This window comes from Synechococcus sp. HJ21-Hayes, from assembly GCF_024345835.1.
In the GTDB taxonomy this organism is placed as follows: Bacteria; Cyanobacteriota; Cyanobacteriia; order PCC-6307; family Cyanobiaceae; genus Vulcanococcus.
This window is the reverse complement of sequence record NZ_JAGQBW010000004.1, coordinates 113,065-169,423: the sequence shown is the minus strand read 5'-3', so window position 1 is coordinate 169,423 and position 56,359 is coordinate 113,065. Positions and strand designations below refer to the sequence as shown.

The following is a 56,359-nucleotide window of genomic DNA, read 5'->3' as shown; positions in this document are numbered from 1 at the left end:
TTCCCGTCACCACGATCTCGCCACCCTTATCACCTCCATCAGGACCGAGATCCACGATCCAATCGGCACAACGGATCACATCGAGGTTGTGCTCGATCACCAAGATTGAATTGCCCTTGTCCACCAGCCGCTGCATCACATCCATCAGCTTGTGCACGTCGTAGAAGCTGAGGCCCGTGGTGGGCTCATCGATCAGATAGAGGGTTTTGCCGGTGGCGCGCTTGGAGAGCTCGGTGGCCAACTTCACGCGCTGGGCCTCACCGCCGGAGAGGGTGGGCGCCGGCTGGCCCAGCTTCACGTAGCCGAGACCCACATCCACCAGAGTGCGCAGGCGATCGGCCGCCTGGGGAATGGCGGAGAACACATCGGCGGCCTGCTCCACCGTCATCTCCAGCACATCGGCGATGGTGTGGCCCTTGTAGGTCACCTGCAACGTCTCACGGTTGTAGCGGGCGCCCTTGCACACATCGCACTGCACATACACATCGGGCAGGAAGTTCATCTCAATCACGTTCACACCCTGGCCGCTGCAGGCCTCGCAGCGCCCACCCTTCACGTTGAAGCTGAACTGGCCCACCTGGTAGCCGCGGGCCTTGGCCTCCACCGTGGCAGCGAACACCTGGCGGATGGGATCAAAGGCCCCCGTATACGTGGCGGGGTTGGAGCGGGGCGTACGGCCAATCGGTGATTGGTCGATCACGATCACCTTGTCGATCGCCTTGATGCCCTTGAGATCCCCCAGCCCCGTGGGGAAAGGCACCTTCATGCCGAGCTTGTGCTCCAGGGCCGGGTGGAGCAGCTCATTCACCATGGTGCTCTTGCCGCTGCCGCTCACCCCGGTCACGCACACCAGCCGCCCCAGGGGGATCTCCACGTTGAAGCCGGAGAGGTTGTTGCGCTCGCAACCCACCAGCGCGATCTTGCGGCTGCCGCTGATGCGGCGCTCGGCGGGGGTGGGGATGGCACGGCGCCCACTCAGATAGGCGCCGGTGAGCGACTCTTCAGCCTCCAGCAGGGTCTGCAGATTGCCCTCAGCCACAATGTGGCCGCCATGCACGCCGGCACCCGGGCCGATATCCACGATGTAATCGGCGGCGCGGATCGTGTCCTCGTCGTGCTCCACCACGATCAAGGTGTTGCCCAGATCCCGCAGCTTCACCAGGGTGCTGAGCAAGCGATCGTTGTCGCGCTGGTGCAGGCCGATGCTCGGTTCATCCAGCACGTAGAGCACACCGGTGAGGCCGGCTCCGATCTGGGTGGCCAGGCGGATGCGCTGGGCCTCGCCACCGGAGAGGGTCATGGCGGGGCGATCGAGGCTGAGGTAATCGAGCCCCACATCCAGCAGGAATTTCAGGCGCATGCGGATTTCCCGCAACACCAGATCACCGATCTGGATCTGGCGTGAGTTGAGCAGCGGTTCGGCACCCTCGCTGGCCCCCACCCCCATCAACGACTCAATCCGCCGCAGGCTCTCACCCACGCTGGTGCTGGTGAGCTCATGGATGGCATAGGGGCCCACCCGCACAGCCAGGGCCTCCGGCTTGAGCCGCAACCCGGCGCAGGTGCCACAGGGCACCAGCTCCAGAAATTTCTCCAGCTTCTGGCGCACCGATTCACCGCTGGCATCCCGCAGCTGGCGCTCCAGGATCGGCAGGATCCCCTCAAACGGCCGCTCGTAACTCTGCGATTTGCGGTAACGGCTATCAGCCTGGATCGCAATCGGCTCCTTGGAGCCATGCAGCAGCACCTGCTGCTGCTCGCTGGTGAGCTGATTCCAGGGGGTCTTGATCTCGAAGCCGAAGGCCTCGCCCACCGAATAGAGCAGCGAGAAGTAATAGGAGTTGTCCTTCTCGGCCCAGGGGGCCACGGCGGCATACACCGGCAGCGCAGGATCGGGGATCACCCGCTCCTCGGTGAACTTGCGCAGGTGGCCGATGCCGTGGCAATCGGCGCAGGCGCCATAGGGGCTGTTGAAGGAGAACAACCGCGGTGAGAGCTCCTCCATCACGGCGCCATGCACCGGGCAGGCGAAGTTCTCGGAGTAGAGGCGCTCCTTCTCCACCCCTTCGGGGAGCTCCTCATCGGCCTTGGGCACCACCTCCACCAGGGCCAGGCCATCGCCGCGCTTGAGGGCCGTGCGCAGGGAATCGGTGAGCCGCTCCTGGATGCCCTCCCGGGCCACCAGGCGATCCACCACCACCTCGATGTTGTGGGCGTGGTTCTTGTCGAGCTCGATGTTGTCGGCCAGCTCGCGCACCTCGCCGTTGATGCGCACCCGCGCAAAGCCCTCGGCCACCAGGCCCCCCAACAGCTTCACGTGGGTGCCCTTCTTGCCCCGCACCACCGGCGCCAGCAGCTGGTAGCGGGTGTTCTCCGGTAGGGCCAGGATTTGATCCACCATCTCATCGATGGTCTGGGGCCGGATCGAGCGGTCGCACTGGGGGCAATGGGGCTCCCCGGCGCGGCCATAGAGCAGGCGCAGGTAGTCCTGAATTTCCGTCACCGTGCCCACGGTGGAGCGCGGGTTGTGGCTGGTGGACTTCTGATCGATCGAGATCGCCGGCGACAGCCCCTCAATCGCATCCACATCGGGCTTGTCCACCTGCCCCAGGAACTGGCGGGCATAGGCCGACAGGCTCTCCACGTAGCGGCGCTGGCCCTCGGCGAAGATCGTGTCGAAGGCCAGGGAGCTCTTGCCGCTGCCGCTCACCCCGGTGAACACCACCAGCCGGTTGCGGGGGATGGTGAGGTCAACGTTCTTGAGGTTGTGCTGCCGGGCCCCGCGCACCCGGATCACATCCTCCAGGGAGCCGCCACTGAGCAGCCGGCTGCCCTGCTGCTGGGCGGCTTTTTCGTTCACGGTCTGGGGGAGATCCCTGGCTGCAGCGGTGCTCTTGGCGCGGGGCATGCAGCCGGATCGTGAACCGCCGAGTCTACGGGCGCCGCGATGGCAGGAGGATTAACCCAGGGTGTTGATGGCCCTGGCCAGGATCAGGATGAACACGCTGATCATCGCCAAGCTGTGCAGCATCTGAATGGCCTTGAGCGAGGGGCCCACCACGGCATGGCCATCGGGGGGGCCCAGCGAATTGCTGGCGATCACGGTGAAGAACAGATAGTCGAACCAGCCCGGTAACCAGCGCCGCTGGCCCAACAAGCGCTCCTCCAGATCCTCTTCAGGAAACAGCACCCCGATGGGAATGCCGCCATCGCTGCGGTCCCGCAGGGGCGCATCAAAAAACCAATACCAGAACAGAAAGAGCCCGTTCACGGCCAGATAGAGCTCCAGGGATTCAGCCAAGAGCAGGCGGGCACTCAGCTGCAGGCGCACCATCGCCAGGTTCACCGCCAGCAGATGCAGCAGCAGCTGGGCACTAGCGAGCAGCCCCAGGGCCAACAGCCAGGGCCGGCTCAAACTCCGCCGCTGCCAGCGGCACCAGAGCCCGCCACAGCCCAGCAGCAACAGCCACAGAGGTGCCAGGCCAAAGCCCAGCTGCCCACCCAGCAGGGTGGTGCACAACACCGAGAGGGCCAGGCAGGCCAGGTAGGGCCAGGTGCTGCTCAGGGGACCCATCAGGCCACCCGTTTGCCCAGCAGGCTGGCGGCGTAGCTACGGGTTTCACCGGAATCCCCGCCGGCCAGTTCGGCCAGTTCGGCCTCGCGGGCCTGAGTGTCCCGCAGTTGGGACACCTGGGTGTGGGTGATGCCCTCCAGCACCTGCTTGGACACCCGAAAGTGATGGTCAGCCGCTGCAGCCACCAGGGGCTGGTGGGTCACGCAGAACACCTGGCGCTGCTGGGCCAGCCGCTGCAGCAAGGCGGCCATGGCACCGCTCACCCGGCCGCTCACGCCCGTATCAATCTCATCGAACAGCAGGGTCACGTGGGGATCCGCCGCGGCCAGGCAGGTTTTCAGCGCCAGCAGGAAACGGCTCATCTCGCCGCCGGAGGCCACCTCGGCCAGGGGGGCCAGGGGCTGGCCGGGGTTGGCGGAGAACAGGAACTGCACCGCATCGGCCCCCTCGGCGCCGGGAGGTGCGGGCTCGATGGCCACGGCAAAACGCACATTGGCCAGGCCCATGGGCCGCAAGGCCTCCATCAACTGCTGCTCCAGCGCCGTTGCGGCCTGCTGGCGGGCGCTGCTGAGGGCGCCATTGGCGCGGTCGCGGCACTGGCGGGCGGCAGCCTCACCGGTCTGCAGGGCCTCAAGGCTGGCCTCGGCCCCACCGGGGGCCAACTGCAGCCGCAGCTGGTCCCGCAGCTCGATCAACGCGGCGAGGTCGCGGCCATGGCGGCGTTCGAGGGCCTTGAGCTGGGCGATGCGCTCCTGCAGGGCCCCCAGGCTCTCGGGATCACTCTCGAGGCCGGCGCCATAGCGCTCGAGATCACGGACCAGATCCTGCAGACCTGCCAGGCCATCACTGCAGCGGCTGCGCAAGGCCGCAACGCCAGCGTCAAGGACCTCCATCTGGCTCAGTTCCTGCTCGCAAGCCGCCAGGTGATCCAGGGCGGAAGGGGCCTGTTCCGCCCCCTCCACCAGCCGGCCGAGCAGGGTCATCACGCCCTCCTGCAGCCGCACCCCATGGGCGAGGCGGTTCTCCTCCTGCTCGAGCCGCTGGCGCTCGGCAGGGTCGTCAAGGCGGGCAGCCTCCAAATCCTCCAGCAACTGCTCCTGGCGCTGGCGCTCCTGCTGCAGCTGCAGCCAGGAGCTGCGGGCCAGCTCTAGGGCCGCCGCCGCCCGCTTCCAGGCCCGGTAGGCCTCAGCCACGGGCTCCAGCGCCGGCTGGAGGGCGGCACCACCAAAGCGATCCAGCCAGTGGCGCTGCTGGCCGGGCCGGGCCAGCTGTTGGGTTTGTCCCTGCACGGTGAGATCCAGCAGCAGGGGCCGCAGCTCCTGAATCTGGCCGCGGTTCACCGCCACCCCATTGAGCCGATGGCGACTGTTGAGCCGGCCGTCACCGAGGCGCCATTCTCGGCTGAGCAGGATCTCCGCCTCATCGGCCTCGAGCCGCTGCTGCTCCAGCCAAGCCTGCAGCGGCGGGGTGAGCGAAAAACTGGCTTCGATCAGGCCGCGATCCTGGCCCTGGCGCAGCAAGCGGCTGGCAGAGCCCCCGGCCGTGCCGCCCAGCAGGGCATCTAGGGCATCCAGCAGGATCGACTTACCGGCGCCGGTTTCCCCGGTGAGCACCGTGAAGCCACCGCTGAAATCGAGCTGCAGCTGCTCGATCAGGGCAATGTTGTGAAGGCGCAGACCGGTGAGCACAGGCGCATCCGGTTACCGGATGGGTGACCGGGCCGACCGTAGCGGCAGTCTCTTTCGTTTAGAAGGGGACCAATCCGTGAATGGGCTGCGGCCCCGGCGCCATGGCCAGCGCGCATCCTGAATCAGCAACCGTGGTGGCCGAGCTGGAGGGCCCGGCAGAGATCTGTACAGGCCGTACAGATCTCCCGGACACTGGCGAGACAGCCACCGCTCCCCCCGCGTCCAGCGCCGACCTGAGCGACTTCATCGAGGCCTCCGGCCTGCTCAGCTACGACCCGGCCGCCATCACCCGCATCTACGCGGGCCATCCCCAACGGCTGATCCGGCGCCTCTGGCAAACCCTGGTGCCCATCGGCCTCTATCTCCTAGGGGTGGGGTTCGACTGGCTCACCGGCGAACTCAAGAACGGCGACCACGCCAAGGCCCGGGCCAAGGAAGCCGCGGATCTGGTGGCCTCCCTGGGCCCCGCCTTCATCAAGGCCGGCCAGGCCCTCTCGACTCGGCCGGACATCGTGCCGCCACTGCTGCTGGATGAACTGGCGGGCCTGCAGGATCAACTGCCCGGCTTCGATTCCACCCTGGCCATGGCCTGCATCGAGGAGGACCTCGGCGCCCCGATCCACACCATCTATGCCGAGCTGGAACGGGAGCCCATCTCCGCCGCCTCCCTCGGCCAGGTGCACAGGGGTGTGCTGCTCAACGGCGAGAAGGTGGCCGTGAAGGTGCAGCGCCCCGGCCTACGGGAGCAGATCACGCTCGATCTCTACATCGTGCGCAACATCGCCGCCTGGCTCAACCAGAACGTGGGGTTGATCCGCTCCGACCTCGTGGCCCTGATCGATGAGCTGGGCAAGCGGGTGTTCGAGGAGATGGACTACTGCAACGAGGCCTCCAATGCCGAGGCCTTTGCAGCCCTGCACGCCCACAACCCCCGCATCGCCGTTCCCCGCATCTACCGCCATGCCACGGCCCGGCGGGTGCTCACCATGGAATGGATCGATGGGGTGAAGCTCACCAACCTCGAGGCGGTGCGCCAGCTGGGCATCGACCCCGACGACATGGTGACGGTGGGGGTGAACTGCTCATTGCAACAGCTGCTGGAGCACGGCTTCTTTCACGCCGATCCCCACCCCGGCAACCTGCTGGCCCTGCCCGATGGCCGCCTGGCCTACCTGGATTTCGGGATGATGAGCGAGGTGAGCCGCGAGAGCCGCACCGGCCTGATCCAGGCAGTGGTGCACCTGGTGAACCGCAATTTCGGCAAGCTCAGCAAAGACTTTGTGAGCCTCGGCTTCCTGGCGGAAGACGTGAACCTTGAGCCAATCGTGCCGGCCTTCGAAGGCGTGTTCGGCCAGGCCATGGAGATGGGCGTCAGCCGCATGGACTTCAAGGCTGTCACCGACGACCTCTCGGGGGTGATGTATCGCTTCCCGTTCCGGGTGCCGCCCTACTACGCCCTGATCATTCGCTCCCTGGTCACACTGGAAGGGATCGCCCTGAGCGTGGATCCGGACTTCAAGATCCTCGGCGCCGCCTACCCCTACTTCGCCCGCCGGCTGATGGAAGACCCCGATCCCCAGTTGCGCAACAGCCTCAAGGAAATGCTGTTCGATGGCGAGATCTTCCGCTGGCAGCGACTCGACAACCTGATCAGCAGCGCCGCCAGCGGCGCCCAGCTGGATCTCGATGGCTTACTGGATCAGGTGCTGGATTTCCTGTTCTCGCCCAAGGCCGGCCTGCTGCGCAACCAGCTGGTGGAGGCTGCGGTGAACCAGATGGATGCCCTGGGTTGGCAAACGGCCCTGCGCCTCAGCCAGCGGCTACCCCGGCCCCTCCAGCCCCCCGGCCTGCGGGACCGCGGCCCCATCAGCAGCAGCGATCTGGAACTGCTCTCCCTGGAGCCGATCCAACGGCTGGTGGGGATCCTGCAGCAACTGCCGGGCTTCGAACCGCAGCTGCTGCTCAAGCGGCTGCCGCGGCTGCTGCAGGAAAGCGAGCTGCGCCAGATGGGCCTGGCCCTGGCCCGTGGCCTGGCCGAGCGGAGCATGGTGCGGCTGGTGCGCGATGTGCTGGTGAGTCCGGCCGTTCGTTGAATCGGCCTACTGTTCAGAGCATGCAACGCAGCCGATCAGCCATGGCCATGCCCAAACGCCAGCGTCTGGCTGCAGCCCTGCTGGGCCTCAGCCTGGCGGTTGGCGGTGGAAGCCCGGCAGCCATGGCCGCCGAGAACCTGGTGTTCGTGAGCGGCGCCTTCCGGCGCTCCATCTCCGTGGCCGACATGGAGTATCTAGCTCAAACCGGCCAGGCCCGCGGCCTGCTGTCCGATGTCCTGGCCATCGCCAAGCAGCAGCCCCAGGAGATGGCGAAGCTGCTGAAGATGGAGCTGAGCCTGCCAATCGTGCTCACCAGCCGCCTGCTGAGCACCCGCATCGGTGAGGCAATCCTGGCGCGGGTGGGCCGGATCGTGTACCCCCTCAAAGCCAGTTCTGTGGGGGTTCCGGCCCTCCGAGCCGCCGTGATCAACGGCCTGGCCCAGGGCGATGGCCGCCTCTCCGCCATCGGCTTCCTCAAGGCCTACCCCACCGACGAGATGGAAGTGAGCATTCCGGCGTTGCTGGCTGTCCTGAAGAAGGCCAGCTCGGTGAGCGAGTTGGTGAAATTCTTCTCCGAATCCCCCCTCGACGGCCTGCGGGGTTCCCAGGGCCAGGCCGGTGACACCCCAGCGCAGAAACAGGGCTCCTGATTCCGGATTGAAACCTGCGCCTTAGATTCAGTTTCAGCCTTCCCCTGCGCCCGTGCCCCTGCTGCCCTTCAGACGCCGCCCGGCCATGCAGGACTGGCCGGGCCTGATTGAGGGCTACCGCCGCTGGCTGCCGGTGTCGAACAAGACACCCGTGATCACCCTGCGCGAGGGGGCTACACCGCTGATCCCGGCACCGGTGATCGCCGAGCGCATCGGCAAGGGCGTGAAGGTGTTCCTCAAATACGACGGCCTCAACCCCACGGGCTCCTTCAAGGACCGGGGCATGACCATGGCCATCAGCAAGGCCAAGGAAGCAGGCTCGGAGGCGGTGATCTGCGCCAGCACGGGCAACACCTCGGCGGCCGCGGCCGCCTATGCCCGCCGCGGCGGCATGCGGGCCTTCGTGCTGATCCCCGATGGCTACGTTGCCCAGGGCAAGCTGGCCCAGGCCCTGCTCTATGGCGCCGAAGTTCTGGCCGTAAAGGGCAACTTCGACCGAGCCCTAGCGATCGTGCGCGAGGTGGCTGAGCAGTATCCAGTGACCCTGGTGAACTCGCTCAACCCCTACCGGCTGCAGGGGCAGAAAACAGCCGCCTTCGAGGTGGTGGATGCCCTGGGCGAGGCCCCGGACTGGCTCTGCATCCCTGTAGGTAACGCCGGCAACATCAGCGCCTACTGGATGGGCTTCAACGAATACAAGGCGGCCGGCCACAGCCGGCGGCTGCCGCGAATGATGGGCTTCCAGGCCGCTGGATCCGCACCCCTGGTACTGGGCCACACGGTGGAGCATCCCGACACCATTGCCACCGCGATCCGGATTGGCAACCCAGTGAACCGGGAAAAGGCCCTGGTGGCCCGCAGCGAGAGCAACGGCGATTTCATGGCCGTGACAGACGCGGAGATCATCGACGCCTACAAGCTTCTGGGCAGTGGCGAGGGAGTGTTCTGCGAACCCGCCAGCGCCGCCTCCGTGGCCGGCTTGATCAAGCGGCGCGATGAAGTGCCCGCCGGCGCCACGGTGGTGTGCGTGCTCACGGGCAATGGCCTCAAGGATCCCACCACCGCCATTGAGCACAACGATTCCAAGTTCCACACGGGGCTCGACCCCGATACAGCCACCGTGGCCCAGGTGATGGGCTTCTAAGGCCCCAGCCGCCACCGCATCCGAACCCGAATCAGCCCCGCAGTGCAAAGCACTGCGGGGCTTTTTGCTGGCCGCCATCACTGGCCTGGCGCCACGAAAACAGCACAACCACCTCACAAACCGTCTGTCCACAACCTGGGGAAACAGGGGCCGGCGAACCGGGAAAACCACAGGTCAAAAACAGCCGTCGATCAAGGCCCGTTTTCCCCAGGGTCGGGAAACCGTGGAAAAGCGGGAGCAGGCCGAAAGTCCGCCAACGTTTTCCGCAGCCTGAGGAAACAAAAACCCTTTGCCTGCAATGGGTTTAACAGCTTTTGCCTGTTTTCCGCAGGGCCTACGACTACGGATTTAGGTTTTGATTAAAAAGAATCCAAATCCGTTTAACCGCAGGTTGGGGAAACGCGGGGAATCCGTTCGTTCAGCCCCGTTGCGCTTCGGGGCGGCTTGTGGAAGCGTGGGGGGCCGTTCCGGTACGCCATGAAGCTGGTCTGCTCCCAGGCCGAACTCAATGCCAGCCTTCAGCTGGTGAGCCGGGCTGTGGCAGGTCGTCCCACCCATCCGGTGCTGGCCAACGTGCTGCTCACGGCCGATGCCGGCACAGGCCGCCTCAGCCTCACCGGGTTTGATCTCAGCCTCGGGATCCAAACCAGCCTGTCCGCCTCGGTGCAGAGCAGCGGTGCCATCACCCTGCCGGCTCGTCTCTTTGGCGAAATCGTGTCGCGGATGCCTGGCGACAGCCCCATCACCCTCAGTTGGGAAGACGGCAGCCAGCAGGTGGAGCTCACCAGCCAGTCGGGCAGTTACCAGATGCGTGGCATGCCTGCCGACGACTTCCCCGAGCTGCCCCTCGCGCAGAGCAGCACGCCGATCAAGCTGGATCCCGAGGTGCTCGTGAAGGGCCTGCGGGCCACCCTGTTCGCCAGCAGCGGCGATGAGGCCAAGCAACTGCTCACCGGTGTGCACCTGGGTTTGGACGATCAGGGCCTGGAGTGCGCTGCCACCGATGGTCACCGCCTGGCAGTTCTACGGTTGCAAAACACGGGAGCCGGTCAAGGCAGCGTGGACGTCACCGTGCCGGCCCGCTCCCTACGGGAACTGGAGCGCCTGCTCTCGGCCCGCTCCGGCAGTGATCCGGTGAGCCTGTTCTGCGACCGCGGTCAGGTGGTGTTCCACTGGGCCGATCAGGTGCTCACCAGCCGCAGCCTCGATGGCGCTTACCCCAACTATCGCCAGCTCATTCCCGAGAGTTTTGCCCGTAGCTTGAAGCTGGATCGCAGGGCCTTCATCAATGCCCTCGAGCGGGTGGCGGTGCTGGCCGATCAGCACAACAACGTGGTGAAGATCACCAGTGATCCCAGCGCCGGCCAGCTGGCCATCAGCGCCGACGCCCAGGATGTAGGGAGTGGTTCGGAAGCCCTGGCCGCCGAGGTGAGCGGTGACGCGATCCAGATTGCCTTCAACGTGCGCTACGTGCTGGAGGGCCTCAAGGCCATGGCCACCGAGCGGGTGGAGCTGCGCTGCAACGCCCCCACCACACCGGTGGTGCTGGGCCCCATCGACGAGGCGGACTTCACGTATCTGGTGATGCCCGTGCAGATTCGTAGCTGAGGCGCACGGGATCCTTGGCTTTGCCAGAGCAGTTGCTGCTGAGTGATCTCCTGCGCCGCCGGGTGCGCTGCGAGCAGGGCCTCGAGCATGGCGCGGGTGCTGTGGCCTGGATGCACCCCCCGGTGCATCGGTTGTTGGGCTGGATCAGCAAGCCCTCGGCCTTTGGCGATCGTCGCGAAGCCTGGCGGCTCAACCAGCTGCGCGGCCTGGCGGAATTGGAGCTGTATGTGCAGGGGGAGGGAGCAGCCACGGATCTCGCCACCGTGGAGCGTCTGCCCACCTTGATCGATGCGGCCCTGGTGGCGCGTCATGGTGAGGTGATCGGCAGCGTGGCCGATGCCGCCGTGGAGCTCAGCAGTGGCCGGATCCTGCACTACCTGGTGTCCCGCAGTGATCCCCGCCTGCCCGGCAGCAGCCGCTGGCGCCTGAGCCCGGACAGGATCCTCGATCAACAACCCGGCCAGGTGTTCACTGGCCTCAACGCTCTCGACGACCTGCCCCTGGCCAAGGCCAGTGTGCGCCAGGAGTTCCTGCGTCGTTCCCGCCGCTGGCGCGACCAGATGCAGGAGGAAACCTCACGTCTCCGCGATCAGTTCCAGCAGGCGGGCGATCGCTTTGAGGAGCGGCTCGAGGGCTGGCTGGAGGAACCCGAACCACCGCGCGAGCGCTGGGACCCCCACGAGGAGGACTGGGACATCAGGCCCGAGACGGGCGATTCAGACCGCCGCCGCCGCCGGCCCACGTCGTCGCCTCAACCGCCGGCGGAAGAGGAAGATCCCTGGTTCTGAGGCGGTGAGTCGCTCGGCGAGACTGGAGGGATCTCGCCCAGCTGCACGTGGTTGCCGCCTCTTTCGACGCACCGGCCTATTCGGTTCCCGAAGCCCTCAAGAAGGAAAACCTCAGCCAGGCCGACTACGACGAGATCTGCCGCCGCCTCGGTCGCGCTCCCAACCGGGCGGAGCTGGGCATGTTCGGGGTGATGTGGTCGGAGCACTGCTGCTACCGCAACTCGCGACCGCTGCTGCAGGGCTTTCCCACCACTGGGCCGCGCATCCTGGTGGGCCCCGGCGAGAACGCCGGCGTGGTGGATCTCGGTGAGGGCCAGCGCCTGGCCTTCAAGATTGAGAGCCACAACCACCCCTCGGCAGTGGAGCCGTTCCAGGGCGCGGCCACGGGTGTGGGTGGCATCCTGCGCGACATCTTCACCATGGGCGCCCGGCCCATCGCCTTGCTCAACGCCCTGCGTTTTGGCCCCCTGGAAGACGAGCGCAACGTGGGCCTGATGGAGGGCGTGGTGGCCGGCATCGCCCACTACGGCAATTGCGTGGGCGTGCCCACCGTGGGTGGGGAGGTGGCTTTCGACCCCAGCTACTCCGGCAACCCGCTGGTGAACGCCATGGCCCTGGGGCTGATGGAGACCGAGGAAATCGTGTGCTCCGGTGCCGAGGGGGTGGGCTATCCAGTGGTGTATGTGGGCAGCACCACCGGCCGTGATGGCATGGGCGGCGCCAGCTTTGCCAGCGCCGAGCTCACCGAGGCCTCCCTCGATGATCGTCCTGCCGTGCAGGTGGGCGACCCCTTCCTGGAGAAGGGCCTGATCGAGGCCTGCCTGGAGGCTTTCCAGAGCGGTGATGTGGTGGCCGCGCAGGATATGGGCGCCGCCGGCCTCACCTGCAGCTGCTCGGAGATGGCCGCTAAGGGCGGCCTGGGCATCGAGCTGGATCTCGATCGTGTACCCGCCCGCGAGGCCGGCATGACCCCCTACGAGTTCCTGCTCAGCGAATCCCAGGAGCGCATGTTGTTTGTGGTGAAGCCCGGCACGGAGCAGGCGCTGATGGAACGCTTCAGCCGCTGGGGTCTGCAGGCGGCCGTGGTGGGCCGCGTGCTGGAAGACAACATCGTGCGCGTACTGCAGCACGGCCAGGTGGCGGCCGAGGTGCCTGCCAGCGCCTTGGCGGACGACACCCCCATCAACCACCACACGCTGATCAGCGAACCCCCGGCCGAGATCCAGGCCCACTGGCGCTGGAGCGAGGCCCAGCTTCCCGTGGCGAGCGCGGCGGGCATCACCCCGGCGGGCGGCAGCTCCATCAGCTGGAACCAGGCCCTGCTCGAGCTGCTCGACGATCCCACCATCGCCTCCAAGCGCTGGGTGTACCGCCAGTACGACCACCAGGTGCAGGCCAACACCGTGGTGCTCCCCGGCGGCGCCGATGCGGCCGTGGTGCGGCTGAGGCCCCAGCAGGGTGAGGGCTCCATGGCGGTCGCCACCCGCGGCGTGGCGGCGGTGGTGGACTGCCCCAACCGCTGGGTGGCCCTCGACCCCGAGCGCGGCGGCATGGCGGCCGTGGCCGAAGCGGCCCGCAACCTCAGCTGTGTGGGGTCGGAGCCCCTGGCCGTGACGGACAACCTCAATTTCCCGTCTCCCGAAACCCCCACGGGCTACTGGCAGCTGGCGATGGCCTGCCGCGGCCTCTCGGCCGCCTGCAGCGCCCTGGATACGCCGGTCACCGGCGGCAACGTGTCCCTCTACAACGAGACCCGCCTGCCCGATGGCCGCATGCAGCCGATCCACCCCACCCCCGTGGTGGGCATGGTGGGCCTGGTGCACAACCTGGAGCACGTGCGCGGCCAGGCCTGGCGCGAGGCGGGCGATGGGATCTGGCTGTTGGGGGTGCCGCTGGAAACAGGCGAGGCTCCAACCGATTCGCGCCTGGGCCTGGCCGGCAGCAGCTATCTGGAGCGGCTGCATGGAGCCGTTACGGGGCGCCCGCCCGTGATCGATCTGGCGCTGGAGCGCTCGGTGCAGGGCTTCCTGCGCCAGGCGATCGCCGCCGGCCTGGTGCGCTCCGCCCATGACCTCAGCGATGGCGGCCTGGCCGTGGCTGCAGCGGAGTGCTGCATGGCCGCAGCGGCCGCCGGTACGCCCCTCGGCGCCCACCTGGAGATCCCGGCCAGCAGTGCTCGGCTGGATCGGCTGCTGTTCGCCGAGGGCGGCGCCCGCATCCTGGTGACCGTGGCGCCGGCCCACACGGCGGCCTGGCAGCAGGCCCTGGAGGCCGCTGCGGTGCCGGCCCAGTGCCTGGGCGTGGTGGAGGCCGATGATGAGCTCTCGATCAGCCAGGCCGGCAGCACCGTGCTGCAGTTGCCGATCGCCCAACTGCGCGAGTGCTTTGAGCAGGCCATTCCGCGGCGCATGGGCGTGGATCTGCCCCCCAGCGCCTGAGGGGCCGGCGCCGATGCACAATGCTGAAAGCAACCTGAAGGTGGGATCGGCCGTGACCGACGTGCAGCCCGACTCCCGCCTGATCGCCAGCGACACCATGCCGGAGCGCCCCGACAAGCCGGAGGAGGCCTGCGGTGTGTTTGCGGTGTTGGCCCAGGGTCAACCGGTGGCCAACCTCACCTACTTCGGCCTCTACGCCCTTCAGCACCGCGGCCAGGAGTCGGCCGGGATTGCCGTGTTCGATGCGGCCCACAAGGTGCGCCTTCACAAGGACATGGGCCTGGTGAGCCAGGTGTTTGACCAGGACGTGCTCGAGCGCCTCACCGGCCACCTGGCCATCGGCCACAACCGCTACTCCACCACCGGCAGCAGCAAGGCCTGCAATGCCCAGCCGGTGGTGCTCAACACCCAGCAGGGGCCCTTTGCCCTGGCCCACAACGGCAATCTGGTGAACGCCGGTGAGTTGCGCCAGGCCATTGCCGCCGACACGCCGGAAGTTCAGTTCACCTCCACCACTGATTCCGAGCTGATCGCCTTTGCGCTCCAGCATGCCGTGAACAGCGGCCTGGCCTGGGATGCGGCGATTCGCGAGGCGGCTAGCCGTTGCCGCGGCGCCTTCAGTCTGGTGATCGGCACCCCCGAGGGCCTGTTTGCCCTGCGGGATGGCCATGGCATCCGCCCGCTGGTGTTCGGCCACATGGGCGAGCAGAGCGAGGCCCAGTGGGTGGCCAGCAGTGAATCCTGCGGGTTGGACATCATCGGCGCCAGCTACGACGGCGACGTGGAGCCCGGCGAGATCATCCACTTCCGCCTGGGGGACCCCACCCCCAGCCGCAGCCGCTGGTGCGAAGAGCCGGCCAAGCTGTGCGTGTTCGAGATGATCTATTTCGCCAGGCCCGACAGCCGCTTCTTCGGCGAATCGCTCTACAGCTATCGGGTGCGCATCGGCGAGGCCCTGGCCCGCGAAACCCCTGTGGACGCCGACATCGTGATCGGCGTGCCCGATTCCGGCATCCCGGCCGCCATCGGCTACTCCCAGCTCAGTGGCATCCCCTTTGGCGATGGCCTGATCAAGAACCGCTATGTGGGCCGCACCTTCATCCAGCCCACCCAGGCCATGCGCGAGGCGGGCATCCGCGTGAAGCTCAACCCGCTGCCGGATGTGCTTGCGGGCAAGCGGGTGGTGGTGATCGACGACTCGATCGTGCGCGGCACCACCAGCCGCAAGCTGGTGGCCGCCCTGCGCGATGCCGGTGCCACCGAGGTGCACATGCGCATCAGCTCGCCGCCTGTCACCCACCCCTGCTTCTACGGCATCGACACCGACACCCAGGACCAGTTGATCGCCGCCCGCCTCACCCTCGAGGAGATCGCCGCGCACCTGGGCGTGGATTCCCTGGCCTATCTCAGCAAGCAGGGCATGGTAGATGCCGCTCAGGCCAATTCCGCCAACTTCTGCACCGCCTGCTTCGATGGCGCCTACCCAATCGAGATGGATGAGAGCGTCAGCGGCAGCAAGCTGATGTTGGAGCCCAAGGGGATCGCCGCCAAGCTCTAGAACCGGCTCACACCGGCGCTTCTGTGCCTTGGGCTTGATGCACTACCGCACCGCCCAGGCCAAACGCGGCATGCACGGCTTGGAGGGCCCGAATACCGTCGGCCTCCGGCACCACGCAGCTGGTGCGGATCTCGCTGGTGGCGATCATCTCGATGTTGATGCCGGCCTCCGCCAGGGAGCGGAACATGCGAGCGGCGGTGCCGGCCGTGCAGGGCATGCCGGCTCCCACCGCGCTGACGCGGGCGATGGCCATGCCCTCCTCGAAGCTGGCGCCCAGCCATTGGGCCAATAGGGGTTGCAGGGCGGCCTGGGCCCGTTGCAGGTCGTCGCGCTTGAGGGTGAAGCCCATATCTCGGCTGAGCTGGTCGCCGCGGCCGTGGGTGCGCTCGGATTGCACGATGGCATCGAGGCTGATGCCGGCATCGGCCAGGGTGCGGCACACGGCCGCGGCGGTGCCGGGTTTGTCTGGGATGCGGCGCACGGCCACCTGGGCCTGATCGCGATCGAGGGCCACGCCGCGCACCTCCGGCTCACCGGCGCCGGCCGGGGCGGGATTGTGGCGCAGCTGCTGATCGTGCAGTTCGAAGCAGTGGGCCGCGGCCTGCAGGGCCTTGGCTCCCTGATGCCCGGCCACCAGGCAGCTCACCTTCACCTCGCTGGTGGCGATCAGGCGCAGGTTGATGCCCCCCTTGGCGAGGGTGTCGAACAGGCGCGCGGCCACCCCGGGGCGGCCCATGATGCCGGCGCCGGAGATGCTCAGCTTCGCCATCCCAGCTTCGGTGCTGAGGGTGGCGTCAGCGGCGGCCGGTCCCATGCTGGCCAACAGCTCGCGGCACACCAGCTGGGCCCTCTCCAGCTGGGCCTCGGCCACCGTGAAGGCGATGTCGTTGGAGCCCCCTTCATGGGTGGCCTGCACGATCAGGTCCACGTTCAGGCCCGCGGCGGAGAGGGCCTCAAACAACTGGGCCGCCACCCCGGGCTGATCGGGCACATGGGCCAGGGCTAGCACCGCCTGGTGGGTTTCTAGTTCGGCGCCATCCACGGGCTTGCCCAGTTCCAGCCCTTCGCCGCTGCCGCGCCGGCTCGTACCGTCGCTGGTCAGCAGGGTGCCCGGGGCCTCACTCCAGCTGGAGCGCACCACCAGGGGTACGCCGTAGTTGCGGGCGATCTCCACGGCTCGCGGGTGCAGCACGGCCGCCCCGAGGCTGGCCAGCTCGAGCATCTCGTTGCAGGTGATCGTGGCCATCAGCTGGGCATCGGCCACCTTGCGTGGGTCGGTGGTGAGCACCCCCGGCACATCGGTGTAGATCTCACAGGCGTCGGCGCCGAGGGCAGCCGCTAGCGCCACCGCGGAGGTGTCGGAGCCACCGCGGCCGAGGGTGGTGATCTCGGGGGTGCCGGAGAGGCCGCTGCTGGTGCCCTGGAAGCCGGCCACCACCACCACGTGGCCGTCGTCCAGCAGACGCCGCAGGCGATCGGTGCGCACCTCGAGGATGCGGGCTCGGCCATGGGCCGATTCGGTCACGATGCCCACCTGGGGACCGGTCATCGACACGGCCGGAACGCCTTGGGCGTGCAGGGCCATGGCCAGCAGCGCGATCGACACCTGCTCGCCGGTGCTGAGCAGCATGTCCATCTCCCGCTGGGGGGGATCGCCGCTGATGGCGCGGGCCAAACCGGTGAGTTCATCGGTGGTGTGGCCCATGGCCGACACCACGATCACCAGGTCGTTGCCGGCGTTGCGGCACTGGGCGATGCGCTGGGCCACCGCCTTGATGCGCTCCACATCCGCCACGGAGGTGCCCCCGAACTTCTGTACCAGCAGGGCCATGGCGGAGGGGCGCCCGGGGTGGCGCGTAGACGGCGTTGATCGCCGATTTTCCTATGCCGCCGGTCAGCTGCTGGGCAACAGGAAGCCATCGCGGAAGGCATCGCCGGGATCGGTGCCCCGCTTGAGGGCGGCCTCCACCTCCAACAGCCGGGCCAGCAGCGTCAGGAAGGTGCCGGGCCGCCGGCCCCGGATCTGCTTGCGCATCACGTAGATGCGCTTGGGGTTGCCGATGCCGGCGGCCTTGGCGATGGCGGTCACGTCCTGCTCGCCCTGTTGATCCAGCAGGCTCACCCACAGCCAGCCGCGGATCTGACTCGACAACGCCGCCACGATCCGCAGGGCCGGCTCGTTGGCCAGGATCAGGGCATCCACCAGGGCAATGGCCTCCGCCGGTTGGCCCGCCAGCAGGGCATCCCCCACCTGCAGGCTGGTGGTGGCCTGGCTGCCGATCAGGGCCGCCACCGCCGCGGGGGTGATCGCTGCACCTTCCCCCACGAACAGGGCCAGTTTCTCCAGTTCGCTAGCCAGGCGGGCACTGTCGCTGCCGATGGCCTCCGCCAGGGCCTCGGCGGCAGCTGGCTCCAGCCGCAGGCCCAGCTCCCGGGCCGTGCGGGCCACCAGCTCCACCTGGCCGGCGCCATCCCACACCGCCGGCAGGGCAAAGCTGCGCTCCGTGGCCTGGCCGGCCTTCACCAGCTTCTGCAGGGCCTTGGTGGTGCGCAGGCGTCCATCGGGCTTGCCCGCATTCACCAGCAGCAGGTGGCATTGATCCGGGATCAGCTCCAGGCAGGCCTCGAAGGCGTCGGCCAGCTCGGCCGGGCACTGGTTACAGAACGGACTGCGCTGTAGCAGCACCACCCGATCCCCCGACCCGAAGGGCGGTGTGCGCGCCTCAGCCAGGGCCTGGGCCGCCTGGCTGGCCTCGTTGCCGTCGAGGCGGGTGAGGTTGATGCTCTGCCAGGCGGGATCGCACGCCTGGTCGATCAGCGTGTCCACGGCGCGCTGGCGGGCTGCCTCGTCGTCGCCCCAGTAGAGGTGAATCGGCATCAGGGCAGGGGCTGCCGGCGGGCTGGGATCACGGGCGCAGGGCGCTCGGCACGGGGAGATGGTCAGTCTGCGCCAGGTGGGGGTTGTCGGTCACCATCACGGCCGCCTGGCCCTGGGCGATGCCCTGCAGCAGGGGTCCCAGGTATTTGCCAGTGCCCTTGGCATTGCAGAGGAAGGCCACCAGGGCGGCCACCCGCTCGAGCAGTTCCGGCAGGCGGCGCCGGGCCGCCTCCACCCCAATCGGTTCCATGGGTGCAAGGTGTGTGGAGGTGCTGGTGAGGCCACACCCCCCGCCCGCTCCATCCCTCGTGACGGCTCCCGTTTTGTCTGAACCCGCCACCAATCCGCTCGCCGCCGCTGATTGCCCCAACAGCCTCGATCACCCGATCTTCAGCGAGAGCATCCGGTTGATTCGGGCCGCCCTTGAGCCGGAGGCGGCGCTGCAGGGGCTGAGCCCGATCCAGCAGGACGTGGTGCTGCGGCTGGTGCACAGCAGCGGCGATCTCAGCCTGGTGCCGGCGGTGCGCTTTTCGCCGGGGGCCTGTGAGCAGGGGGCCCAAGCCCTGGCCTCCGGGGCGGTGATCCTCACGGACACGGCCATGGCCGCCGCGGCCGTGCAGCCCATGGCGCGGCGCTGCTTTGGCAATGCCGTGCGCTCCGTGCTCGACTGGGCCCCCGAGCGGGCACCCCAGGACAGCACCCGCACGGCGGCGGGCATGGCCCAGGCCCTGGTTGAGCATCCTGGCGCGTTGGTGCTGATCGGCAGTGCCCCCACGGCCTTGGAGGTGCTGCTGGAGTTGGTGCACACAGGCGCCACAGCGGCGCCGGCCCTGGTGATCGGCATGCCCGTGGGTTTTGTGGGGGTGGCGGAGAGCAAACGCCATCTGGCCGAGAGCAGCCTGCCCCAGATCCGTCTGGAGGGAAGCCGCGGGGGGGCCGGCCTGGTGGGGGCCGCGGCCAATGCCCTGCTGCGCTGGGCCTGGCTCAGGCAGCCGCCGACTTGATCGGTGCTGGTTGCGTTGGTTTCAGGGAGTTGTCCAGTCCCACCACCACGTGGCTGTTGGCCTCGATGCGGCTAAGCACCTGGCGGGCCCGCAGCACCACCGCCGGGGGCACCCCCGCTAGCCGGGCGGCCTCGATGCCGTAGCTGCGGCTGGCGCCGCCATCCACCACCTTGTGCAGGAACACCAGATCGTTGCCGGTTTCCTCCACCAGCACCTGGCGGTTGGCCACGTTGGGCAGCAGCTCCGCCAGCTCGTTGAGCTCGTGGTAGTGGGTGGCGAACACCGAGCGGGCCCGGATGCCCAGGCCATCGCCTCCGGCCAGGTGTTCGGCCACGGCCCAGGCGATCGAGAGGCCATCGAAGGTGGCGGTGCCCCGGCCGATCTCATCGAGCAGCACCAGGGAGTGCTCGGTGGCGTGGTGCAGGATGTTGGCGGTTTCCGCCATCTCCACCATGAAGGTGGATTGGCCGGCGGCCAGGTCATCGCCTGCCCCCACCCGGGTGAAGATGCGATCGGCGATGCCGAGGCGCGCAGACCTGGCGGGAATCCAGCTGCCGATCTGGGCCATCAGCTGCAGCAGGCCCGTTTGGCGCAGATAGCAGCTCTTACCGCTGGCGTTGGGGCCCGTGAGCACAATCAGGTCGGGATGATGCTCAGCGGTGGCCCCGACCCCTCCGAGGGCGATTGAGTTGGGGGTGAAGGGCTGTTCCACCAGCAACTGTTCCACCACCGGGTGCCTGCCGGCCTCAATCACGAGTTCGCGCCCGGCACTCATCTCCGGGCGGCAGTAGCCGCTGGTGGCCGCCACATCTGCCAGCGAGGCGAGGGCATCGAGTTCTGCCACCAGCCGGGCGGCGGCACGGATCGGGCCGGCTTGTTTGCCGATCTGGCTGCGCAGCGTGCAGAAGAGTTCGTATTCGCGCTGGGCGGCGCGGGCCTTGAGCTGCAGGATGCGCCCTTCGCGGCCCTTGAGCTCGGGGGTTATGAAGCGCTCCTCGTTGGCGAGGGTTTGGCGGCGGATCCAGTGCTCCGGCACCGCGGCGGCCTTGGCCTTGCTCACCGCCAGGAAGTAGCCGAAGGTGCGGTGGTACTGGAGTTTGAGGGTGCTGATGCCGCTGGCGCGGCGCTCGGCCGCCTCCTGTTGGGCCAGCCAGGTGTCCTGGTCGTCGAGCTGGTTGCGCAGGCCATCGAGCTGGGCATCCACGCCGTCGTGAATTAGGCCCCCCTCGCTGAGGCTGAGGGGTGGCGTTTCCAGCAGGGTGTGGCGCAGCAGGGCAGCCAGCTCGGCCAGCTCCGGCCAGGGGCGGGCTAGGCAGGCCAGGGGCGCACTCTCGGCCTTCGCCAACAGCGCCGCCAGTTGCGGCAGCCGCTCGAGACCATCGGCCAGGGCCACCAGGTCCCGGGCAGAGGCGGTGCCGGCCCCCGCTCGCCCCGCCAGGCGCTCGAGATCGCCCATCGGCCGCAGCAAGCGGCGCAGGGCTAGCCGCAAGGAGCGTTGGCCCACCAGTTCACCCACACCGTCCTGTCGGGCTGTGATGGCGGCGATGTCCACCAGGGGGGCTTCGATCCAGCGGCGCAGGCAGCGGCCGCCCATGGCGGTCATGGTGCGGTCGAGCGTCCCGAGCAGAGAGCCGTGCAGGGTGCCGCCCAGTTGGGTTTTGGTGAGCTCCAGGTTGCGGCGGGTGGCGGCATCGAGCACCAAATGGTCGCCGGCGTGCCAGGTGGTGGGCAGCTCCAGGGGGATGGCGCTGCCGGGTTGCGTGTCGTCGAGGTAGCGCAGCAGGCCCCCGGCCGCCCGTAGGGCCAGGGGGGCCTCGGCCAGGCCCAGACCATCGAGGCTGGCCAGGCGGAAGCGCTTTAACAGGGTGGCGCGGGCCTCAGGCGTGGCAAAGGGGGTGCGCGGCAGGGGCGTGAGCCGCAGCCCTTCCGGACACCAGGCAGGGCTGGCGGCGCTGCTCTCGGGCATGGGCCACAGCACCTCGGCCGCCTCCACCTGCAGCAGTTCCTGGTGGAGCTGATCGCTGCCCTCCCGTTCCGTGACGCGGAATTCGCCCGTGCTCACATCGGCCACTGCCAGGCCCCAGCAGCCAGCGCTGGAGCCCTCGCCCTCCAGCACCACGGCGCAGAGCCAGTTGTTGCGGCGGGCGGCGAGCATGCCCTCCTCCAGCACCGTCCCGGGGGTGAGCACGCGGGTGATGTCCCGCTTGAGCAGGGCGCCCTTGCTGGCGGGGCCCCGGGTGGACGCCTCCTCCAGCTGGTCGCACAGGGCCACGCTGATGCCGCGCCGCACAAGCTCGCCGCAGTAGCGCTCGGCGGCGTGGTGGGGGATGCCCGCCATGGGCACCCGGCCCAGGGCTTTGCCGGCTTCCTTGCCGGTGAGGGTGAGCTCCAGCAGGCGCGAGAGCTGGATGGCGTCTTCGAAGAAGCACTCGAAGAAATCGCCCAGCCGGTAGAGCAGTACCCGCTCGGGGTGGGCCCGCTTCAGCTCCACGTAGTGGCGCAGCATCGGCGTGAGCTGCTCCGGCTCCACCAGGGCGTGGTGATGCCAGGGGGGGAGGTCGTTGTCCGCTGCCGTTGCACCCTCGTTGTTGTCTGAAGCGGCGGGCTCCGTCGCGATTTCAGCGCGGGGTTGGCGTTGCCGGGGGCGGGCGGCGGCATCGGCCGCGAGGTCTGCCGCCTCCAGCTCCTGCGGTGGTGGTTCGGGTTGCGGCTCCGGCTCCAGGCCGAACAGGCTGCCCTGCAGGGCCAGCTCTGGCTGCTGCTCGTGGGGCGCGGCCACAGGCTGGGTTCCGGCGGGGTGTCTGATCGTAAGGGGGGTGCTTTGTTCGGCCTTTTAAGGGTCCTGTACAGGTTGTACAGAACGCAGGGGGGGGGCGCCAGCGCGTGCCCCGCCCGCCGCCGCCGACCACAACTTGTGAAGGAACCCCCAGGCCGGTTCCGCCCGGCTGGATCCCGCGTGTGAGAATCCCGAAACCGACCGGCCGGCGTAGACCCGCTCTCCTCGCCGCCGATCCCATCGCCACCGATCCATGACGATCCTCAACACCCTCACCGTTCTGGCCCTGGTGGTGCTGTCGTTCGCGCTGATCGTGGCCGTACCTGTGCTTTACGCCAGCAACGAGGACAGCGGCCGCTCCAACCGCCTGATCCTGCTGGGCGGCCTGGCCTGGGTGGCCCTGGTGCTGGTGAACTGGGGCATGAGCTTCTTCGTGGTCTGAAGTTGGCCCGCTGCGTAGGCTCACCAGAGCAGCAGACCAGGCGCCGTGACCGTTTTTGAAGGGCAGTTTTCCGGCGCCGCCTCGCTACGGGTGGCCGTCGTGGTGGCTCGCTTCAACGACCTGGTGACCGGCAAGTTGCTGAGCGGTTGCCTGGATTGCCTCGGCCGCCATGGCATCGACACCAGCGCCAGTAGCAGTCAGCTGGATGTGGCCTGGGTGCCCGGCAGTTTCGAGATTCCCCTCGTGGCTCAGCGCCTGGCGGCCAGCGGCCGCTACCAGGTGGTGATCACCCTGGGGGCCGTGATCCGTGGCGACACCCCTCACTTTGATGTGGTGGTGTCCGAGGTGAGTAAGGGCGTGGCGGCCGTGAGCCGCGCCACCGGCGTGCCCGTGATCTTCGGCGTGCTCACCACCGACACGATGCAGCAGGCCCTGGAGCGCTCCGGCATCAAGAGCAACCTGGGCTGGAGCTACGGCCTGCAGGCGATCGAGATGGGCAGCCTGATGGCGGCGCTGCCGGGCTGATCGCGCCTGAGCAGCTGTTGACCCTCCACAAGCTCAAAGCCCAGCTGTTGGTAGAAGCCAGCGCTGTTGGTTGTCATCAGATACACGCGCTCGACGCCGGCTAGGGCCGGCGACGCGAGGAGGGCCTCCACCAGTTGGCGGCCGAGGCCCTGGCCCTGCAGGTCGTCTGGGATCACCACATCCCAGAGCACGGCTCGGAAGACGCTGTCGCTGCTAGCCCGGGCAAAGCCCACCAGCCGCTTCCCGTGCCACAGGCTCACCACGGCGGCACTGCCGGACAGCATCCGCCGTAGGGCGCTGAGGGAGCGCCCCTTGGCCCAGAAGGCGTGTTGATCGAGTAGACGCTGCAACTTCCACAGCCCGCGGGTGGGCAGCCATCCCGGCCCCAGGCCCAGCCAGCGCAACCCGGGGGCCCCGGGGGCATGCATCAGGAGGCGGATGGCGTCCATGGCACCATTCTTCCAGCGGGGCGGACGCCAGGTGCAGCAGCGCAAGGGCATCATCCTGGCCGGTGGCAGCGGCACCCGGTTGCATCCGATCACCCAGGCGGTGAGCAAGCAGCTGCTGCCGGTGTACGACAAGCCGATGATCTACTACCCCCTCAGCACCCTGATGTTGGCGGGGATCCGGGAGGTGCTGATCATCACCACCCCCCAGGATCAGCCAGTCTTTGTGCGCTTGCTGGGCGATGGTGCCGGTTGGGGCATGACGATCCAGTACGCCGTTCAGCCCAGCCCCGATGGGTTGGCCCAGGCCTTCCTGATCGGCGCCGATTTCCTGGCCGGCGCGCCAGCGGCCCTGGTGCTTGGCGACAACCTCTTCCATGGCCACGATCTGACCCCGCAACTCCAGGCCAGCAATTCCCAGGCGGAAGGGGCCATGGTGTTTGCCTATCCGGTGCGGGATCCCGAGCGCTACGGGGTGGTGGAGTTTGCTGCCGATGGCCGGGTGCTGAGCCTGGAGGAAAAACCGAGCAAGCCCAAGTCCCGCTATGTGGTGACCGGCCTCTACTTCTATGACGGCTCGGTGGTGGAGCGGGCTCGGCAGGTGCAGCCCTCGCCGCGGGGTGAGCTGGAGATCACCGATCTCAACCGGATGTATCTCGAGGAGGGGCTGCTGCAGGTGGAGCTGATGGGCCGAGGCATGGCCTGGCTGGATACCGGCACCTGCGATTCGCTGCACGAGGCCGGCAGTTACATCCGCACCCTGGAGCACCGCCAAGGCCTCAAGGTGGGGTGCCCAGAAGAGGTGGCCTGGCGGCTGGGTTGGATCAGCGCCGACCAGCTGGCTGCTCTGGCGGCCCCGCTGTGCAAGAGCGGTTACGGCAATTACCTGATGCAACTGCTGGAGAGTTTTGATGCAGGCTGAGCCGCTCACCACGGCGGGGGGCCTGTCCGTTCAAGGCCCTTTGCTGCTGACGCCGCGGGTGTTCGGCGACCCACGGGGCTTCTTTTTTGAGAGCTGGAATCAGCAGGCCTTCAACGCTGTCGCAGGCGACACCGCCTTCGTGCAGGACAACCACTCGCGTTCCAGCCGCGGCGTGTTGAGGGGTTTGCACTACCAGCTGCCGCCCAATCCCCAGGGGAAACTGGTGCGCTGCGTGGCGGGGGAGATCTTTGACGTGGCGGTGGATCTGCGGCGTAGCTCGCCCAGTTTTGGCCAGTGGGTGGGGACGAAGCTGAGCGCTGAGAACCACCAGCAGTTGTGGCTGCCGGCGGGCTTTGCCCACGGCTTCCTGACCCTCAGCGCGCAGGCCGAGGTGCTCTACAAAACCACCGAGTTCTGGAACCGCGCATGTGAGCGCGCCATCCGCTGGGACGACCCCCAGCTGGCGATCACCTGGCCCCTTGAGGCCCTGGCTGGAGCACACCCCCAGCTGTCGGAGAAGGATGGCGCGGCGCCGCTGCTGGCTGGGCTGGCTCAAGGAGACCTATTCCCATGAAGGTGTTGCTCACTGGGGCCACTGGCCAGCTGGGCCAGGCCCTGATGGCTTCTCGGCCCGAGGGAATTGAGCTGATCGCCTGCAGCCGGGCTGAACTGGATCTGGCCAAGCCGGAGGTCTGCCGTGCTGCGGTGCATCTGCACCGGCCGGATTGGGTGCTCAATGCCGGCGCCTACACGGCGGTGGACAAGGCCGAGAGCGAGCCCGAGCTGGCCCAGGCGGTGAACGCCGGCGCTCCGGCGGCCTTCGCTGAGGCCCTGGCCACAACGGGCGGGTGCCTGTTGCAGCTGAGCACGGATTTCGTGTTCAACGGCGCCCAGGGGTCGCCCTACCGGCCTGAGCAGCCGGTAGCCCCCCTCGGCGTGTACGGAGCCACCAAGGCGGCGGGGGAGGTGGCGGCCCTGCAGCTGCCGGCGGCGCGGGTGTTACGCACCAGTTGGGTGTACGGGCCGGTGGGCCGGAACTTCTGCCTCACGATGCTGCGGCTCCATGCCCGTAAGGCCGCAGCTGGCGAACCCCTGGGGGTGGTGGCTGATCAGGTGGGCTGTCCCACCTCCACCCACACCCTGGCCGCGGCCTGTTGGCGGGCGATCGGGGTGGGGGCCGCGGCCGATGGCCCACGGATCCTGCACTGGAGTGATGCGGGGGCTGCCAGCTGGTACGACTTTGCGCTGGCCATCGGTGAGCTGGGCGTGGCCGCAGGCCTGCTCCAGCAGGCGGCGGCCGTGGCACCCCTCATCACCGCCGATTACCCCACGCCGGCTCAGCGGCCCAGCTACTCCTTGCTCGACTGTTCCGGCAGCTGCACAGCCCTCGGCCTCGAGCCTGTGCATTGGCGGGTGGCGTTGGCCCTTGTTCTGGACACGGTGGCGCGCTGAGGCCACCACTAGCCTCCTTCAATCTTGATCGCACTGATGAGCCCTTTGCTACCTCCCGGGATCAAACGCGTTCTGGTAACCGGCGGAGCAGGCTTCATTGGCGGTGCGCTGGTCCGGCGTCTGTTGACCGAGACCACGGTCACCGTGTTCAACCTCGATAAGTGCGGCTACGCGAGTGACCTCACGGGTATTGACCGCCTGGGGGCTGCTGTGGCCCAGCGTCACCAGTTGCTGAAGGTGGATCTGGTGGATGGGGCTGCCACGGCTGAGGCCGTGCGGTTGGCCGATCCCGATCTGGTGCTGCACCTGGCGGCCGAGAGCCATGTGGATCGCTCCATCGATGGGCCCGGCACCTTCATCGAGAGCAACGTGACCGGCACCTTTCACCTCCTGCAGGCGGTGCGGGCTCACTGGGAGGCCTTATCGCAAGAGCGCCAGCAGTGTTTCCGCCTGCATCACATCAGCACCGATGAGGTGTTCGGCTCCCTGGGGTCCACGGGGCGCTTTTCAGAAACCACCCCCTACGACCCCCGCTCCCCCTATTCAGCCAGCAAGGCCGCCAGCGACCACCTAGTGAGCGCCTGGCATCACACCTATGGCCTGCCGGTGGTGCTCACCAACTGCTCCAACAACTACGGGCCCTGGCAGTTTCCCGAGAAGCTCATCCCGGTGGTGATTCTCAAGGCGGTGGCTGGCGAACCGATCCCCCTCTATGGCGATGGCGCCAATGTGCGCGACTGGCTCTACGTGGAGGACCACGTGGAGGCCCTGTTGCTGGCGGCCACCCAGGGACAGCTGGGTCGCAGTTATTGCGTGGGTGGCCATGGAGAGCGCAGCAATCAGCAGGTGGTGCAGGCGATTTGTGCCCTGCTGGATGAGCGCCGTCCCAGTGGTGCGCCCCATGCCCGCTTGATCACCCCCGTGGCCGACCGTCCTGGTCACGACCGGCGCTACGCCATTGATCCCAGCCGCATCAGCACGGAACTGGGCTGGCAGCCCCGTCACAGCTTCCAGCAGGGGCTGGCGGTCACGGTGGATTGGTATCTGGCCAATCTGGAGTGGTGCACTGCGGTGAAAGACCGGGCTGGCTACAGCGGTGAGCGCATTGGCATCCGTGCTGGTTCCCCCATCATCACGCTCTGAATTGATGGATCGTTCCAGGACTCCTCAACCCATCGGCCTCCACGCAAATCCCCTGTCCAGCAGGGCTCGGTAGGCTGGTTCCACTGGTTTGGAAAGCCCACCCCCATGCTCAAGCTCCTGCTGGGTGATCCCAATGCCCGCAAGCTGAAGCGCTACCAGCCGATCGTTTCAGATATCAACTTGCTTGAGGATGAGGTAGAGCCTCTCTCTGACGAGGAGCTGCGCGGCCTTACCGCCGAATTCCGCGGCAAGTTCGCTGCGCTGCAATTGGAATGCCAGAACAAGGGCCTGAGCCTCGAGGCCAGCCTCGAGCGCGAGCGCAAGCTGCTCGATGAGCTCTTACCCCAGGCCTTTGCCGTGGTGCGCGAGGCCGGTAAGCGCGTGCTGGGCATGCGCCACTTCGATGTGCAGCTGATCGGCGGCATGGTGCTGCACGACGGCCAGATCGCCGAGATGAAAACCGGGGAAGGCAAAACCCTGGTGGCCACCCTGCCCGCCTACCTCAACGCCCTCACCGGCCGGGGTGTGCACGTGGTGACGGTGAACGACTCCCTCGCCCGCCGCGACGCCGAGTGGATGGGCCAGGTGCACCGCTTCCTGGGCCTCTCGGTGGGCCTGATCCAGCAGGACATGGACCCCGCCACCCGCCGGGCCAACTACGGCTGCGACATCACCTACGCCACCAACTCGGAGCTGGGGTTCGACTACCTGCGCGACAACATGGCGAGCGACATCGCCGAGGTGGTGCAGCGCGATCCCTACTACTGCGTGATCGACGAAGTGGACTCGATCCTGATCGACGAGGCCCGCACTCCCCTGATCATCTCCGGCCAAGTGGAGCGGCCCCAGGAGAAATACCAACGGGCCGCCGAGGTGGTGCAGCAGCTGGAGCGGGCCGCCGAGATGGGCAAGGATGGCATTGATCCCGAGGGGGATTACGAGGTTGATGAGAAGCAGCGCAACTGCACCCTCACCGATGAGGGCTACGCCAAGGCCGAGCAGCTGCTGGGAGTGAGTGATCTGTTCGATCCGGCCGACCCCTGGGCCCACTACATCAACAACGCCCTCAAGGCCAAGGAGCTGTTCACCCGCGATGTGAACTACATCGTGCGTGGCGGTGATGCGGTGATCGTGGATGAGTTCACCGGCCGGGTGATGCCTGGGCGTCGTTGGAGTGATGGCCAGCATCAGGCCATCGAGGCCAAGGAGGGTCTGCCGATCCAGCCCGAAACCCAAACCCTGGCCTCGATCACCTATCAGAACTTCTTCCTGCTCTATTCGCGTTTGGCTGGCATGACCGGCACCGCCAAAACGGAAGAGGTGGAATTCGAGAAAACCTACAAACTAGAAGTGGCCATCGTGCCTACCAACCGGGTCCGGTCCCGCGCGGACTGGACCGACCAGGTGTACAAAAACGAAGCGGCCAAGTGGCGGGCCGTGGCCCTGGAAACTGCCGAGGTGCACAAGAGCAGCCGGCCGGTGCTGGTGGGTACCACCAGCGTGGAGAAATCCGAGCTGCTCTCGGCCCTGCTAGCGGAGCAGCAGATCCCCCACAACCTGCTCAACGCCAAGCCCGAGAACGTGGAGCGGGAGGCCGAGATCATTGCCCAGGCGGGTCGTGCCGGCGCCGTGACCATTGCCACCAACATGGCCGGCCGCGGTACGGACATCATCCTGGGCGGCAACAGCGATTACATGGCCCGCCTCAAGCTGCGGGAGGTGCTGCTGCCGCGCCTGGTGCGCCCGGAAGAGGGCCATAAGCCTCCCATCCCGCTGCCGCGCTCTGCTGAAGATGCCCCCGGCTTCGGTGCCGGATCCGCGGCTGCCAAGGCCCCTTCCGAGGCCAAGGCCATCGGCGCCCTCTATCCCTGCTCCCTCACCGATGCCACCGAGCAATCCCTCTCGGAGCTGGCCCAGGATCTGGTGAAAGCCTGGGGCGACCGGCAGCTCACGGTGCTGGAGCTGGAAGATCGCATTGCCCAAGCGGCCGAGAAAGCCCCCACCACCGACCCCCAGATCCAGCAGCTGCGCAACCTGATCGCCCGGGTGAAGGGCGAGTACGACGTCGTGGTGAAGGAGGAGGACAAGCGGGTGCGCGAGGCCGGTGGTTTGCATGTGATCGGCACCGAGCGCCACGAATCCCGCCGGGTGGACAACCAGCTGCGCGGCCGCGCCGGCCGCCAGGGTGACCCGGGCTCCACCCGTTTCTTCTTGTCGCTGGAGGACAACCTGCTGCGCATCTTCGGCGGCGACCGCGTGGCCGGCCTGATGAATGCCTTCCGTGTGGAGGAGGACATGCCGATCGAATCCGGCATGCTCACCCGCTCTCTGGAAGGGGCCCAGAAGAAGGTGGAAACCTATTACTACGACATCCGCAAGCAGGTGTTTGAGTACGACGAGGTGATGAACAACCAGCGCCGTGCCGTGTACACCGAGCGCCGCCGGGTGCTGGAGGGCCGCGAACTCAAGCAGCAGGTAATTGGCTATGGCGAGCGCACCATGGACGACATCGTGGAGGCCTATGTGAATCCCGAGCTGCCACCGGAGGAGTGGGATCTGGATCGCCTCGTGGCCAAGGTGAAGGAGTTCGTGTATCTGCTGGAGGATCTCACCCCCGATCAGTTGCGGGGCTTATCCATGGAGGAACTCAAGGCCTTCCTGCAGGAGCAGCTGCGCAATGCCTACGACATCAAGGAAGGCCAGATCGAGCAGCAGCGCCCGGGCCTAATGCGCGAGGCGGAGCGCTTCTTCATCCTCCAGCAAATCGATACCCTCTGGCGGGAGCACCTGCAGGCGATGGATGCCCTGCGCGAATCGGTGGGTCTGCGCGGCTACGGCCAGAAGGATCCGCTGATCGAATACAAGAACGAGGGCTACGACATGTTCCTCGAGATGATGACCGGCATGCGCCGCAACGTGATCTACTCGATGTTCATGTTCCAGCCCGCGCCGGCGCCCCAGGGAGCCGCCGCCTGAACCAGCCGCCTTTGCCTCCGGCAGAAGGCAGAACTCTCAGCTGGTGATGCCGGGGTTCTCCCCCAAGAACTCAAGGATTTCGCGATCCTTGAGGTTCTGGGCTGTGCCCGCACAGGGCTCCAGCAGCGGACGGCCAGCTGCCAGTTCCCGCAGACATCCCTGGGTGCGGGCCAGCTCGGTTTCCAGGGCATCGATCCGCTCCATGAGATTGCGGATAACTCGGGCTTCCGCGTCCGGTAGGGCGCTGTGGGCTAGTGGATCCACCCGTACGCCGCTCTGGTGGATCACCCGGCCGGGGATGCCCACCACGGTGCTATCGGCAGGTACGTTGCGCAGCACCACTGATCCGGCGCCGATCCTGGTGTTGGCTCCCACGGTGATGGCCCCCAGTACCTTGGCGCCGGCGCCCACCACCACGTTTTCCTCCAGGGTGGGGTGCCGCTTGCCGTGGGCCTTGCCGGTTCCCCCCAGGGTTACCCCCTGATAGAGGAGGCAGCGGTTGCCGATCACGGCTGTTTCACCAATCACCACGCCCATGCCGTGGTCGATGAACACCCCATGGCCAATGCGAGCCCCGGGATGGATCTCCACCCCCGTGAGCAGCCGCCCCAGCTGCGAGAACAGCCGTGGTATCAGCGGCAGGCGCAAGAGCCATAGGCGGTGGCTGCAACGGTGCAACACCAGGGCGTGCAGGCCCGGATAGCAGAGCAGGATTTCAAGGGTGCCTCGGGCCGCAGGATCCCGCTCCTTGATGATCGCCAGGTCGGCCAGCAGTGCGTTCAGCATCCGACCATCCTGCCGAACCCAGCTCCGCCTGGTTGCTGTTTGACCAAGGGACCCTCCGTCGTGCATGATTCCTCAGTCGGCGGCAAACCCCCGGCACTTGCGGATGTAGCTCAGTGGTAGAGCATCTCCTTGCCAAGGAGAGGGTCGAGAGTTCGAATCTCTTCATCCGCTTGATCAATCAGCCGCCCAGCAGGCCGATCTCCTTGCGTAGCAGGTTGATTGTGGCACTACCCAGATAGCTCTGGGCGCAATGCACTTGGGGCAGGCGCATGAGCTGGGAGCGGTTTTGGCGCAGGCATTGCTCCACCAGCGGCAGGCTGGGGCGATCACAGAGCACGTGGCTGGCGGCCCGGAGCAGAGCAAGCAAACGGCTGCTCACATCCGGGGTGGCGGTCATCAGAAGCAGTTCGTTGCCGCGCATGCTGTGCAGGATCACCTCGGCGGCCCGCAAGATGCCCGGGCTGATGCTCACCAGGCCCACACAGCTGCTTGCCCGCAGGTCCTTGAGCAGATCTAGTTCGTGGCGGAAGTCGTTGAGGTCCACCGCCACGGCCCGCACGCCGTGCTGCTTGGCGATGTCTTCCACGGGCTGTAGGAAATAGCGGCTGGTCACCACCGTCCCGTTGTTGGAGCTCTCCAGCACACTCTCCAGCTCCTCCATGGGCACCACTTCCACAGGCACCTCGAGGTTGGGGATGAGTTCTTCGGCGATCAACATCGAGGCGCCGATGTCCTCCCGAGGAGTGCTCACCAGCACCCGGGCACCGCAGCGCAGCCGCCAGTCGATCTCGCGCGTGAGCAGTTCGCGGGCCTGCTGCAGAGTGCAGCCGGAGTTGAGCAGTCCATCCACGCTCTCGCGCACCTCGCGGTCGATATCCGGCATCGACTTGCCGCGCAGGCCTGGCGGCGGCTTGATCTCCCGCGGTTTCTGCTGGTCGCGCACATAGATGCCCGAGCCGGCCATGGCCTCCACAACGCCGTCGTTTTCGAGCTGCCGGTACACCTTGCTGATGGTGTTGCGGTGTAAGCCGGTCTGCATGGCCAGCTGTCGGGTGCTGGGTAGCCGGTGCCCCGGTGGGAAGTGGCGTGCCGCGATGGCGAAACAGATCTGGTTGTACAGCTGGCTCGATGCTGGGATGTCGCTGTCCTGCTGGATGTGGAACCGCACGCCGAATTGGCACAAGCTGTGTGTGCCACCTTACGGAGCTTTGGGCCTGGTGACAATTGCCGTGTTGGCATAGAGCCCTGTGCCGGTGCTGTGCCGGCCTGCCGTTTGCCGAGGGCGGAGTTCTGTACAGCCTCTACAGAATCCGTGAGGGGTCGAGAATCGCATCACCTTCCCTGGCCTCACCTGGATGACGGACCTCTCCCCCGCCCCAGCGATTCAGGCCGAGTGGGTGTCGATTGCGGTGCCAGCGGTCCCGGGCGTGGCGGCCACCGCGATGGCCGCCTGGTGGGCTCGCCCCGCTCCTGGGGTGCCGCTCCGCGGGGCCGTGTTGGTGCTGCCGGAGGTGTTCGGCGTGAATGGCTGGGTGCGTGGCGTGGCTGAGCGGTTGGCCGCCGAGGGCTATGCCGCTCTGGCCATCAGTACCTTTGCCCGCACCGCCCCCGATCTCGATGTGCCCTACAACGAGGCGGGTCTGGCCGCCGGCCGCCAGCACCGCGACCAGGTGACGGCCGATCAGTTACTGGCCGATGTGGCCGCTGCTGCCGCCTGGCTGCAGCAGCGCCATGCCGCCGCCCTTCTGGGCTGCGTGGGCTTCTGCTTCGGTGGCCATCTGGCGATGCTCGCGGCCACCCTGCCGGTGATTGCCGCCACCTGCGATTTCTATGGCGCTCGGGTGTCCAGTGATCGCCCGGGGGCTGCGCCAGGCGACTCCACTCAGCCCCCCCCCACCCTGGCGGTGGTGCCCCAGGTTCCAGGGCGCCTCTGGTGCTTCTGCGGGGATCAGGACCCCCTGATGTCCCCTGAGGAGATCGCTGCCATCGGCGAGGCCCTCAGCCAGGCCGGTGGGCGCCACCGGTTGCTCATCGCCGCTGGTGCCGGCCACGGCTACATGTGCGAAGCCCGGGCCGACTTCCATCCAGAAGCGGCCCGGGCTGGCTGGAGCACGATGCTGGAGCTCTTTGCCGAAACCCTTGGCTAGCCCTCGGCCGGAGCGGTGGCGCGCGTTTCGATTGTGCGCACGGCCTTGCTGGCAGCGGCGGCCGCTTCCTTTTCCTTAGTGAGGGGCGTTTTGCGCGGACTCAGGAACATGATCATGTTCCGGCCCTCGCGCTTGGGCTCCTGTTGGATTTCGGCGCTTTCCTGCAGGTCTCGCGCCATACGCATCAACAGTTGTTCCGCCAGGGCGGTGTGCTGGATCTCCCGGCCGCGGAAGATCACGGTGCACTTCACCTTGTCGCCAGACTTGAGGAAGCGCACGGCCTGACCGATGCGCACGTCGTAGTCGTGCTGGTCGATTTTGTAGCGCATCTTGACCTCTTTAACTTCGGTCTGATGCGACTTCTTCTTTGCTTCCTTGGCCTTCTTTTCCTGCTCGAACTTGTATTTGCCGTAGTCCATGATCCGGCAGACCGGTGGGTCGGCTTTCTCGCTCACCAGCACGAGATCGAGCTCCCGATCCTTGGCCACCTCGAGGGCCGCTTCTCGCGTGATCACCCCCAGCTGACTGCCGTCGGCATCCACCACCCGCAGTTGGGGGTAACTGATGCGGTCGTTGATGTTGGGGAGCTCCCGGACGGGGGCGCGGCGGTCAAAACGAGGACGGGGTGGCATTCAGGCGGGCGAGAGGACGGAGTGAAAACAGTTGCTGTTCACCCTTCACCCTAGGACGCGCCCGATCTCCAGCAAGGCCCTCTGCAGCGGATTGGCTTCGCTGCCGGGTTCATCCAGCCAAATCGGTTCGTGTTGGCGGCGGAACCAGGTGCGTTGCCGCTTGGCGAATTGCTGGGTGCGCCGCGTGGTGAGGGCCATCGCCTCAGTGGGGCTGAGCTCTTGCTGCAGCACGCTTTTGGCCTCCCCGTAGCCGATGGTGTTGAGCAGTTCGCACGCGGGTCCGTAGCGCTCCAGCAGCCCGCGGGTTTCCTCCACCAGCCCCTCGGCGTAGAGCGCCGCTGTGCGTTGCTGGATGCGTTGTTTCAGGTCCGCCGGGTTCAGCCCCAGCTCCAGCACCCGCCAGGGCGGTGGGCTTGAGCCCTGCTGGTTGCTCAGGGGTTGACCGGTGGCGTAGAGCACCTCTAGGGCCCGCTGGGTGCGCACGGCATCGTTGGCCATGATCCGGGCGCCGGCAGCTGGATCCGCCAGCGTGAGCATTTGGTGGCACAGCCCTTGCCCCAGGGCCTCTAGCTGGGCCCGCAGCTGCGGCTGGGGTGGCACGGCTGGGGGTGTCATCCCCTGGGTGATGGCCTTGAGATAGAGGCCGCTGCCCCCTACCAGTAGGGCGATGCCGCGGCGCTGGTGTTCTGCGGCAATGGCAGCCTCCGCCTCGGCGCGGAACTCCTGCAGGTTGATCGGTTGATCCGGGCGGCGCAGGTCGAGCAGCTCGTGGCGTACCGCCGCCCGTTGGGCGATGGTTGGCTTGGCGGTACCGATGTCCATCTCTCGGTAGAGCTGGCGCGAGTCCACCGAGAGCACCGCAAGATCGAGGGCCTTGGCGATGTCGATGCCCAGGGCGGTTTTGCCGCTGGCAGTGGGGCCCAGCAGCACGATCACCAGGGGCTGGTGGGCTGGGCTGGAGCTGGAGGCGTGGACTGTCATTGGAGGCACTCTGCCGTGAGGCGGGGTGCACCCCCGAACCAAATCACAACGGAGAGGCCTCCAGGAGCTTCTCTATTGCGTCGGTGTTAGATTGGTCCCCAAAGGCTGGCCCTAGCGCGCCTCTCGAACCCTTGCCGCGCGCCCTGCAGCGCTGGGCTGGGGCCTTCTCTGGATTCCATGAGCGACGCCACCAAAGTCCAGGCCGCCTACGGCGCCGAGCAGATCCAGGTGCTGGAAGGCCTGGAGCCGGTGCGCAAGCGCCCTGGCATGTACATCGGCTCCACCGGGCCGCGCGGTTTGCACCACCTCGTTTACGAGGTGGTGGACAACTCGGTGGACGAGGCCCTCGCCGGCCACTGCACCGATATCACGGTGTCCCTCAACGAGGACGGCAGTTGCACCGTGACCGACAACGGGCGCGGCATCCCCACCGACGTGCACCCCCGCACCGGCAAGAGCGCCCTGGAAACCGTGCTCACCGTGCTGCACGCCGGTGGCAAGTTCGGCTCTGGTGGCTACAAGGTGTCAGGCGGCCTGCACGGCGTGGGCGTGTCTGTGGTGAACGCCCTCTCTGAGTGGGTGGAAGTCACCGTGTACCGGCAGGAGCAGGTGCACCGCCAGCGCTTTGAGCGCGGCAATCCGATCGGTTCCTTGGTCTCCGAGCCCGCCAGCGAAGCGGGCCGCACCGGCACCTCCGTGCGCTTTAAGCCGGATATCGAGATCTTCTCCACCGGCATCGAGTTCGACTACGGCACTCTGTCGGGCCGTCTGCGGGAGCTCGCCTATCTCAATGGCGGCGTGAAGATCGTGTTCAGCGATCACCGCCCGGCAGCCTGCGGTGTCGATGGTGCCGCCCACGAGGAGATTTATCACTACGAAGGCGGCATCAAGGAATACGTTGCCTACATGAATGCGGAGAAGGATCCGCTGCATCCAGAGATCATCTACGTGAACTCTGAAAAAGATGGGGTGCAGGTGGAGGCGGCTCTGCAATGGTGCGTGGACGCCTACTCCGACAGCATCCTGGGCTTTGCCAACAACATCCGCACCGTGGATGGCGGCACCCACATCGAGGGTTTGAAAACGGTGCTGACCCGCACCCTCAATACCTTCGCCAAGAAGCGCGGCAAGCGCAAAGAGGCTGATACCAACCTGGCGGGTGAGAACATCCGTGAGGGCCTCACAGCCGTGCTGTCGGTGAAGGTCCCCGAGCCGGAATTCGAGGGCCAAACAAAAACCAAGCTCGGCAACACCGAGGTGCGCGGCATCGTGGATTCGCTGGTGGGCGAATCCCTGAGCGAATACCTGGAATTCAACCCCTCGGTGATCGACCTGATCCTCGAAAAGGCGATCCAGGCCTTCAATGCGGCTGAGGCCGCACGCCGTGCCCGCGAGCTGGTGCGCCGCAAGAGCGTGCTGGAAAGCTCCACCTTGCCCGGCAAGCTGGCGGATTGTTCGTCCCGCGATCCCTCCGAATCTGAGATCTACATCGTGGAGGGGGATTCGGCTGGTGGCTCTGCCAAACAAGGCCGTGATCGCCGTTTCCAGGCGATCCTGCCGCTGCGGGGCAAGATTCTCAACATCGAGAAAACAGACGATGCCAAGATCTACAAGAACACGGAGATCCAGGCTCTGATCACTGCCCTCGGCCTGGGTATCAAGGGTGAGGAGTTCGAGGAAAAAAACCTCCGCTACCACCGCATCGTGATCATGACCGACGCTGACGTGGATGGCGCCCACATCCGGACCCTGATCCTCACCTTCTTCTTCCGCTATCAGAAGGCCCTGGTGGAGGGCGGCTACATTTACATTGCTTGTCCTCCGCTCTACAAGGTGGAGCGGGGCAAGAATCACACCTATTGCTACAACGAGGGTGACCTCAAGAAGACGGTGGAAAGTTTCGGTGAAAAGGCCAACTACACCATCCAGCGCTTTAAGGGTCTCGGTGAAATGATGCCTAAGCAGTTGTGGGAAACCACCATGGATCCCACAACTCGCACCATGAAGCGGGTGGAAATCGAAGATGCCTTGGAGGCTGATCGCATCTTCACGATCCTGATGGGCGACAAAGTGGCCCCCCGCCGCGAGTTCATCGAAACCCACAGCGCTGAACTCGATTTCGCGCAACTCGACATTTGATGTCCGGCCTGCTGCGCCTCAATCCCTGGCAAACGGCCGCTCTGCTGGGGTTTGCCCTGTTCGCACCTGCCTCCTTGCCGGCCGGTGCCGGCGATCGGCGTCAGCCGGAGGTGCGCCGCCGCCAGGCCAGGGAGCCATGGCTCTCCACCAGGCCGATGGCCCTGCACTGTGCCCCGGAGCAGCGGGCTCCAGCTCTGACCTGCCTCGCCGCCGGTGAGCCCTTGCAGGTGCTGCGCAGCTGGGAGACTCCCGCGGGCCGGCGTTGGCTGCAGGTGCAAACGGCTGCTCCCGTGGGCCAGCCACGCCGCGGTTGGCTGCTGGGGTAGGGATTGCTTGCTCCGCTGGGCGGTGCGCCGGTAGCAGTTGGCCTCTCCTCTGCTGGGTCTCCAAGAAGCTGTACAACCTGTGCAGGTTCTTGGAGACTGCCGCGGACCTTGATCAGGCGGCCAGAGCCGCCTCAATCGCGCCTTTCAGTTCAGCGGAATCGGGCTCTACGCCGCTCTTGAAGCGGGCCAGCACGGTGCCGTCCTTGCCGATCAGGAACTTCTCGAAGTTCCAGGCCACATCGCCGGCGGGCTCGGTCTGGGTGAGCACGTCGTAGGGAGCGGTTTTGGCGCCGGTGGCGTGCACCTTCTCGTAGAGCGGGAAGCTAGCGCCGTAGGTGGTGGAGCAGAACTGTTGGATCTCGCTCAGGGTTCCGGGCTCTTGGGCGCCGAAGTCGTTGCAGGGGAAACCCAGCACCGAAAACCCCTGGGGGGCGTAGTTCTCCTGCAGGGCCTGCAGCCCGGCGTACTGGCGAGTGAAGCCGCAGCGGCTGGCCACGTTCACGATCAGCAGCACCTGGCCGGCCAGATCGCCCAGTTTCTGCTCAGCGCCGTTGGCGGTTCTGACCACCACTTCGCTCACATTCACGGCCATGGTTCAGGGGGTCCGGGCTCGCCGGTATGGAAGACGGCCGGACCCTAGCGGCTTCAGCCCATACACTCGGGGTGCCGCAGCATCGGGGCCCCATGAGCGAGGCGATGGCTGCAGCCGCCACCAATGCTGCCAATGGCGCTGCCCTCACCGAGGTGCTGATCCAGCAGCTCAAAGTGATGCTGGAGGCCGGCAATTACGACGCCGTGAAGCTGCTGCTGCAGCCCGTGCAGGAAGTGGACATCGCCGAGGCCATCGGCGGCCTGCCACGCACCCTCCAGGCCCTGGCCTTCCGGTTGTTGTCGAAGGATGAGGCCATTGAGGTGTACGAATACCTCGAGCCCTCGGTGCAGCAGACCCTGCTTGAGCGCCTGCGCTCCAGTGAAGTGCTGGAGCTGGTGGAGGAGATGTCGCCCGACGATCGGGTGCAGCTGTTCGATGAACTGCCCGCCAAGGTGGTGCGGCGCCTGCTGGCGGAGCTGAGCCCGGCGGAGCGCCGCGTTACCGCCCAGTTGCTGGGCTACGAACCCGAAACGGCGGGTCGTCTGATGACGACCGAGTTCATCGACCTCAAGGAGTTCCACAGCGTGGCCCAGGCCCTGGCCATCGTTCGCCGCCGCGCCCGCGACACCGAAACCATCTACGCCCTCTACGTCACCGACGCCTCCCGCCACCTCACGGGGATCCTGTCGCTGCGCGACTTGGTGGTGGCAGACCCCGACGACCGCGTGGGCGATGTGATGACCCGCGAGGTGGTGAGCGTGGGCACCGACACCGATCAGGAGGAAGTGGCCCGGGTGATCCAGCGCTACGACTTTCTGGCCGTGCCGGTGGTGGACCGGGAGCTGCGGTTGGTGGGGATCGTGACCGTGGATGACGTGATCGACGTGATCCAGCAGGAGGCCACCCGCGACCTCTATGCCGCCGGCGCCGTGCAGGCCGGCGATGAGGACGACTACTTCCAGAGCAACCTGTTCACCGTGGCCCGCCGGCGGGTGGTGTGGCTGTTGGTGCTGTTGCTGGCCAACAGCGGCACAGCGGCCGTGATCGCCTCGATGGATGGGGTTCTCAAGCAGGTGGTGGTGCTGGCGGCCTTCATCCCCCTGTTGATCGGCACCGGCGGCAATGTGGGCGCCCAGAGCTCCACAGTGGTGATCCGGGGCCTGAGCACCCAGCGGATACAGGCTCTGGGAACGGGGCGGGCGATCTGGCGCGAAGCTGTGGCCGGGGCCCTGCTGGGCTTGCTGATGATGCTGGTGGTGATCCCCTGGGCGGCCTATGTGAGTGGCGGCAACTGGCTGGTGGCCGGTGCCGCGGGCTTCAGCCTGGTGGCGATTACCACCCTGGCCGCCACGGCTGGAGCCGCCCTGCCACTGCTGTTTGACCGCCTTGGCCTCGACCCGGCCCTGATGTCCGCCCCGTTCATCGCCACCGCCACCGACGTGGCCGGGGTGTTCATCTACCTGCAGACCGCCTCCTGGTTGCTGGGGCGGTTTTCTGCTTCCTGAGAGCTCCTTCACACTTCTTCAGGGTAGGCTTTACATAAGTTCAGGACTCGGCCGTGGCCGTCGCCGTCGTTGCTTCAGAGGCTTCTTTCGCCGGCACCGATCTGGTGCGCTCCTACCTGCGGGACATCGGCCGCGTGCCGCTGCTTTCCCATGAGCAGGAGATCACCCTGGGCCGCCAGGTGCAGGAGCTCATGGCCATCGAGGACATTGAGCAGGAGTTGCTGATGCGCTCCGGCGGTGTCAAGCCCACCCCTGAGCAGTTGGCCGATGCGGCGGGCCTGGCACCCCAGGTGCTCAAGAAGCGGCTGCGGGCTGGCCAGCGCGCCAAGGAGCGGATGGTGGCAGCGAACCTGCGTCTGGTGGTGAGTGTGGCGAAGAAGTACACCAAGCGGAACATGGAGCTGCTGGATCTGATCCAGGAGGGCACCATCGGCCTAGTGCGGGGTGTGGAGAAGTTCGACCCCACCCGGGGCTACAAGTTCTCTACTTATGCCTACTGGTGGATTCGCCAGGGCATCACCCGGGCGATCGCGGAAAAGAGCCGCACGATCCGTCTGCCGATCCACATCACCGAAACGCTGAACAAGCTCAAAAAAGGCCAGCGGGAACTGAGCCAGGATCTGGGCCGCACCCCCACAATCACGGAACTGGCGGAGGCGGTGGATCTGCCGGAGGAGGAGGTGAAGGATCTGCTGTGCCGGGCTCGTCAGCCCGTGAGCCTGGAAACGAAGGTGGGCGATGGCGACGACACCGAGCTGCTCGATCTGTTGGCGGCCGATGGCAGCCAGCCCGATGAACTCGTGGATGGCGAGTGCATGCGTGGCGACATGCGCGCCCTGTTGGAGCGGCTGCCAGATCTGCAGGGCCGGGTGCTCAAGATGCGCTACGGCATTGATGTGGAGGAGCCCATGAGCCTCACCGGTATCGGCCGGGTTCTGGGCATGAGCCGTGATCGCGTGCGCAACCTGGAGCGCGATGGCCTGGCCGGCCTGCGCCGCCTCAGCGAGTCGGTGGAGGCCTACGTGGCGGTGTGAGCTTGTAGGCCCAGCAGAGGCTTCGCTTGCGGACCAATTCCTCTGTTCTCGAGCACGGCAATGCCGGTGTCAATACCGGGAATTCATTCGATTCGATCCTGCGGCTGAGGCGTCATGCCGATGTGGGATGGATGCTCACGATTGCGCGGCCAACTGGGGATTTTGAGTTCAGCAAGTGGTGGAGAAGGCTCTCAAGGCCTGGCTGTATCAGCTTGGTGATGTCCCTCCCTTCACCCACGATTTGGTGCTTCTGTTCAAACGTCTGCTGCGGGCTGGGGCGGATGTGGAGTCCTACCGGGATCTGGCACGGTTCACAGATTTCGCGGTGCGGAGACCACGATTTCCTTGAGGCAGACGCTGGCTGTGGATGACGCACGGCTTAGTGGCAGGGTCGCTGACCTGCGCCATGCCCTTCTGGGCTGGTGGCAGGAGCATGGCCGCCACACGATTCCCTGGAAGCACATGGCCAGCGGGGCTCGCCCCGGGCCGGGCGACCCCCTGGATCCCTACCCGATCTGGGTGGCTGAGGTGATGCTGCAGCAAACCCAGCTGCAGGTGGTACTGCCCTATTGGCAGCGCTGGATGGCGCGCTTTCCCAGCCTCGAGGCCCTGGCGGCGGCCGAGGAGCACGACGTTCTGCTGCTCTGGCAGGGCCTCGGCTACTACTCCCGTGCCCGGCGCTTGCATCAGGGGGCACGCCAGATGCTGGGCCAGTCCTGGCCGCAGGCTTTGGAGGGCTGGCTGGCGTTGCCCGGCATCGGCCGCAGTACCGCCGGCAGCATCCTCTCCTCGGCCTTTGATCGGCCCTTCGCCATCCTCGATGGCAACGTGAAGCGGGTGCTGGCGCGCTTGATCGCGAGCCCCAGGCCGCCGGCGCGGGAGCTTGCCGGCTTTTGGAGGCTGAGTGAGGAACTCCTCGATCCCCAGCAGCCCCGGGCCTTCAACCAGGCGTTGATGGATCTGGGCGCCACGGTTTGCACGCCCCGCAATCCCCGCTGCGGCGAGTGTCCCTGGCTGGAGCACTGCGCTGCCTACGCTGCCGGCGATCCGGCCCAATACCCCGTGAAGGACGCCAGCAAGCCCCTCCCCTTTCAGGTGATTGGCGTGGGCGTGGTGCTCAACGGCGCCGGCCAGGTGCTGATCGACCAACGGCTCAACGAGGGGCTGCTGGGGGGGCTTTGGGAATTCCCCGGCGGCAAGCAGGAACCGGGAGAGGTGATCGAAGCCACCATCGCCCGCGAGCTGATGGAGGAGCTGGCGATCACGGTGGAGGTGGGCGAGGAGCTGATCAGCCTGGAGCACGCCTACAGCCACAAGCGCCTGCGCTTTGTGGTGCATCTTTGCCAGTGGCAATCGGGCGAACCGCAGCCCCTGGCCTGCCAGCAGGTGCAGTGGGTGGAGCCGGCTCAGCTGAGCCACTTCCCCTTCCCGGCCGCCAATGCCCGCATCATTGCGGCGCTGCTGGAGCGGCTGGGACTGCAGGCGCCTGAGGCGCCCCAGGTGATCTGCCTGGGGGAAGCCCTGGTGGACCGGCTTGGCCCCCTGGCGGGCGATCCGGCCACGGCTTCTGCGGAGCTGCTCGACGATCGCCTCGGGGGAGCGCCCGCCAACGTGGCCTGTGCCCTCGCGCGCTTGGGTACGCCCACAGCCTTTGTGGGGCGTCTGGGTGAGGATGCCATCGGCGACGCCTTCGTGGAGCTGCTCACGGCTCGGGCCGTGGACCTCTCGGCCCTGCAGCGCGATGCCAACCGGCCCAGTCGCATCGTGCTGGTGCACCGGGATGCCACGGGCGAGCGCAGTTTCGGTGGTTTTGCTGGCGATCAGGGGCTTGGTTTTGCCGATCAGGCCCTCGAGCAGGGGCCGCTGGAGCAGGCCCTGCCGCCCCTGCTCACGGGTGCTCAGTGGCTGCAGATCGGCAGCATCCCCCTGGCCAGCCCCACGGCAGCGCAGGCTCTGCACCGGGCCGCGGCGCTGGCCCGGGCCCATGGCGTGGCGGTGGCCCTGGATGTGAACTGGCGCCCCACGTTCTGGGATCCAGCCGCGTCCGCGTCCTCCGGTCCACCGGCTGCTGCCGTGGCGGCCATGCGGCCGCTGCTGGACCAGGCCGTCTTGCTGAAGCTGGCGGCTGAGGAGGCCCAATGGCTGTTCGATAGCCGCGATCCGAAGCAGGTGGCCGCCGCCTTGCCCCAGCGGCCCGCGGTGGTGATCACCGATGGCGGCCAGCAGCTGGCCTGGTGTTTCGGCGCCCACAGCGGTTCGATGCCGGCCTTCGCCGTGGAGGTGGTGGATAGCACCGGCGCCGGGGATGCCTTCCTGGCGGGTTTGCTGCATCGCCTTTGCGCTGAGCCGACTCTGCTCAGGGCCGATGGCGATGGCGCCATCACGGACCGGCTCACCGCGGCCATCCGCTTCGCCAGCGCCTGCGGCGCCCTGGTGTGCCAGGGAGCGGGGGGCATCGATCCCCAGCCGGCTGCGGAGCAGGTTGTGGCGTTCGTGAACACCACCGCCGCCACTGATCTTCCAGCGGCAGTGCCCCGTTAAGCGCCAGGCTCGATCAGGGCCAGCCGCCCCGCCTGTGGGTCGGCGGCCTCGGTGAGCCGCAGTTCCACCCGCCAGGCCCCTTCGGGCACAAAGCTCAGGCGGCCCGGCCATTCCACGGCTATCAGGGCTCCCAGGGCCACGGCCTCTTCCTCTTCCTGGGCAAACAGCTCATCGGCGGCGGCGGGCAGCTCCAGCCGGTAGAGATCGAGGTGCACCAGGCCTGGGCCCCCGCCGGGCGGGGCGTAGTGCTGGGCCAGGGCGAAGGTGGGGCTGGTGATCGGCTCGCTGATGCCCAGGCCGGCGGCCAGGCCCTGCACCAGGCAGGTTTTGCCGGCCCCCAGATTGCCTTCCAGCAGCAGGATCGCGGGGGCGCACCGGGCGCTGAGGCGTGCCGCCAGATCCCTGCCCAGGGTTGCAGTGGCCGCCGCATCGGCCAGAAACACGTTGCCAGGATCCATCGCAGTAGATTGCCTCCACGCGAGCCCGAAGCCTCGGCGTCTCCGCAGATATTTCCAAACCACGCCCTCCCAGCCGGGAGCGAGCTGTTTCCCAAGCGAGAACAACCCATGGTGGCGACCCCCACAGCCCCTGCATTGCAGAGCACCAATTCCTATGTGATCGCCGATCTCGGCCTAGCCGACTTCGGCCGCAAGGAACTGAACATCGCCGAAACCGAGATGCCGGGCCTGATGGCCCTGCGGGCCAAGTACGGCGCTGAGCAGCCCCTCAAGGGCGCCCGCATCGCGGGTTCCCTGCACATGACGATCCAGACCGCGGTTCTGATCGAAACCTTGGTGGCCCTCGGTGCTGAGGTGCGCTGGGCCAGCTGCAACATCTTCTCCACCCAGGACCACGCCGCGGCTGCCATCGCCGCCGCCAACATTCCCGTGTTCGCCTACAAGGGCGAAACCTTGGATGAGTACTGGGCCTTCACCCACCGCATCCTCGAGTGGGGCGATGGTGGTACGCCCAACATGATCCTCGACGACGGCGGCGATGCCACCGGACTCGTGGTGCTGGGCACCAAGGCGGAGAAGGATCTCTCCGTTCTCGACAACCCCTCCAACGAAGAGGAAACCGCCCTCTTCAACAGCATCCGTCAGAAGCTGGCGGCCCAGCCCGGCTTTTATTCCCGCATCTACGCCAACATCCAGGGCGTCACCGAGGAAACCACCACCGGTGTGGCTCGCCTCTACCAGATGCAGAAGAGCGGTGAACTGCCCTTCCCGGCGATCAACGTCAACGACTCGGTGACCAAGAGCAAGTTCGACAACCTCTACGGTTGCCGCGAATCGCTGGTTGACAGCATCAAGCGCGCCACCGATGTGATGGTGGCCGGCAAGGTGGCCTTGGTGCTGGGTTACGGCGATGTGGGCAAGGGGTCAGCCCAGTCGCTGCGTGGGCTTGGCGCCACGGTGATGATCGCTGAGATTGATCCGATCTGTGCCCTGCAGGCCGCCATGGAGGGCTACCGCGTGGTGCGCCTCGACGACGTGGTGCGCGATGTGGACATCTTCGTGACCGCCACCGGTAACTTCAAGGTGATCCGCCATGAGCACCTGATCCAGATGAAGGATCAGGCGATCGTGTGCAACATCGGCCACTTCGACAACGAGATCGATGTGGCATCCCTGAAGCAATACACCTGGGACAACATCAAGCCCCAGGTGGATCACATCGTTCTGCCCAGCGGCAACAAGATCATCCTGCTGGCCGAGGGCCGGCTGGTGAACCTGGGCTGCGCTACTGGCCACCCCAGCTTTGTGATGAGCAACTCCTTCACCAACCAGGTGCTCGCTCAGATCGAGCTGTTCACCAAGGGCGAGCAGTATGAGAAGCAGGTGTACGTGCTGCCCAAGCATCTCGACGAGATGGTGGCTCGCCTCCACCTCGACAAGATCGGTGCCAAGCTCACCGAGCTTTCCCAGGAGCAGGCCGATTACATCAACGTGCCCGTTGAGGGGCCCTACAAGCTCGAGCACTACCGCTACTGAGCACGCCTCCAGGCAGGGTCAGTTCGCTTGCTGCTTCGCCCGGCCATCAGGCCGGGCTTTTTTGTGGCCCTTGATTGCGTTGCGTTGCCTTGGCTCTCGGGATCGATGCCAGACAATCAGCGCAGCAAGCAGGAACCGCGATGGGGATCACTGAACTGGTGCAGCAGCTGCCAGAGCTGATTGGGTCAGCTGTGGAGGCCAATCCTCTGCTGGGCTATGGCGCCATTTTCGCGGCGATGTTTCTGGAGAACCTGTTCCCGCCGATTCCCTCGGAGCTGATCATGCCCCTCGGGGGCTTCTATGTGCAGCAGGGCCAGTTGGCCCTGATCCCGGTGGTGCTGGCGGGGCTGATCGGCACGGTGCTGGGGGCGCTGCCCTGGTATGGCATCGGCCGGCTGATCAATGAGCAGCGCATTGAGGAGTGGCTCGAGCGCCATGGACGCTGGATCGGCATCAGCCCCCAAGAGTTGCACCGCAGCCGCGATTGGTTCTCCCGCTATGGCACGGCCCTGGTGTTCTGGGGCCGGCTGGTGCCCGGCATCCGCACGCTGATCTCGGTGCCTGCGGGCATCGAGATGATGCCGTTCACGCCGTTTCTGCTGTGGACCACCGCCGGCAGCCTGATCTGGACCCTGCTGCTCACCCTGGCGGGGCTGGCCCTCGGTGAGGGCTACACGAACGTGGAGCACTGGATCGAGCCGGTGGCCAAGGCCGTGAAGCTCATGCTGGTGCTGGCCGTGGCCGGTGGCCTCGTGTGGCTGGGGCTGCGCACTTGGAACAAGCGCAACAACTCCCACTAGCCCCCGGCAGGGCGGTGGATGCCTTTTGCTGGTGTGGCGTCAGAACGGAACTTCGTCCTCACTGGGTTCTCCACCTCCGAAGCCCCCACCGAAATTGCCGCCGCCGCCGGCCTCCGCGTCACGCTTGGAGCCCAGCAGTTCGAGCCGATCGACGCGGATCACGGGTTTTGTGCGCTCTTCGCCGGTGGCGCGGTCGGTCCAGCGGTCGAGCTTGAAGCTGCCGATGATGCCGAGCAGCGAGCCCTTGCGGACGTAGTCGGCAGCCACCTGGGCCTGTTTGCCCCAGATTTCGAGGTTGAACCAGTCCGGCTCGTCGTTGGCGCTGCGGCGGTTCACGGCCATGGTGAGGTTGGCCACCATGCTTCCGGATTCGAAGTAGCGAACCTCGGGGTCGCGGCCGGCTCGGCCGACGAGGGTCACGGAATTGACGCCCATGGCGTTCTCCTGTTGATGCGTTGGATTCATGATGCAGCCCCTGGTCGGGGTGCTTCCTCAAGAGAGTTCCACCCTTTGGCCCGGATGTTCCAGAGGCCCCTGCCGCCGGGGCTATGGCAGAGCCTGCTGGATCCGGCTGCTTCAGCCAATCCACCTATGATTTGGCCCGCTCGGTGGGTCACCTGTGTTTTTTAAGCGTTTCCAGCTCTCACGCGACATCGGCATCGATCTGGGAACCGCCAACACCCTGATGTACGTGTCCGGCAAGGGCATCGTGCTGCAGGAGCCCTCTGTGGTGGCCCTCGATCTCGAGCGGGGTGTGCCTCTGGCCGTGGGTGACGAGGCCAAGCTGATGCTGGGCCGCACCCCCGGCAACATCCGCGCGGTGCGCCCCCTGCGCGATGGCGTCATCGCCGATTTCGATGCCGCCGAGCAGATGATCAAAACCTTCATTCAGAAGGGCAATGAAGGCCGCGGCATCGTGGCCCCCCGTCTGGTGATCGGCATTCCCAGTGGCGTTACCGGCGTGGAGCGCCGCGCCGTGCGTGAGGCTGGCCTGGCCGGTGCCCGTGAGGTGCACCTGATTGATGAGCCCGTGGCGGCCGCCATCGGTGCGGGCCTGCCCGTCACCGAGCCCGTGGGCACCATGATCGTGGACATCGGCGGCGGCACCACAGAGGTGGCCGTGCTGAGCCTGGGCGGCACCGTGCTGAGCGAATCCGTGCGGGTTGCCGGCGACGAGCTCAGTGATGCCATCGGCGTGTACCTCAAGAAGGTGCACAACTTGGTGGTGGGTGAACGCACCGCGGAGGAGATCAAGATCCGCATCGGTTCGGCCTTCCCCGACAACACGCACGATGAGACCTCTATGGATGTGCGGGGTCTGCACTTGCTCTCCGGCTTGCCGCGCACGATCAACGTGCGTGCCGGCGATGTGCGCGAGGCCATGGCCGAGCCACTCAACGTGATCGTGGAGGCCGTGAAGCGCACCCTCGAGCGCACACCGCCCGAACTGGCTGCCGACATCGTGGACCGCGGCATCATGCTGGCCGGTGGTGGCGCCTTGGTGCGTGGCATCAGCGATCTGATCAGCCACGAGACGGGCATCCTCGTGCACGTGGCCGAAGACCCCCTGCTCTGCGTGGTGAACGGTTGCGGTCGGGTGCTGGAGGACTACAAGCGCCTTGAGCGGGTGCTCGACACGCCTGACTTCGCCAGGTCTGCCTCCTGAACCCCATGAACGGGCGCTTGCCCCGCGTCCCCACGTTGCACAAGCTCATTCAGGCCTGGCCCTGGTGGTTGCTGCTCCTGGCCCTGGTGGGGGTGCGGCTGAGCAAGGGGGCGTTCGTTGCCGATGCCTATGCCCTGTTGAGTCGCCCCTTCTGGCCTGGGTCGGCCCAGTCCGAGTGGCTGCGTTCCGCCAAGCAGCTCGCTGACCAGTCGCGCCTCACCCAGTTGGAGCAGGACAATGTGCGCCTGCGCGGTTTGCTAGCCCTCGATCGCGCCCCTGGGGCGAAGCTCAGCGCCGCTGTGATCTCCCGCGACAGCGGTGGCTGGTGGCAGCAGCTGGAGCTGGGCAAGGGCAGCCTCGATGGTGTGGCCCCCGGGGATGCCGTGCTGGCTCCTGGCGGCATGCTCGGCCGGGTGGCCAGTGTCACGCCCACCACGGCGCGGGTGGCCTTGCTCACTAGCCCCTCCAGTCGCCTGGGGGTGTGGGTGGCCCGCACTCAGCGCCATGGCTTGCTCACGGGCCTCGGCACCCCAAGGCCCAAGCTCCAGTTCCTGGATAAGGACACCGGTGTGCGTCCCGGCGACGTGGTGACCACCTCCCCCGCCAGCACCCTGGTGCCGCCCAACATCACCGTGGGGGTGGTGCAGTCGGTGGATGAGCAGCAGGTGCCGGCCCCCGATGCCGTGGTGCAACTCAGTGCCCCCGTGGATGCGGTGGACTGGGTGCAGGTGGTGACTCGGAGTGCCCGCTGAACCATGGGTGTGCTGCATCGCCAGCGCTGGTGTGGGGCCACGGGTCTGGCGGTACCGCTGCTGACCCTGGCCTCCCCCGGCTTCCTCAAGATCGCTGGGGTGGCTCCCAGTTGGGCGGTGCTGTGGCTGTTGCCCTGGGCCTTGGTGGATGGCCCTCGCTCTGGTGCCATTGCTGGCCTGTCCCTGGGTCTGGTGCTGGATGCGCTCCACTTGGGCGATGTCACGGAGGTGCCAGTGCTGCTGCTGCTCGGCTGGTGGTGGGGCCGGCTGGGCCGGCTCGGGGCCCCGATTGAGCGCAGTTTCAGTCTGGGGCTGCTGGCGTTGTTGGGCAGCCTGGCCCTGGGGGGCAGCCTGCTGCTGCAGTTCCAGCTCCAGGGCCAATGGCCGCAGGCCGGCCTCCACATCCTCTTGGTGCAGACCCTGCTCACCGCACTTCTGGCTCCGATGATCTGCTCGTTGTTGTTGTTGCGCTGGCGCCAGGTGGCGTCGCTGCGGGGTTGATGGCCATGGCGCATCTGATATCGCGGCGCCGTTGGCTGGCGGGTGCTGCCGCTGGCCTTGCCCTGCTGCTGGCGGGCTGCCGGGCGCCCCAGGCAGAGCCGAAGCAGATCCAGTTCTGGACCCTGGATCTGGCCCCCAAATTCAATGGCTACATCCAGGGGGTGATCGCTGAGTGGGAGCGCCAGAACCCCGGCTACGACGTGGTGTGGACCGACGTGCCCTGGGGCTCGGTGGAGCGCAAGCTGCTGGCGGCGGTGTTTGCGCGCACGGCGCCCGATGTGGTGAACCTCAACCCCCTGTTTGCCGCCAACCTGGCAAGCAAGGGTGGGCTGCTGCCCCTGGATCCGGTGCTGCCTCCAGCGGCGGCCTCCGGCTATCTGCCGCAGATCTGGCAGGCGGGCCGCAGCGCCGGCCCCGATGGCGCCCCCCAGCAATACGCCATTCCCTGGTACCTCACGGCCCGGATCACCCTGGCCAACACGTCCCTGCTCGCCAAGGCTGGATATAGCGCTCCGCCCCGCACCTGGCAGGAGTTGCCGGCCTACGCCGAGGCGGTGAAGCGCCGCACCGGCCGCTACGCCCTGTTCGTCACGGTGGTGCCGGACGACTCGGCTGAGCTGTTGGAAACCCTGGTGCAGATGGGGGTGACGCTGCTGGATGAACGTCAGCGCGCCGCTTTCAACAGTCCCGCCGGGCGCCACGCCTTCGCCTTCTGGACCGATCTCTACCGCCGCGGCCTGCTACCCCGGGAGGTGGTGAGTCAGGGCTATCGCCGGGCTATCGAGCTGTATCAGAGCGGTGAGCTGGCCCAGGTGGGCAGCGGGGCCGAGTTCCTGCGCAGCATCCAGACCAACGCCCCCGGCATTGCGGCCGCCACCCGCCCCTTCCCGCCGATTACCGGCAGCGATGGCCAGGCCAATGTGGCGGTGATGACCCTGGCGGGGCCCCAACAGAGCCGGCTGCCCAAGCCGGCTGCCAGCTTTGCCCTGTTCCTCACCAACGCCGCCAACCAGGCCCGTTTCGCGGAGCAGGCGCGGGTGTTGCCGTCGTCCGCTGGTGCCCTGCAGCAGCTGGAGCTGCAGCTGCGACGCGAGCGGCTCGCCCAGCCGGCGGAGGCGCTGGTGCAGCAGGCCCGGCTGCTCTCCGCCGACACCCTTGGCCGCGCCCGGGTGCTGGTGCCCGCCAGCCCCGGTGTGAAACGTCTACAGGCGATTGTGTACACCCAGCTGCAGCGGGCCATGCTCGGCCAGATCAGCAGCGATCGGGCGCTGGCGGAGGCCGAGCGCCAGTGGAATGCCTATGCGGGGGGGCGGTGGCCTGAGGCTGCCCAGCAGCACGCTGTGCAACATCACTGAGCAGCCCCCGGCCACCGCAATGGGCGCTCGCGATTTTTAATTGACTCCGAAGAAATCGTTAAGAGTGACGCTTCGGGGCCTGTTTCCAGGCGGTTTGGGCGACTTGACGTCCATCTTGAGAGGTATCGTTGCGCTTCTTCATCCCCTGTTGTGGACATGCCCCTGGAGGACCAGCCACGGCTGGGTGAAGCCGAACAGGGGGGATCTCCAGGGGAGCATCGCGCCACCTTGCTCGTCGTCGACGACGAGGCGGCCGTGCGGCGGGTTCTGGTGATGCGCCTGCAGTTGGCGGGTTACCGGGTGGTTTGCGCCCAAGATGGCGAAGAGGCCCTGGCCCTGTTTCACAAGGAGCAGCCCGATCTCGTCGTGCTGGATGTGATGCTGCCGAAGCTGGATGGCTTCGCCGTGTGTCGCCGGCTGCGGGCTGAATCCTGTGTGCCGATCATCTTCCTTTCGGCCCTCGATGCCATTGCCGAGCGGGTTGCCGGCCTGGATCTCGGTGCCGACGATTACTTGCCCAAGCCGTTCAGCCCCAAGGAGTTGGAGGCCCGCATCGCCACGATCCTGCGCCGGGTGGGCCGCGGCTCGGCTGGTGCCGAACCCCGGGATGTGCCGGCGGGCCAGGGGGTGCTGCGGGTGGGGGATCTGGTGGTGGACACCAACCGCCGTCAGGTGACCCGCGACGGCGAGCGCATCGGCCTCACCTACACCGAATTCAGCCTGCTCGAGTTGCTGTTCCGCGATCCTGGTCGGGTGGTGCCCCGTGCCGAGATCCTCGAGCAGCTCTGGGGCTACCCGCCGCGTCGCGCCGCCGATCTCCGAGTGGTGGACGTGTACGTGGCGCGTCTGCGGGGCAAGCTTGAGCCCGATCCTCGCAATCCTGAGCTGATCCTCACGGTGCGTGGCACCGGCTACGCCTCCCAGCGGATGGGCGATGCCGGCATGGCGGCGGCGGCCGGCTGATCCTGCAGGATGGGCCCCAATTGAGCCCCTGGACCCTTGTCGGAGCTGCGTGACACCCGCCTGGAGAAAGGCAAGGCCCTGGCTGCCCTGGGTCAGGGACCCTATGGCCTACGTTTCGAGCCCAGTCACCGCAACGCGGCCTTGCAACAGGCCCACGCCGACCTGGCCAACGGTGAGGAGTGCGATGTGGTCGTGGCCGTGGCCGGCCGGGTGATGACCCGTCGGGTGATGGGCAAGCTCGCTTTCTTCACCCTGGCGGATGAAACCGGTCCGATCCAGCTGTTCATTGAGAAGGCCACCCTCCAGGCTTCCATGCCGGAGGATCCCGAGGCCTTTGCCCACCTCACCTCCCTGGTGGATGCCGGCGACCTGATCGGCGTGCAGGGCAGCTTGCGCCGCACCGATCGCGGTGAGCTGTCGGTGAAGGTGAAGGGCTGGACCATGCTCACCAAATCGCTCCAGCCCCTGCCCGATAAGTGGCACGGCCTGGCGGACGTGGAGAAGCGCTATCGCCAGCGCTACCTGGATCTGATCGTGTCGCCCCACACTCGCGAAACCTTCCGGCGCAGGGCCGTGGCGGTGAGTGCGATGCGCCGTTGGCTGGATGAGCGCGAGTTTCTGGAGATCGAAACGCCGGTGTTGCAAAGCGTGCCGGGCGGTGCCGATGCCCGGCCGTTTGAAACCCACCACAACACCCTGGATCTGCCCCTCACCCTGCGCATCGCCACCGAGCTGCACCTCAAGCGGCTTGTGGTGGGTGGCTTTGAGCGGGTGTACGAGCTGGGCCGGATCTTCCGCAACGAGGGGGTGAGCACGCGCCACAACCCCGAGTTCACCTCGGTGGAGATCTACCAGGCCTATGCCGATTACACCGACATGATGGAGCTCACGGAGCAGCTGATTGCCCATGTGTGCCAGCAGGTGTGCGGCTCCACCCAGATCAGCTACCAGGGCACGGACATTGATCTGGCGCCCCCCTGGAGACGGGCCACCATGCATGAGCTGGTGCAGGCCGCCACTGGCCTGGATTTCACTGTCTTCACCTCCCGCGAGGAGGCGGCCGCGGCGATGCGGGCCCAGGGGCTGGAGGTGCCTGCCCTGGCGGATTCGGTGGGTCGGTTGCTGGTGGAGGCCTTCGAGCAGCGGGTAGAGGCGGAGTTGATTCAGCCCACCTTCGTGATCGATTACCCCGTGGAGAACTCGCCCCTGGCCCGGGCCCACCGCAGCAAGCCAGGGATGGTGGAGCGCTTTGAGCTGTTCATCGTGGGCCGCGAAACTGCCAATGCCTTCAGTGAACTGATCGATCCGGTGGATCAGCGCCAGCGCCTGGAGGCCCAGCAGGCCCGCAAGGCCGCCGGGGATGACGAGGCCCAGCAGGTGGACGAGGACTTCCTCCAGGCCCTGGAGGTGGGCATGCCCCCCACGGGAGGTTTGGGCATCGGGATCGATCGCCTGGTGATGCTGCTCACCGACAGCCCTTCGATCCGCGATGTGATCGCGTTTCCGCTGCTCAAACCCGAAGCCCGGCAGGAGATCCGCTCCGATACCGGTGCCGGCACACAGACCGTGGCCGCCGCAATGGGATAATCGACCCTAGTAGGCAATCTCCCCCATCCGGGGTTCACGATTCCATGAGTGGTGAGCGCGTCGGTTTCCGCTTCAAACATGCGGATGCAGTGGTCAAGCGCAACCCGCAGGGTCGTTCCCGTCGGGGTTGGGTGATGGAACCGGTGGAGCAGACCACCAGCCGTGGCACCAAAATGCCGGCCTATCGCATCCGCTGGCGCGACAGTGAGCGCCCCGAAATCGTGCTCCAGCACATGTTGATCGCCGATCCTGATCCCACGCCACCACCCGAGGGCGTGAGTTTGGTGCCCCCGGCCCCCAAAGGTTGATGTTCAAGACCATCCCTTGAGGCGGTAGGCCGCCAAGCCGATGTGTTCCTTGAGGGCCACGGTGCTCAGGTAGAGGAATTCGGCATCCGGCAGCAAACTCTTGAGCACGCTGCCAGCGGTGGGTTCCCCGTAGTTGGCGCGGCTGGGTAGTTGGTAGTCGCAGGCCACAGGTACCACCTCCAGGCCGCTGCGCTGTTGGAAGCTGGCCAGGGACCGGGGCATGTGAAAGGCGCTGGTGACCAGCAGCACCCGCGTCCAACCGCGGCGGCTGCCCAGTTGGCCGATATCCCTTGCTTCTTCTGCCGTGGTGCGGGAGTTGGGGTTCAGCAGGATCTGTTCGGCCGGCACCCCCAACTCCTGGGCCAGATCCCGGGCCCAGTGCGCTTCCGGGGGAGCAGGGTCGCCACGGGTGAAACTCACCCGCCCGCCGCTGGCCACCAGCAGGGGTGCCTTGCCTTGGCGCAACAGCCGCAGACCCATGAGCAGCCTGTCGCCCCCCTCAGCCACCTCCACACCTGTCCGTGGGGCCAGGCCTGGGCGCAGGCCGCCCCCCAGCACCACCACCGCATTGGCCTTGGGCAGCACGGCGGGGGTGAGGTCTGCGCTGCGTTCCTCCAGGCCCCAGATCAGCTGCCGGCTGATCAAGGGCATGGAGGCCAGCCACAGCAGGGCCAGGCCAGCCCCACTCAGCCAGGGGCCCCACCTCCGCTGGCGTGCGGCAGCGCCCTGGCCCGCCAGCTGCAGCAATAGCCCCAGCCCGAGGGGATAGAGCAGCAGTGGTAGCAGCTTGGAGAGCAGGAAACCCATCGGTGGGGCAGCAGGGGAGTTGTGGGAGCGGCCTGCACAGTGCTGGGCGCGATGTCCCCACCCTGGATCAGGAGCCCGGCCCCTGGGCACGGCGCAGCTGCTCCAGCTCCTGTTCCGCTTCAAAGGCGGCCCAGGCCTGATTCAGGTCTGGTTCAACTCCCGCGCTCGTAGCCTGTGGGGGGGCCGGCCTGGCCTGGGCCAGCTGCTCCAGTTCCCCTTCCACCTGGCGGAATTGGTGGCCGAGGGCGCCCAGGGCCTGCCAGCGGTCGCGGCCCTGGGCCATCAGCTGGTGCACGTGGGCTTCCGCGCGCTGGGCCAGGTCTGTGGCACCGGCCGCCTGGGCCCGTTGGAGCCGCTGTTGCCACTGGGCAATGTCGTTGGCCAGTTGCAGCAGGCCAGTACGGGTGTGTTCCGCCTGTTGCTGTAGGTCCAGCCGTTGCTGCTTGAGGCGCTGCTGGCGTTCCTGTTGCTCCTGTTCCTGTAGCAGGGCCTCCTGGGCCGGATTCGCCTGCAGAAAGGCCTCCAGTTGGCGCTCCAGCTGGGCCTCCAGCTGCTCGAACCAGCTGCTGCTCACAGCCCCTGGCCGGCCTGGTCGGGCGCCCGGGTGATCAGCGGGGCTTCGATCTCTTCTTGTAGGGGCGTGATGGCGGCTTCGCGGGAGCGCAGCAGCAGCTGGGTGAGCCGCGCGATGCCGCCTTCGCCCAGTTCCTGGCTAGCGAGCGTTTCGAAGGCTGCCCCATAGAGCTCTTCCAGCTGGCTGATCAGGCCCTCGCGCATTGCGCGCACGGCGCGGCGCTGGTCTTCGCGGGACATGGCTTCAAAGCTCCTGGGGCGAGTCTGCCTGTACCAGCAGGTGCAGCGATAGATCCTCGGCCGGGTCGCTCCAGCGGGCCTGGGCGCGCCAGCCGGCGCCAGCCGCCAGGTGCAGGAAGGCCGCCGGGCTGTATTTGGCGCTGGTTTCAGTGAGCAGCGGCTCGCCGGCGGCGAAGCTCCAGGCCACACCCGCCACTCTCACTGTGTGATCCCGCTGGCTCACTAGGGCCATTTCGATGTGGCTGGCTTCCGCCACCCAGCGGGCCCGGTAGCGGAAAGCTTCGGCATCGAACGTTCCCTCCAGATCGCGATTCAGCCGGTTCAGCAGGTTGAAGGCGAAGGCTGCCGAGGCCCCAGCGTCGTCGTCGTAGGCGGCCTCCAGCCGCTCCACGGGTTTGGGCTGATCGATGCCGATCAGCAGTTTGCCGCCGGGCCCCAGTAGGCGCCGGAACTGGGCCAGCAGGGCCTGGGCCTCGTGCGGCTGGAAATTGCCCAGGGAGCTGCCGGGGAAAAAGCCCAGGTGGGCGGTGCCGCTCAGCAGGGGGTGGGCCGGCAGCTGCTCCAGCTGGCTGTAGTCGCAGCACACCCCCAGCATCGGCACCTCGGGGTGGCGCTGTTGCAGCCGCCCGCAGGCGGCTTGCAGATGCTCGGCACTGATGTCCAGAGCCACGTAGGCCGGCCGCAGGGCGGCGGCTTGCATGGCCGCCAGCAGCGGACTCACCTTGCGGGCACTGCCCGCCCCAAATTCCACCAGGGTGCCGGGCCCCAGGGCCGCGGCGATGGCCGGCGCCTCCCGCTCCAGCAGGGCCGTTTCGGTGGTGGTGAGGCTGTATTCCGGCTGCTGGCAGATCAGCTCGAACAGCCGCGAGCCCTCGGCGTCGTAGAGGAACCAGGCCGGCAGCTGCTTGGGGGATCGGCTCAGGCCCTCGAGCACCAGGCGCCGCATGTCCGCCGCTGCCGGATGCAGGTTGATCAGCTCAGGGGTGCTGAGGCGTCCCGTCACAGGGGGAATCCCCCCTGTGCCAGGCGCAGGCCAGCCGCCATCCAGCGGCTCGCCGGTGGATAGAAGTTCCGGTAGCTGAGGCGTTCGTGGCCTGGCGGGGTGAGGAAGCAGCTGCCTCGCAGCACGAATTGGGAGGTCATGAATTTGCCGTTGTATTCCCCCACCGCCCCCGCCGCTGGCGTGAAGCCGGGATAGGGCCTGTAGGGGCTGGCGGTCCACTGCCACAGGGCCCCATGGGCCTGGGACAGGGCCCCACCGGCTGCGGCCAGCTCCCACTCCGCCTCGCTGGGGAGCCGCGCCCCGGCCCAGCGGGCATAGGCATCGGCCTCGAACCAGCTCAGGTGCCGCACGGGCGCTGCGGGGCTGCGGGGGCGCCGTCCCGCCAGGCTGAACTCCCACTCCCCGCGCCAGTAGCGCGGCGCTTGCCAGCCCCGCTGCTGCACCACCGCCCAGCCCTCGCTCATCCACAGCTCCGGGCGGCGGTAGCCGCCATCGGCGATGAAGGCCTCGAAGGCGCCATTGCTCACCAGGTGGGAAGCGATGGCAAAGGGTTCCAGCCACACGCGATGGCGGGGCCCCTCGTTATCGAAATGGAATCCGCCGCCAGCACCTGGATGGCCGATCTCCACCAGCCCCCCCGCCAGCTGCAGCCAGGTGGGTTGCTCGCTCTCGCCGGCCGCCACGGCCTCGTAGCGAGCCTCCGGTTGGCTGGGATCCTCGCTGGCGAAGGCCGTGGGTTCCAGCGGGTTGCGGCTGAAGCCATCCAGCAGGTCCATCAGCAGCAGCTCCTGATGCTGCTGCTCGTGCTGCAGCCCCAGCTCCACCAGCTCCAGCCAGGGCTGGGCCGCGCTGGGCTCCCAGCCTTCCAGTTGCTCGATCAGCTCTGCCGCCGCCGCCGTGACCCGCTGCCGCCAGGCCAGTACCGCGGCGATGGCCGGCCGGGTGAGCAGGCCACGCTGCGGCCGGGGGTGCCGGGCGCCCACCGCCTCGTAGTAGCTGTTGAACAGGTAGCCCCAGCGGTT

At 67.1% G+C, this 56,359-nt stretch carries 51 protein-coding genes, 1 tRNA gene and 1 pseudogene (2 of these 53 running past the window's edge); 33 read left to right on the top strand and 20 right to left on the bottom strand.

Going from position 1 to position 56,359, the window contains the following annotated elements; all coding sequences use genetic code 11:
* The 3 genes in view from uvrA to recN are tightly spaced (at most 51 nt apart) and all read right to left on the bottom strand, a layout consistent with a single transcriptional unit that may run on beyond the window.
* A protein-coding gene (gene uvrA / locus KBZ14_RS05115; protein WP_255117225.1) for an excinuclease ABC subunit UvrA crosses the window boundary here: on the bottom strand, nt 1-2,908 show its 5' portion. 95 nt of this gene lie to the left of the window's left edge; the window shows 2,908 of its 3,003 coding nt (coding positions 1-2,908); the start codon lies at nt 2,906-2,908; its stop codon lies beyond the left edge, outside the window.
* A 51-nt stretch (nt 2,909-2,959) separates the two neighbouring features.
* Complete coding sequence (locus KBZ14_RS05110) at nt 2,960-3,574, bottom strand: hypothetical protein (RefSeq protein WP_255117224.1); 615 nt, start codon at nt 3,572-3,574, stop codon at nt 2,960-2,962.
* Nucleotides 3,574-5,262 (bottom strand): DNA repair protein RecN, encoded by a 1,689-nt coding sequence (gene recN / locus KBZ14_RS05105; protein WP_255117223.1) that lies wholly within the window; start codon nt 5,260-5,262, stop codon nt 3,574-3,576. The genes KBZ14_RS05110 and recN overlap by 1 nt, the downstream gene beginning before the upstream one ends.
* Nucleotides 5,263-5,363: 101 nt before the next feature.
* Here recN and KBZ14_RS05100 point away from each other — a divergent pair, with 101 nt between their 5' ends.
* The 7 genes from KBZ14_RS05100 (at nt 5,364) to purF (ending at nt 15,541) form a co-directional block, all read left to right on the top strand.
* Nucleotides 5,364-7,355 (top strand): ABC1 kinase family protein, encoded by a 1,992-nt coding sequence (locus tag KBZ14_RS05100; protein WP_255117222.1) that lies wholly within the window; start codon nt 5,364-5,366, stop codon nt 7,353-7,355.
* Between the two features lie 47 nt (nt 7,356-7,402).
* The gene (locus KBZ14_RS05095) at nt 7,403-8,005 is read left to right on the top strand and encodes an alpha/beta hydrolase (RefSeq protein WP_255117221.1); all 603 of its coding nucleotides are present in this window, start codon (nt 7,403-7,405) and stop codon (nt 8,003-8,005) included.
* 85 nt (nt 8,006-8,090) lie between these two features.
* Nucleotides 8,091-9,149, top strand: a complete 1,059-nt coding sequence (gene thrC / locus KBZ14_RS05090; RefSeq protein ID WP_255117237.1) for a threonine synthase — start codon at nt 8,091-8,093, stop codon at nt 9,147-9,149.
* Nucleotides 9,150-9,626: 477 nt separating this feature from the next.
* Nucleotides 9,627-10,757 carry a DNA polymerase III subunit beta gene (dnaN, locus tag KBZ14_RS05085; protein WP_255117220.1) on the top strand — a complete coding sequence of 377 codons (1,131 nt, stop codon included), beginning with the start codon at nt 9,627-9,629 and terminating at the stop codon, nt 10,755-10,757.
* Nucleotides 10,758-10,771: 14 nt separating this feature from the next.
* The gene (locus KBZ14_RS05080) at nt 10,772-11,545 is read left to right on the top strand and encodes an RNA methyltransferase (RefSeq protein ID WP_255117219.1); all 774 of its coding nucleotides are present in this window, start codon (nt 10,772-10,774) and stop codon (nt 11,543-11,545) included.
* Between the two features lie 47 nt (nt 11,546-11,592).
* The gene (gene purL, locus KBZ14_RS05075) at nt 11,593-13,983 is read left to right on the top strand and encodes a phosphoribosylformylglycinamidine synthase subunit PurL (RefSeq protein ID WP_255117218.1); all 2,391 of its coding nucleotides are present in this window, start codon (nt 11,593-11,595) and stop codon (nt 13,981-13,983) included.
* A gap of 13 nt (nt 13,984-13,996) precedes the next feature.
* Nucleotides 13,997-15,541 carry an amidophosphoribosyltransferase gene (purF, locus tag KBZ14_RS05070; RefSeq protein WP_399210294.1) on the top strand — a complete coding sequence of 515 codons (1,545 nt, stop codon included), beginning with the start codon at nt 13,997-13,999 and terminating at the stop codon, nt 15,539-15,541.
* Nucleotides 15,542-15,548: 7 nt separating this feature from the next.
* On the opposite strand, the gene KBZ14_RS05065 is transcribed toward purF, so the two are convergent.
* The 3 genes from KBZ14_RS05065 to KBZ14_RS05055 all read right to left on the bottom strand — a co-directional run bounded on the left by KBZ14_RS05065 (nt 15,549) and on the right by KBZ14_RS05055 (nt 18,669).
* Complete coding sequence (locus KBZ14_RS05065) at nt 15,549-17,372, bottom strand: aspartate kinase (protein ID WP_255117217.1); 1,824 nt, start codon at nt 17,370-17,372, stop codon at nt 15,549-15,551.
* Between the two features lie 63 nt (nt 17,373-17,435).
* Nucleotides 17,436-18,419: a DNA polymerase III subunit delta gene (holA, locus tag KBZ14_RS05060; RefSeq protein ID WP_255117216.1), complete on the bottom strand. Its 984-nt coding sequence runs from the start codon at nt 18,417-18,419 to the stop codon at nt 17,436-17,438.
* A gap of 28 nt (nt 18,420-18,447) precedes the next feature.
* On the bottom strand, nt 18,448-18,669 hold the full coding sequence (locus KBZ14_RS05055) for a hypothetical protein (protein ID WP_255117215.1): 222 nt from the start codon (nt 18,667-18,669) through the stop codon (nt 18,448-18,450).
* A gap of 73 nt (nt 18,670-18,742) precedes the next feature.
* On the opposite strand from KBZ14_RS05055, the gene KBZ14_RS05050 reads away from it, so the two are divergent.
* Nucleotides 18,743-19,423, top strand: a complete 681-nt coding sequence (locus KBZ14_RS05050; protein WP_255117235.1) for a precorrin-8X methylmutase — start codon at nt 18,743-18,745, stop codon at nt 19,421-19,423.
* Here KBZ14_RS05050 and mutS read toward each other — a convergent pair.
* Nucleotides 19,404-22,202: a DNA mismatch repair protein MutS gene (gene mutS / locus KBZ14_RS05045; RefSeq protein WP_255117214.1), complete on the bottom strand. Its 2,799-nt coding sequence runs from the start codon at nt 22,200-22,202 to the stop codon at nt 19,404-19,406. The two genes, KBZ14_RS05050 and mutS, sit on opposite strands and share 20 nt — an antisense overlap.
* A gap of 250 nt (nt 22,203-22,452) precedes the next feature.
* On the opposite strand from mutS, the gene psbZ reads away from it, so the two are divergent.
* Entirely contained in the window at nt 22,453-22,641 is a 189-nt protein-coding gene (gene psbZ, locus KBZ14_RS05040) for a photosystem II reaction center protein PsbZ (RefSeq protein WP_255117213.1), read from the top strand.
* 45 nt (nt 22,642-22,686) lie between these two features.
* Nucleotides 22,687-23,166, top strand: a complete 480-nt coding sequence (gene ribH / locus KBZ14_RS05035; RefSeq protein WP_255117212.1) for a 6,7-dimethyl-8-ribityllumazine synthase — start codon at nt 22,687-22,689, stop codon at nt 23,164-23,166.
* On the opposite strand, the gene KBZ14_RS05030 is transcribed toward ribH, so the two are convergent.
* On the bottom strand, nt 23,112-23,615 hold the full coding sequence (locus KBZ14_RS05030) for a GNAT family N-acetyltransferase (RefSeq protein WP_255117211.1): 504 nt from the start codon (nt 23,613-23,615) through the stop codon (nt 23,112-23,114). The genes ribH and KBZ14_RS05030 overlap by 55 nt on opposite strands.
* On the opposite strand from KBZ14_RS05030, the gene rfbA reads away from it, so the two are divergent.
* From rfbA to secA, 5 genes are all read left to right on the top strand, one after another.
* The gene (rfbA, locus tag KBZ14_RS05025; RefSeq protein WP_255117210.1) at nt 23,614-24,534 is read left to right on the top strand and encodes a glucose-1-phosphate thymidylyltransferase RfbA; all 921 of its coding nucleotides are present in this window, start codon (nt 23,614-23,616) and stop codon (nt 24,532-24,534) included. The genes KBZ14_RS05030 and rfbA overlap by 2 nt on opposite strands.
* Nucleotides 24,524-25,108, top strand: a complete 585-nt coding sequence (gene rfbC, locus KBZ14_RS05020; protein WP_255117209.1) for a dTDP-4-dehydrorhamnose 3,5-epimerase — start codon at nt 24,524-24,526, stop codon at nt 25,106-25,108. The genes rfbA and rfbC overlap by 11 nt, the downstream gene beginning before the upstream one ends.
* Nucleotides 25,105-25,986 (top strand): dTDP-4-dehydrorhamnose reductase, encoded by an 882-nt coding sequence (gene rfbD / locus KBZ14_RS05015; RefSeq protein WP_255117208.1) that lies wholly within the window; start codon nt 25,105-25,107, stop codon nt 25,984-25,986. The genes rfbC and rfbD overlap by 4 nt, the downstream gene beginning before the upstream one ends.
* Before the next feature lie 36 nt (nt 25,987-26,022).
* The gene (gene rfbB / locus KBZ14_RS05010; protein ID WP_255117207.1) at nt 26,023-27,129 is read left to right on the top strand and encodes a dTDP-glucose 4,6-dehydratase; all 1,107 of its coding nucleotides are present in this window, start codon (nt 26,023-26,025) and stop codon (nt 27,127-27,129) included.
* 105 nt (nt 27,130-27,234) lie between these two features.
* Complete coding sequence (secA, locus tag KBZ14_RS05005; RefSeq protein ID WP_255117206.1) at nt 27,235-30,105, top strand: preprotein translocase subunit SecA; 2,871 nt, start codon at nt 27,235-27,237, stop codon at nt 30,103-30,105.
* A gap of 36 nt (nt 30,106-30,141) precedes the next feature.
* On the opposite strand, the gene cysE is transcribed toward secA, so the two are convergent.
* Entirely contained in the window at nt 30,142-30,891 is a 750-nt protein-coding gene (cysE, locus tag KBZ14_RS05000) for a serine O-acetyltransferase (RefSeq protein ID WP_399210301.1), read from the bottom strand.
* A 99-nt stretch (nt 30,892-30,990) separates the two neighbouring features.
* Here cysE and KBZ14_RS04995 point away from each other — a divergent pair.
* Nucleotides 30,991-31,062, top strand: a tRNA-Gly gene (locus KBZ14_RS04995).
* Nucleotides 31,063-31,069: 7 nt separating this feature from the next.
* Here KBZ14_RS04995 and KBZ14_RS04990 read toward each other — a convergent pair.
* Complete coding sequence (locus KBZ14_RS04990; protein WP_255117204.1) at nt 31,070-32,059, bottom strand: GntR family transcriptional regulator; 990 nt, start codon at nt 32,057-32,059, stop codon at nt 31,070-31,072.
* 187 nt (nt 32,060-32,246) lie between these two features.
* On the opposite strand from KBZ14_RS04990, the gene KBZ14_RS04985 reads away from it, so the two are divergent.
* Nucleotides 32,247-33,038: a dienelactone hydrolase family protein gene (locus KBZ14_RS04985; protein WP_255117203.1), complete on the top strand. Its 792-nt coding sequence runs from the start codon at nt 32,247-32,249 to the stop codon at nt 33,036-33,038.
* On the opposite strand, the gene infC is transcribed toward KBZ14_RS04985, so the two are convergent.
* Together infC and miaA are read right to left on the bottom strand one after the other, a co-directional pair.
* Complete coding sequence (infC, locus tag KBZ14_RS04980; protein ID WP_255117202.1) at nt 33,035-33,670, bottom strand: translation initiation factor IF-3; 636 nt, start codon at nt 33,668-33,670, stop codon at nt 33,035-33,037. The genes KBZ14_RS04985 and infC overlap by 4 nt on opposite strands.
* A gap of 45 nt (nt 33,671-33,715) precedes the next feature.
* Entirely contained in the window at nt 33,716-34,660 is a 945-nt protein-coding gene (gene miaA / locus KBZ14_RS04975; RefSeq protein WP_399210304.1) for a tRNA (adenosine(37)-N6)-dimethylallyltransferase MiaA, read from the bottom strand.
* A 168-nt stretch (nt 34,661-34,828) separates the two neighbouring features.
* Between miaA and gyrB the strand changes: the two genes are divergently transcribed.
* Together gyrB and KBZ14_RS04965 are read left to right on the top strand one after the other, a co-directional pair.
* The gene (gyrB, locus tag KBZ14_RS04970) at nt 34,829-36,790 is read left to right on the top strand and encodes a DNA topoisomerase (ATP-hydrolyzing) subunit B (RefSeq protein ID WP_255117200.1); all 1,962 of its coding nucleotides are present in this window, start codon (nt 34,829-34,831) and stop codon (nt 36,788-36,790) included.
* Entirely contained in the window at nt 36,790-37,116 is a 327-nt protein-coding gene (locus tag KBZ14_RS04965; RefSeq protein ID WP_255117199.1) for an SH3 domain-containing protein, read from the top strand. The genes gyrB and KBZ14_RS04965 overlap by 1 nt, the downstream gene beginning before the upstream one ends.
* 112 nt (nt 37,117-37,228) lie before the next feature.
* Here the strand turns inward: KBZ14_RS04965 and KBZ14_RS04960 are convergent, their stop codons facing one another.
* Nucleotides 37,229-37,708 (bottom strand): glutathione peroxidase, encoded by a 480-nt coding sequence (locus tag KBZ14_RS04960; RefSeq protein WP_255117198.1) that lies wholly within the window; start codon nt 37,706-37,708, stop codon nt 37,229-37,231.
* A 92-nt stretch (nt 37,709-37,800) separates the two neighbouring features.
* Between KBZ14_RS04960 and mgtE the strand changes: the two genes are divergently transcribed.
* The 5 genes and pseudogenes from mgtE to KBZ14_RS04940 all read left to right on the top strand — a co-directional run bounded on the left by mgtE (nt 37,801) and on the right by KBZ14_RS04940 (nt 42,788).
* Nucleotides 37,801-39,213, top strand: a complete 1,413-nt coding sequence (gene mgtE, locus KBZ14_RS04955; RefSeq protein ID WP_255117197.1) for a magnesium transporter — start codon at nt 37,801-37,803, stop codon at nt 39,211-39,213.
* 53 nt (nt 39,214-39,266) lie between these two features.
* Nucleotides 39,267-40,247 (top strand): RpoD/SigA family RNA polymerase sigma factor, encoded by a 981-nt coding sequence (locus KBZ14_RS04950; protein WP_255117196.1) that lies wholly within the window; start codon nt 39,267-39,269, stop codon nt 40,245-40,247.
* A 175-nt stretch (nt 40,248-40,422) separates the two neighbouring features.
* Nucleotides 40,423-40,596, top strand: a complete 174-nt coding sequence (locus KBZ14_RS15910) for a HEPN domain-containing protein (RefSeq protein ID WP_399219593.1) — start codon at nt 40,423-40,425, stop codon at nt 40,594-40,596.
* An 8-nt stretch (nt 40,597-40,604) separates the two neighbouring features.
* Nucleotides 40,605-41,720, top strand: a pseudogene (mutY, locus tag KBZ14_RS04945) (A/G-specific adenine glycosylase); the annotation flags it as partial.
* Between the two features lie 27 nt (nt 41,721-41,747).
* Nucleotides 41,748-42,788, top strand: coding sequence for a carbohydrate kinase family protein (locus KBZ14_RS04940; RefSeq protein WP_315856128.1), 1,041 nt, complete (start codon nt 41,748-41,750; stop codon nt 42,786-42,788).
* Here the strand turns inward: KBZ14_RS04940 and tsaE are convergent.
* Entirely contained in the window at nt 42,785-43,246 is a 462-nt protein-coding gene (tsaE, locus tag KBZ14_RS04935) for a tRNA (adenosine(37)-N6)-threonylcarbamoyltransferase complex ATPase subunit type 1 TsaE (RefSeq protein ID WP_255117195.1), read from the bottom strand. The two genes, KBZ14_RS04940 and tsaE, sit on opposite strands and share 4 nt — an antisense overlap.
* A gap of 108 nt (nt 43,247-43,354) precedes the next feature.
* On the opposite strand from tsaE, the gene ahcY reads away from it, so the two are divergent.
* Nucleotides 43,355-44,782 carry an adenosylhomocysteinase gene (gene ahcY, locus KBZ14_RS04930; RefSeq protein WP_255117194.1) on the top strand — a complete coding sequence of 476 codons (1,428 nt, stop codon included), beginning with the start codon at nt 43,355-43,357 and terminating at the stop codon, nt 44,780-44,782.
* A gap of 140 nt (nt 44,783-44,922) precedes the next feature.
* Nucleotides 44,923-45,582 carry a DedA family protein gene (locus tag KBZ14_RS04925; RefSeq protein WP_255117193.1) on the top strand — a complete coding sequence of 220 codons (660 nt, stop codon included), beginning with the start codon at nt 44,923-44,925 and terminating at the stop codon, nt 45,580-45,582.
* 39 nt (nt 45,583-45,621) lie between these two features.
* Here KBZ14_RS04925 and KBZ14_RS04920 read toward each other — a convergent pair whose 3' ends face one another.
* Entirely contained in the window at nt 45,622-46,017 is a 396-nt protein-coding gene (locus KBZ14_RS04920; RefSeq protein WP_255117233.1) for a single-stranded DNA-binding protein, read from the bottom strand.
* 184 nt (nt 46,018-46,201) lie between these two features.
* Between KBZ14_RS04920 and KBZ14_RS04915 the strand changes: the two genes are divergently transcribed.
* The 7 genes from KBZ14_RS04915 to KBZ14_RS04885 all read left to right on the top strand — a co-directional run bounded on the left by KBZ14_RS04915 (nt 46,202) and on the right by KBZ14_RS04885 (nt 52,714).
* Nucleotides 46,202-47,248 carry a rod shape-determining protein gene (locus KBZ14_RS04915; RefSeq protein ID WP_315856127.1) on the top strand — a complete coding sequence of 349 codons (1,047 nt, stop codon included), beginning with the start codon at nt 46,202-46,204 and terminating at the stop codon, nt 47,246-47,248.
* 5 nt (nt 47,249-47,253) lie between these two features.
* Nucleotides 47,254-48,000 carry a rod shape-determining protein MreC gene (gene mreC, locus KBZ14_RS04910; RefSeq protein ID WP_255117192.1) on the top strand — a complete coding sequence of 249 codons (747 nt, stop codon included), beginning with the start codon at nt 47,254-47,256 and terminating at the stop codon, nt 47,998-48,000.
* A 3-nt stretch (nt 48,001-48,003) separates the two neighbouring features.
* The gene (locus KBZ14_RS04905; RefSeq protein WP_255117191.1) at nt 48,004-48,501 is read left to right on the top strand and encodes a rod shape-determining protein MreD; all 498 of its coding nucleotides are present in this window, start codon (nt 48,004-48,006) and stop codon (nt 48,499-48,501) included.
* 5 nt (nt 48,502-48,506) lie between these two features.
* A complete protein-coding gene (locus KBZ14_RS04900; protein WP_255117190.1) occupies nt 48,507-49,856 on the top strand; it encodes an ABC transporter substrate-binding protein in 1,350 nt (449 codons plus the stop codon).
* 156 nt (nt 49,857-50,012) lie between these two features.
* Complete coding sequence (gene rpaB / locus KBZ14_RS04895) at nt 50,013-50,819, top strand: response regulator transcription factor RpaB (protein WP_255117189.1); 807 nt, start codon at nt 50,013-50,015, stop codon at nt 50,817-50,819.
* A gap of 36 nt (nt 50,820-50,855) precedes the next feature.
* Entirely contained in the window at nt 50,856-52,406 is a 1,551-nt protein-coding gene (gene lysS, locus KBZ14_RS04890) for a lysine--tRNA ligase (RefSeq protein ID WP_255117188.1), read from the top strand.
* Nucleotides 52,407-52,450: 44 nt separating this feature from the next.
* Nucleotides 52,451-52,714 carry a hypothetical protein gene (locus tag KBZ14_RS04885; RefSeq protein ID WP_094591976.1) on the top strand — a complete coding sequence of 88 codons (264 nt, stop codon included), beginning with the start codon at nt 52,451-52,453 and terminating at the stop codon, nt 52,712-52,714.
* 3 nt (nt 52,715-52,717) lie between these two features.
* Here the strand turns inward: KBZ14_RS04885 and KBZ14_RS04880 are convergent, their stop codons facing one another.
* The 5 genes from KBZ14_RS04880 to egtB form a co-directional block, all read right to left on the bottom strand.
* The gene (locus tag KBZ14_RS04880) at nt 52,718-53,521 is read right to left on the bottom strand and encodes a YdcF family protein (RefSeq protein WP_255117187.1); all 804 of its coding nucleotides are present in this window, start codon (nt 53,519-53,521) and stop codon (nt 52,718-52,720) included.
* Nucleotides 53,522-53,588: 67 nt separating this feature from the next.
* Nucleotides 53,589-54,095 carry a hercynine metabolism protein gene (locus KBZ14_RS04875; RefSeq protein WP_255117186.1) on the bottom strand — a complete coding sequence of 169 codons (507 nt, stop codon included), beginning with the start codon at nt 54,093-54,095 and terminating at the stop codon, nt 53,589-53,591.
* Entirely contained in the window at nt 54,092-54,334 is a 243-nt protein-coding gene (locus KBZ14_RS04870) for a hercynine metabolism small protein (RefSeq protein WP_255117185.1), read from the bottom strand. The genes KBZ14_RS04875 and KBZ14_RS04870 overlap by 4 nt, the downstream gene beginning before the upstream one ends.
* A 4-nt stretch (nt 54,335-54,338) precedes the next feature.
* A complete protein-coding gene (gene egtD / locus KBZ14_RS04865) occupies nt 54,339-55,280 on the bottom strand; it encodes an L-histidine N(alpha)-methyltransferase (protein ID WP_255117231.1) in 942 nt (313 codons plus the stop codon).
* A 53-nt stretch (nt 55,281-55,333) separates the two neighbouring features.
* On the bottom strand, nt 55,334-56,359 hold the 3' portion of the coding sequence (gene egtB, locus KBZ14_RS04860; protein WP_255117184.1) for an ergothioneine biosynthesis protein EgtB. The gene runs 228 nt beyond the window's last position; 1,026 of the gene's 1,254 nt are visible here — the last part of the coding sequence; its start codon lies off the right edge, out of view; its stop codon occupies nt 55,334-55,336.

Coding starts and splice junctions, on each gene's coding strand:
- KBZ14_RS04880 (WP_255117187.1), bottom strand. CDS start 53,521: ATGGGTTTCCTGCTCTCCAAGCTGCTACCACTGCTGCTCTATCCCCTC.
- KBZ14_RS05095 (WP_255117221.1), top strand. CDS start 7,403: ATGCCCAAACGCCAGCGTCTGGCTGCAGCCCTGCTGGGCCTCAGCCTG.
- mgtE (WP_255117197.1), top strand. CDS start 37,801: ATGAGCGAGGCGATGGCTGCAGCCGCCACCAATGCTGCCAATGGCGCT.
- KBZ14_RS04885 (WP_094591976.1), top strand. CDS start 52,451: ATGAGTGGTGAGCGCGTCGGTTTCCGCTTCAAACATGCGGATGCAGTG.
- thrC (WP_255117237.1), top strand. CDS start 8,091: ATGCAGGACTGGCCGGGCCTGATTGAGGGCTACCGCCGCTGGCTGCCG.
- ahcY (WP_255117194.1), top strand. CDS start 43,355: ATGGTGGCGACCCCCACAGCCCCTGCATTGCAGAGCACCAATTCCTAT.
- KBZ14_RS04965 (WP_255117199.1), top strand. CDS start 36,790: ATGTCCGGCCTGCTGCGCCTCAATCCCTGGCAAACGGCCGCTCTGCTG.
- KBZ14_RS04960 (WP_255117198.1), bottom strand. CDS start 37,708: ATGGCCGTGAATGTGAGCGAAGTGGTGGTCAGAACCGCCAACGGCGCT.
- rpaB (WP_255117189.1), top strand. CDS start 50,013: ATGCCCCTGGAGGACCAGCCACGGCTGGGTGAAGCCGAACAGGGGGGA.
- egtD (WP_255117231.1), bottom strand. CDS start 55,280: ATGCGGCGCCTGGTGCTCGAGGGCCTGAGCCGATCCCCCAAGCAGCTG.
- holA (WP_255117216.1), bottom strand. CDS start 18,419: ATGCCGATTCACCTCTACTGGGGCGACGACGAGGCAGCCCGCCAGCGC.
- rfbB (WP_255117207.1), top strand. CDS start 26,023: ATGAGCCCTTTGCTACCTCCCGGGATCAAACGCGTTCTGGTAACCGGC.
- KBZ14_RS04925 (WP_255117193.1), top strand. CDS start 44,923: ATGGGGATCACTGAACTGGTGCAGCAGCTGCCAGAGCTGATTGGGTCA.
- infC (WP_255117202.1), bottom strand. CDS start 33,670: ATGCCACCCCGTCCTCGTTTTGACCGCCGCGCCCCCGTCCGGGAGCTC.
- KBZ14_RS05030 (WP_255117211.1), bottom strand. CDS start 23,615: ATGGACGCCATCCGCCTCCTGATGCATGCCCCCGGGGCCCCCGGGTTG.
- KBZ14_RS04905 (WP_255117191.1), top strand. CDS start 48,004: ATGGGTGTGCTGCATCGCCAGCGCTGGTGTGGGGCCACGGGTCTGGCG.
- rfbC (WP_255117209.1), top strand. CDS start 24,524: ATGCAGGCTGAGCCGCTCACCACGGCGGGGGGCCTGTCCGTTCAAGGC.
- rfbD (WP_255117208.1), top strand. CDS start 25,105: ATGAAGGTGTTGCTCACTGGGGCCACTGGCCAGCTGGGCCAGGCCCTG.
- KBZ14_RS05100 (WP_255117222.1), top strand. CDS start 5,364: ATGGCCAGCGCGCATCCTGAATCAGCAACCGTGGTGGCCGAGCTGGAG.
- tsaE (WP_255117195.1), bottom strand. CDS start 43,246: ATGGATCCTGGCAACGTGTTTCTGGCCGATGCGGCGGCCACTGCAACC.
- rfbA (WP_255117210.1), top strand. CDS start 23,614: ATGGCACCATTCTTCCAGCGGGGCGGACGCCAGGTGCAGCAGCGCAAG.
- gyrB (WP_255117200.1), top strand. CDS start 34,829: ATGAGCGACGCCACCAAAGTCCAGGCCGCCTACGGCGCCGAGCAGATC.
- psbZ (WP_255117213.1), top strand. CDS start 22,453: ATGACGATCCTCAACACCCTCACCGTTCTGGCCCTGGTGGTGCTGTCG.
- KBZ14_RS04920 (WP_255117233.1), bottom strand. CDS start 46,017: ATGGGCGTCAATTCCGTGACCCTCGTCGGCCGAGCCGGCCGCGACCCC.
- cysE (WP_399210301.1), bottom strand. CDS start 30,891: ATGCTGAACGCACTGCTGGCCGACCTGGCGATCATCAAGGAGCGGGAT.
- purF (WP_399210294.1), top strand. CDS start 13,997: ATGCACAATGCTGAAAGCAACCTGAAGGTGGGATCGGCCGTGACCGAC.
- KBZ14_RS04900 (WP_255117190.1), top strand. CDS start 48,507: ATGGCGCATCTGATATCGCGGCGCCGTTGGCTGGCGGGTGCTGCCGCT.
- dnaN (WP_255117220.1), top strand. CDS start 9,627: ATGAAGCTGGTCTGCTCCCAGGCCGAACTCAATGCCAGCCTTCAGCTG.
- KBZ14_RS04870 (WP_255117185.1), bottom strand. CDS start 54,334: ATGTCCCGCGAAGACCAGCGCCGCGCCGTGCGCGCAATGCGCGAGGGC.
- KBZ14_RS05055 (WP_255117215.1), bottom strand. CDS start 18,669: ATGGAACCGATTGGGGTGGAGGCGGCCCGGCGCCGCCTGCCGGAACTG.
- KBZ14_RS04985 (WP_255117203.1), top strand. CDS start 32,247: ATGACGGACCTCTCCCCCGCCCCAGCGATTCAGGCCGAGTGGGTGTCG.
- KBZ14_RS05110 (WP_255117224.1), bottom strand. CDS start 3,574: ATGGGTCCCCTGAGCAGCACCTGGCCCTACCTGGCCTGCCTGGCCCTC.
- secA (WP_255117206.1), top strand. CDS start 27,235: ATGCTCAAGCTCCTGCTGGGTGATCCCAATGCCCGCAAGCTGAAGCGC.
- KBZ14_RS05065 (WP_255117217.1), bottom strand. CDS start 17,372: ATGGCCCTGCTGGTACAGAAGTTCGGGGGCACCTCCGTGGCGGATGTG.
- mreC (WP_255117192.1), top strand. CDS start 47,254: ATGAACGGGCGCTTGCCCCGCGTCCCCACGTTGCACAAGCTCATTCAG.